56 protein-coding genes and 1 pseudogene (2 of these 57 cut by a window edge) are annotated in these 56,630 nt (G+C 63.3%); 33 read left to right on the plus strand and 24 right to left on the minus strand.

The genetic code is table 11. The features are described 5' to 3' along the window. On the minus strand, nt 1-873 hold the 5' portion of the coding sequence (locus ABD059_RS05155; protein ID WP_343878270.1) for a class I SAM-dependent methyltransferase. 414 nt of this gene lie to the left of the window's left edge; the window shows 873 of its 1,287 coding nt (coding positions 1-873); its start codon is at nt 871-873; its stop codon lies beyond the left edge, outside the window. A gap of 117 nt (nt 874-990) precedes the next feature. On the opposite strand from ABD059_RS05155, the gene ABD059_RS05160 reads away from it, so the two are divergent. Then, entirely contained in the window at nt 991-1,320 is a 330-nt protein-coding gene (locus ABD059_RS05160) for a PadR family transcriptional regulator (RefSeq protein WP_343878272.1), read from the plus strand. A 2-nt stretch (nt 1,321-1,322) separates the two neighbouring features. Then, nucleotides 1,323-2,444: a hypothetical protein gene (locus ABD059_RS05165; protein ID WP_343878274.1), complete on the plus strand. Its 1,122-nt coding sequence runs from the start codon at nt 1,323-1,325 to the stop codon at nt 2,442-2,444. Between the two features lie 26 nt (nt 2,445-2,470). Here the strand turns inward: ABD059_RS05165 and ABD059_RS05170 are convergent, their stop codons facing one another. Both ABD059_RS05170 and ABD059_RS05175 read right to left on the minus strand, forming a co-directional pair. Further along, the gene (locus tag ABD059_RS05170) at nt 2,471-3,196 is read right to left on the minus strand and encodes a GAP family protein (RefSeq protein WP_343878276.1); all 726 of its coding nucleotides are present in this window, start codon (nt 3,194-3,196) and stop codon (nt 2,471-2,473) included. A gap of 1,012 nt (nt 3,197-4,208) precedes the next feature. Next, a complete protein-coding gene (locus ABD059_RS05175) occupies nt 4,209-4,481 on the minus strand; it encodes a hypothetical protein (protein ID WP_343878278.1) in 273 nt (90 codons plus the stop codon). A gap of 928 nt (nt 4,482-5,409) precedes the next feature. On the opposite strand from ABD059_RS05175, the gene ABD059_RS05180 reads away from it, so the two are divergent. Together ABD059_RS05180 and ABD059_RS05185 are read left to right on the plus strand one after the other, a co-directional pair. After that, on the plus strand, nt 5,410-5,919 hold the full coding sequence (locus tag ABD059_RS05180; RefSeq protein ID WP_343878280.1) for a GNAT family N-acetyltransferase: 510 nt from the start codon (nt 5,410-5,412) through the stop codon (nt 5,917-5,919). Between the two features lie 33 nt (nt 5,920-5,952). Next, nucleotides 5,953-6,570: a hypothetical protein gene (locus tag ABD059_RS05185; protein ID WP_343878282.1), complete on the plus strand. Its 618-nt coding sequence runs from the start codon at nt 5,953-5,955 to the stop codon at nt 6,568-6,570. A gap of 178 nt (nt 6,571-6,748) precedes the next feature. On the opposite strand, the gene ABD059_RS05190 is transcribed toward ABD059_RS05185, so the two are convergent. Beyond that, nucleotides 6,749-7,045: a hypothetical protein gene (locus tag ABD059_RS05190; protein WP_343878284.1), complete on the minus strand. Its 297-nt coding sequence runs from the start codon at nt 7,043-7,045 to the stop codon at nt 6,749-6,751. A gap of 445 nt (nt 7,046-7,490) precedes the next feature. Between ABD059_RS05190 and ABD059_RS05195 the strand changes: the two genes are divergently transcribed. From ABD059_RS05195 to ABD059_RS05210, 4 genes are all read left to right on the plus strand, one after another. Continuing rightward, nucleotides 7,491-8,021, plus strand: a complete 531-nt coding sequence (locus ABD059_RS05195) for a class IV adenylate cyclase (protein WP_343878286.1) — start codon at nt 7,491-7,493, stop codon at nt 8,019-8,021. Between the two features lie 142 nt (nt 8,022-8,163). Continuing rightward, nucleotides 8,164-8,562 (plus strand): hypothetical protein, encoded by a 399-nt coding sequence (locus tag ABD059_RS05200; RefSeq protein WP_343878288.1) that lies wholly within the window; start codon nt 8,164-8,166, stop codon nt 8,560-8,562. A 186-nt stretch (nt 8,563-8,748) separates the two neighbouring features. Next, nucleotides 8,749-9,465 (plus strand): hypothetical protein, encoded by a 717-nt coding sequence (locus ABD059_RS05205; protein WP_343878290.1) that lies wholly within the window; start codon nt 8,749-8,751, stop codon nt 9,463-9,465. A gap of 76 nt (nt 9,466-9,541) precedes the next feature. Beyond that, nucleotides 9,542-10,126, plus strand: a complete 585-nt coding sequence (locus ABD059_RS05210; protein WP_343878359.1) for a recombinase family protein — start codon at nt 9,542-9,544, stop codon at nt 10,124-10,126. 37 nt (nt 10,127-10,163) lie between these two features. Here ABD059_RS05210 and ABD059_RS05215 read toward each other — a convergent pair whose 3' ends face one another. Next, the gene (locus ABD059_RS05215; protein WP_343878292.1) at nt 10,164-10,562 is read right to left on the minus strand and encodes a VOC family protein; all 399 of its coding nucleotides are present in this window, start codon (nt 10,560-10,562) and stop codon (nt 10,164-10,166) included. Between the two features lie 71 nt (nt 10,563-10,633). Beyond that, entirely contained in the window at nt 10,634-11,896 is a 1,263-nt protein-coding gene (locus ABD059_RS05220; protein ID WP_343878294.1) for an MFS transporter, read from the minus strand. A 139-nt stretch (nt 11,897-12,035) separates the two neighbouring features. Here ABD059_RS05220 and soxR point away from each other — a divergent pair, with 139 nt between their 5' ends. The 4 genes from soxR to ABD059_RS17730 all read left to right on the plus strand — a co-directional run bounded on the left by soxR (nt 12,036) and on the right by ABD059_RS17730 (nt 14,080). Next, the gene (soxR, locus tag ABD059_RS05225) at nt 12,036-12,494 is read left to right on the plus strand and encodes a redox-sensitive transcriptional activator SoxR (RefSeq protein WP_343878296.1); all 459 of its coding nucleotides are present in this window, start codon (nt 12,036-12,038) and stop codon (nt 12,492-12,494) included. 137 nt (nt 12,495-12,631) lie between these two features. Then, nucleotides 12,632-13,150 (plus strand): GNAT family N-acetyltransferase, encoded by a 519-nt coding sequence (locus tag ABD059_RS05230; protein ID WP_343878297.1) that lies wholly within the window; start codon nt 12,632-12,634, stop codon nt 13,148-13,150. Nucleotides 13,151-13,205: 55 nt separating this feature from the next. Next, nucleotides 13,206-13,829, plus strand: coding sequence for a hypothetical protein (locus ABD059_RS05235; protein ID WP_343878298.1), 624 nt, complete (start codon nt 13,206-13,208; stop codon nt 13,827-13,829). Then, nucleotides 13,742-14,080: a GNAT family N-acetyltransferase gene (locus ABD059_RS17730; RefSeq protein WP_377959583.1), complete on the plus strand. Its 339-nt coding sequence runs from the start codon at nt 13,742-13,744 to the stop codon at nt 14,078-14,080. The genes ABD059_RS05235 and ABD059_RS17730 overlap by 88 nt, the downstream gene beginning before the upstream one ends. A gap of 36 nt (nt 14,081-14,116) precedes the next feature. Here ABD059_RS17730 and ABD059_RS05240 read toward each other — a convergent pair whose 3' ends face one another. Further along, nucleotides 14,117-14,920 (minus strand): GNAT family N-acetyltransferase, encoded by an 804-nt coding sequence (locus ABD059_RS05240; RefSeq protein WP_343878300.1) that lies wholly within the window; start codon nt 14,918-14,920, stop codon nt 14,117-14,119. A 158-nt stretch (nt 14,921-15,078) separates the two neighbouring features. Here ABD059_RS05240 and ABD059_RS05245 point away from each other — a divergent pair, with 158 nt between their 5' ends. The 3 genes from ABD059_RS05245 to ABD059_RS05255 all read left to right on the plus strand — a co-directional run bounded on the left by ABD059_RS05245 (nt 15,079) and on the right by ABD059_RS05255 (nt 18,475). After that, the gene (locus ABD059_RS05245; RefSeq protein WP_343878302.1) at nt 15,079-16,323 is read left to right on the plus strand and encodes a sensor histidine kinase; all 1,245 of its coding nucleotides are present in this window, start codon (nt 15,079-15,081) and stop codon (nt 16,321-16,323) included. A 20-nt stretch (nt 16,324-16,343) separates the two neighbouring features. Beyond that, nucleotides 16,344-17,066, plus strand: a complete 723-nt coding sequence (locus tag ABD059_RS05250) for a response regulator (protein WP_343878303.1) — start codon at nt 16,344-16,346, stop codon at nt 17,064-17,066. A gap of 161 nt (nt 17,067-17,227) precedes the next feature. Further along, a complete protein-coding gene (locus tag ABD059_RS05255; protein ID WP_343878304.1) occupies nt 17,228-18,475 on the plus strand; it encodes a GmrSD restriction endonuclease domain-containing protein in 1,248 nt (415 codons plus the stop codon). Between the two features lie 99 nt (nt 18,476-18,574). Here the strand turns inward: ABD059_RS05255 and ABD059_RS05260 are convergent, their stop codons facing one another. Then, nucleotides 18,575-19,054, minus strand: a complete 480-nt coding sequence (locus tag ABD059_RS05260) for an excalibur calcium-binding domain-containing protein (RefSeq protein ID WP_343878305.1) — start codon at nt 19,052-19,054, stop codon at nt 18,575-18,577. Between the two features lie 112 nt (nt 19,055-19,166). On the opposite strand from ABD059_RS05260, the gene ABD059_RS05265 reads away from it, so the two are divergent. Together ABD059_RS05265 and ABD059_RS05270 are read left to right on the plus strand one after the other, a co-directional pair. Next, a complete protein-coding gene (locus ABD059_RS05265) occupies nt 19,167-20,186 on the plus strand; it encodes a threonine ammonia-lyase (RefSeq protein ID WP_343878307.1) in 1,020 nt (339 codons plus the stop codon). A gap of 190 nt (nt 20,187-20,376) precedes the next feature. Then, the gene (locus ABD059_RS05270; RefSeq protein ID WP_343878308.1) at nt 20,377-20,694 is read left to right on the plus strand and encodes a hypothetical protein; all 318 of its coding nucleotides are present in this window, start codon (nt 20,377-20,379) and stop codon (nt 20,692-20,694) included. 17 nt (nt 20,695-20,711) lie between these two features. Here ABD059_RS05270 and ABD059_RS05275 read toward each other — a convergent pair whose 3' ends face one another. Beyond that, complete coding sequence (locus ABD059_RS05275; RefSeq protein WP_343878310.1) at nt 20,712-20,951, minus strand: hypothetical protein; 240 nt, start codon at nt 20,949-20,951, stop codon at nt 20,712-20,714. Between the two features lie 79 nt (nt 20,952-21,030). After that, the gene (locus tag ABD059_RS05280) at nt 21,031-21,771 is read right to left on the minus strand and encodes a FadR/GntR family transcriptional regulator (RefSeq protein ID WP_343878312.1); all 741 of its coding nucleotides are present in this window, start codon (nt 21,769-21,771) and stop codon (nt 21,031-21,033) included. A gap of 155 nt (nt 21,772-21,926) precedes the next feature. On the opposite strand from ABD059_RS05280, the gene ABD059_RS05285 reads away from it, so the two are divergent. Continuing rightward, complete coding sequence (locus ABD059_RS05285; protein WP_343878314.1) at nt 21,927-22,442, plus strand: gluconokinase; 516 nt, start codon at nt 21,927-21,929, stop codon at nt 22,440-22,442. A 27-nt stretch (nt 22,443-22,469) separates the two neighbouring features. Here ABD059_RS05285 and ABD059_RS05290 read toward each other — a convergent pair whose 3' ends face one another. Together ABD059_RS05290 and ABD059_RS05295 are read right to left on the minus strand one after the other, a co-directional pair. Then, entirely contained in the window at nt 22,470-22,838 is a 369-nt protein-coding gene (locus ABD059_RS05290; RefSeq protein ID WP_343878316.1) for a hypothetical protein, read from the minus strand. A gap of 521 nt (nt 22,839-23,359) precedes the next feature. After that, entirely contained in the window at nt 23,360-24,046 is a 687-nt protein-coding gene (locus ABD059_RS05295) for an aspartate/glutamate racemase family protein (protein ID WP_343878317.1), read from the minus strand. Between the two features lie 200 nt (nt 24,047-24,246). On the opposite strand from ABD059_RS05295, the gene ABD059_RS05300 reads away from it, so the two are divergent. Then, the gene (locus tag ABD059_RS05300) at nt 24,247-25,185 is read left to right on the plus strand and encodes an NAD-dependent epimerase/dehydratase family protein (RefSeq protein ID WP_343878318.1); all 939 of its coding nucleotides are present in this window, start codon (nt 24,247-24,249) and stop codon (nt 25,183-25,185) included. Nucleotides 25,186-25,202: 17 nt separating this feature from the next. On the opposite strand, the gene sctO is transcribed toward ABD059_RS05300, so the two are convergent. Beyond that, nucleotides 25,203-26,072, minus strand: coding sequence for a type III secretion system stalk subunit SctO (sctO, locus tag ABD059_RS05305; RefSeq protein ID WP_343878319.1), 870 nt, complete (start codon nt 26,070-26,072; stop codon nt 25,203-25,205). Between the two features lie 189 nt (nt 26,073-26,261). On the opposite strand from sctO, the gene ABD059_RS05310 reads away from it, so the two are divergent. From ABD059_RS05310 to ABD059_RS05320, 3 genes are all read left to right on the plus strand, one after another. Next, nucleotides 26,262-28,307 carry a putative bifunctional diguanylate cyclase/phosphodiesterase gene (locus ABD059_RS05310; protein ID WP_343878320.1) on the plus strand — a complete coding sequence of 682 codons (2,046 nt, stop codon included), beginning with the start codon at nt 26,262-26,264 and terminating at the stop codon, nt 28,305-28,307. A gap of 93 nt (nt 28,308-28,400) precedes the next feature. Continuing rightward, complete coding sequence (locus tag ABD059_RS05315; protein ID WP_343878322.1) at nt 28,401-30,614, plus strand: catalase; 2,214 nt, start codon at nt 28,401-28,403, stop codon at nt 30,612-30,614. Between the two features lie 89 nt (nt 30,615-30,703). Next, a complete protein-coding gene (locus ABD059_RS05320) occupies nt 30,704-31,600 on the plus strand; it encodes an alpha/beta fold hydrolase (protein WP_343878323.1) in 897 nt (298 codons plus the stop codon). Nucleotides 31,601-31,649: 49 nt separating this feature from the next. On the opposite strand, the pseudogene ABD059_RS05325 reads toward ABD059_RS05320, so the two are convergent. Further along, nucleotides 31,650-33,147 (minus strand): annotated as a pseudogene (locus tag ABD059_RS05325) (SLC13 family permease). 120 nt (nt 33,148-33,267) lie between these two features. Here ABD059_RS05325 and ABD059_RS05330 point away from each other — a divergent pair. After that, nucleotides 33,268-34,266, plus strand: coding sequence for a D-2-hydroxyacid dehydrogenase (locus ABD059_RS05330; protein ID WP_343878324.1), 999 nt, complete (start codon nt 33,268-33,270; stop codon nt 34,264-34,266). Nucleotides 34,267-34,366: 100 nt separating this feature from the next. Next, nucleotides 34,367-35,896 carry an MDR family MFS transporter gene (locus tag ABD059_RS05335; protein ID WP_343878325.1) on the plus strand — a complete coding sequence of 510 codons (1,530 nt, stop codon included), beginning with the start codon at nt 34,367-34,369 and terminating at the stop codon, nt 35,894-35,896. 8 nt (nt 35,897-35,904) lie between these two features. On the opposite strand, the gene ABD059_RS05340 is transcribed toward ABD059_RS05335, so the two are convergent. Beyond that, complete coding sequence (locus ABD059_RS05340) at nt 35,905-36,789, minus strand: SDR family oxidoreductase (RefSeq protein WP_343878326.1); 885 nt, start codon at nt 36,787-36,789, stop codon at nt 35,905-35,907. A 104-nt stretch (nt 36,790-36,893) separates the two neighbouring features. After that, nucleotides 36,894-37,619, minus strand: coding sequence for a YoaK family protein (locus tag ABD059_RS05345; RefSeq protein WP_343878327.1), 726 nt, complete (start codon nt 37,617-37,619; stop codon nt 36,894-36,896). A 179-nt stretch (nt 37,620-37,798) separates the two neighbouring features. Here ABD059_RS05345 and ABD059_RS05350 point away from each other — a divergent pair, with 179 nt between their 5' ends. Both ABD059_RS05350 and ABD059_RS05355 read left to right on the plus strand, forming a co-directional pair. After that, nucleotides 37,799-39,607, plus strand: coding sequence for a gamma-glutamyltransferase family protein (locus ABD059_RS05350; RefSeq protein ID WP_343878328.1), 1,809 nt, complete (start codon nt 37,799-37,801; stop codon nt 39,605-39,607). 38 nt (nt 39,608-39,645) lie between these two features. Further along, nucleotides 39,646-40,347, plus strand: a complete 702-nt coding sequence (locus tag ABD059_RS05355; RefSeq protein WP_343878329.1) for a GntR family transcriptional regulator — start codon at nt 39,646-39,648, stop codon at nt 40,345-40,347. 23 nt (nt 40,348-40,370) lie between these two features. On the opposite strand, the gene ABD059_RS05360 is transcribed toward ABD059_RS05355, so the two are convergent. Beyond that, nucleotides 40,371-41,564 (minus strand): phospholipase D-like domain-containing protein, encoded by a 1,194-nt coding sequence (locus ABD059_RS05360; protein ID WP_377959609.1) that lies wholly within the window; start codon nt 41,562-41,564, stop codon nt 40,371-40,373. A 93-nt stretch (nt 41,565-41,657) separates the two neighbouring features. Next, nucleotides 41,658-42,380 carry an AAA family ATPase gene (locus ABD059_RS05365; protein WP_343878360.1) on the minus strand — a complete coding sequence of 241 codons (723 nt, stop codon included), beginning with the start codon at nt 42,378-42,380 and terminating at the stop codon, nt 41,658-41,660. A gap of 124 nt (nt 42,381-42,504) precedes the next feature. Here ABD059_RS05365 and ABD059_RS05370 point away from each other — a divergent pair, with 124 nt between their 5' ends. Then, nucleotides 42,505-43,794, plus strand: coding sequence for an ATP-binding protein (locus tag ABD059_RS05370; RefSeq protein WP_343878331.1), 1,290 nt, complete (start codon nt 42,505-42,507; stop codon nt 43,792-43,794). A 20-nt stretch (nt 43,795-43,814) separates the two neighbouring features. Here ABD059_RS05370 and ABD059_RS05375 read toward each other — a convergent pair whose 3' ends face one another. The 5 genes from ABD059_RS05375 to glsA form a co-directional block, all read right to left on the minus strand. Beyond that, nucleotides 43,815-44,531, minus strand: coding sequence for a polyamine aminopropyltransferase (locus tag ABD059_RS05375; protein ID WP_343878332.1), 717 nt, complete (start codon nt 44,529-44,531; stop codon nt 43,815-43,817). 20 nt (nt 44,532-44,551) lie between these two features. After that, nucleotides 44,552-46,651 carry an iron ABC transporter permease gene (locus tag ABD059_RS05380; RefSeq protein WP_343878333.1) on the minus strand — a complete coding sequence of 700 codons (2,100 nt, stop codon included), beginning with the start codon at nt 46,649-46,651 and terminating at the stop codon, nt 44,552-44,554. 7 nt (nt 46,652-46,658) lie between these two features. Next, on the minus strand, nt 46,659-47,639 hold the full coding sequence (locus ABD059_RS05385; protein ID WP_343878334.1) for an iron-siderophore ABC transporter substrate-binding protein: 981 nt from the start codon (nt 47,637-47,639) through the stop codon (nt 46,659-46,661). 26 nt (nt 47,640-47,665) lie between these two features. Continuing rightward, nucleotides 47,666-48,496, minus strand: a complete 831-nt coding sequence (locus ABD059_RS05390) for an ABC transporter ATP-binding protein (RefSeq protein WP_343878335.1) — start codon at nt 48,494-48,496, stop codon at nt 47,666-47,668. A gap of 70 nt (nt 48,497-48,566) precedes the next feature. Continuing rightward, complete coding sequence (gene glsA, locus ABD059_RS05395; RefSeq protein WP_343878336.1) at nt 48,567-50,381, minus strand: glutaminase A; 1,815 nt, start codon at nt 50,379-50,381, stop codon at nt 48,567-48,569. Between the two features lie 76 nt (nt 50,382-50,457). Between glsA and ABD059_RS05400 the strand changes: the two genes are divergently transcribed. Beyond that, nucleotides 50,458-51,045, plus strand: a complete 588-nt coding sequence (locus tag ABD059_RS05400; protein WP_343878337.1) for a helix-turn-helix domain-containing protein — start codon at nt 50,458-50,460, stop codon at nt 51,043-51,045. Between the two features lie 16 nt (nt 51,046-51,061). On the opposite strand, the gene ABD059_RS05405 is transcribed toward ABD059_RS05400, so the two are convergent. Next, a complete protein-coding gene (locus tag ABD059_RS05405) occupies nt 51,062-51,688 on the minus strand; it encodes a DUF1028 domain-containing protein (RefSeq protein WP_343878338.1) in 627 nt (208 codons plus the stop codon). A gap of 132 nt (nt 51,689-51,820) precedes the next feature. Between ABD059_RS05405 and ABD059_RS05410 the strand changes: the two genes are divergently transcribed. The 5 genes in view from ABD059_RS05410 to ABD059_RS05430 are tightly spaced (at most 41 nt apart) and all read left to right on the plus strand, a layout consistent with a single transcriptional unit that may run on beyond the window. Next, nucleotides 51,821-53,356 carry an ABC transporter substrate-binding protein gene (locus tag ABD059_RS05410; protein ID WP_343878339.1) on the plus strand — a complete coding sequence of 512 codons (1,536 nt, stop codon included), beginning with the start codon at nt 51,821-51,823 and terminating at the stop codon, nt 53,354-53,356. A 41-nt stretch (nt 53,357-53,397) separates the two neighbouring features. Then, complete coding sequence (locus tag ABD059_RS05415) at nt 53,398-54,354, plus strand: ABC transporter permease (RefSeq protein ID WP_343878340.1); 957 nt, start codon at nt 53,398-53,400, stop codon at nt 54,352-54,354. Further along, nucleotides 54,351-55,265 carry an ABC transporter permease gene (locus tag ABD059_RS05420; protein ID WP_343878341.1) on the plus strand — a complete coding sequence of 305 codons (915 nt, stop codon included), beginning with the start codon at nt 54,351-54,353 and terminating at the stop codon, nt 55,263-55,265. Before ABD059_RS05415 ends, ABD059_RS05420 begins: the two co-directional genes overlap by 4 nt. Further along, complete coding sequence (locus ABD059_RS05425) at nt 55,262-56,260, plus strand: ABC transporter ATP-binding protein (RefSeq protein WP_343878342.1); 999 nt, start codon at nt 55,262-55,264, stop codon at nt 56,258-56,260. Before ABD059_RS05420 ends, ABD059_RS05425 begins: the two co-directional genes overlap by 4 nt. Continuing rightward, a protein-coding gene (locus ABD059_RS05430; RefSeq protein WP_343878343.1) for an ABC transporter ATP-binding protein crosses the window boundary here: on the plus strand, nt 56,253-56,630 show its 5' end (the start). It continues 615 nt past the right edge of the window; the window shows 378 of its 993 coding nt (coding positions 1-378); the start codon lies at nt 56,253-56,255; its stop codon lies beyond the right edge, outside the window. The genes ABD059_RS05425 and ABD059_RS05430 overlap by 8 nt, the downstream gene beginning before the upstream one ends.

Genomic DNA, 56,630 nt, shown 5'->3' on the forward strand with positions numbered 1-56,630 from the left:
CAGGTGGCTTGAATACGCGGCAATCTGGTCGCGCCCCACATGCTCGGACATGCCGATGGAACTGATCGCGTCGAAAGGGCCGTCGTCGACGTCGCGGTAGTCCTGCACCCGGATGTCCACCTGCTCGGTCAGCCCAGCCTCGGCCACCCGTTTGCGGGCACGCTCCGCTTGTTCGGAGGACAAGGTGACGCCGACGACGTCGGCCCCGTAGCGTTCCGCCGCATGCAGTGCGAAGCTGCCCCAACCGCAGCCAACATCGAGTACCCGCATCCCCTGCTCCAGACCGAGTTTCCGGCAGACCAGATCGAGTTTTGCCTTTTGAGCCGCGTCAAGACCGGTCTCGGGGGAGTCCCAGACCGCGCAGGAGTAGACCATGGAGGGGCCGAGGACGAGCGCGTAGAAGTCGTTGCCGAAGTCGTAATGATGGGAGATGGCGACGGCGTCGCGTTTCTTGGAGTGTTTCCGGCCGACTCGGTCGATCGTGATTTCCTCGGGTGGGGGCGTCGGATTGCGGCCGATGGCACCGAGCCGGACCGCTGTGCGGAGCAACCTGGCGCGCTCGCGGAGGGTTAGGGGACTGAAAGGCTCCAGTTCGGCGAATTTCCCGACGGCGCTCAGGGCGGTGAAGCTTGCGTAAAGGTCGCCGGGGGCATCGATATCGCCGGCGACGTAGGCCCGGCTTAGGCCCAGCATGCCGGGAGACCAGAGCATTCGCCGCAGCGCTCGCCGGGACCGGAACTCAATCACCGGCGCCTCTGCCGGGCCGTCCTCTGAGCCGTCCCACGCCCGCAGACGAAGCGGAATCTGTTCGGTTCCCAGGACAATTCCCAGCGCGTCAGCCAATAGTGCTGCGGCCCCCTGTGCTTTGCTCATAGCCATTGTCTACTCCGGTTTGAGCTTGGCGGCTAGGGGCAATCGCGGGCCAGGGGTGGTCAATCCGGACCCACCTAATCCTTCACATGTACCTAGGTATGAATTATACTTAGGTACATGATTGACGCTGAGTGGCCCCTGCCGTGGGTGCGAGCGAGCCTTGAATTGGCTGTCCTCGGTTGCCTGCTGGATGCGCCCCTACATGGGTATGGGATTGCTCAGCAGCTGGAGGCCCGCGGCTTCGGTCGGCTCAAGGGAGGCTCCCTCTATCCAGCACTCGGCCATCTGGAGGGTGCAGGCTATGTCGAGGCGACCTGGGAGCAAGGGGAAGTAGGCCCCGGCCGCAAAAACTACTCCATCACCACTACGGGGAAGGACTTCCTGGCCGGTGGTCTGGCCAAGTGGAAGACATTGACCGAGGCACTCGACATCTCGAAGGAGAACTGACTGTGACCCCCAATAAAATCCTGACTCTGGATCAGCTGCCAGGCGCCTTCGAAGAGGTTCGCGGTGAAGTGGATGACAAGTCCTGGGCCCAACTCGTTATCGGTCGCTTCACCCTTGATAACGTCAACCATGCTCTGATCGCTAAGGAACTGACAGAGGTCCTGAAGCTGGTGCGCACCTCCGGTGAAAGCCCGAGAGAGCTGTTTGGCGAGGCGTTCGATTACGTTGCCACCCAGACCGAACAGTGGCGGGCCGACGGCGCCCCAATCGCGCCAGTAGAGCCCGCCACAGGTTGGCGCGACGTCCCGGCTCTCTCGGCGGTCACCGCGACCCTCACTGTGTTCTTATTCCTCATCCTTGAAATATTCGCTGGTAACTGGACCACCAGCTACACGCTCGGCAAGGTTCTGATGCCCATCCTGACGGGCATCAGCGCCATCGTCACGATTACGGCATTCGAGTCGCTCCTCATGCGAACCCGCCGGCTGTGGGCGGTAACGGGCGCCGTCGCGATGGTGGTGGTCTCAGCGGCAATAATTGTGTCCACCTTCATCCTTGGCAACATGAGACCGCTTTTTACCGGTTCGCTGTGGTGGTATGCCGTACTGGTCGCCGTGCACGCGTTGATCGCCTTTGTACTCGTTCGCTATGTACCGGATAGTGAAGCGGTGCGTGCTCGCAACCAGCGCGACTCCGAGCAGGTCCGGCAGGTCCGTCCCGACCTCTCCCGACCTGTCGAGCAGGCCACCGATCATGAGTGGGTCGCACAGCTGGCCGGGGTGTTGCGGCTACGGGTTGAGATGTCCGAGAAGGAAGTGCAGGCAACCATCACCGATGCCCGCGGGTACGCGGCAGCGAAGGGCACCAGCCTGAGCGAAGAGTTTGGAACCCCGGCTGTCTACGCTTCACGGCTTCCCCGGCCGACGAAGGGCAGGAACACCCGGGAGCGCTGGCGGCGCGTTGCCTGGATAGTCGCGGTCCCGGCCTTCGGGTACCTGGCATTCGAGGGCCTCGTGGACGGACTTGACTGGAGTAACGTGCGATGGCTGATGGTTATCGCCTTCGCTGCGGCGTGTCTCACAGTGGTCAGCTTCATCGGTAAACCTCTGCCGCCGAAACGCTAAGGGTCCAGCGGCTCCTGCGTTCAGAATCAGAGCACTTCTCCCGCCGTGTTGACCACCAACAGGACGCCGAGGATACCCACCACCCAGGACAGGGTATTGGTGGAGTTTCGGGTCAACCAGCCGTCAAGTTTCCTCAGTATCGGATCCACCCAGCGTGCCGCCACCAGCCGCAGCAGCAAAAACGCCAGTGCCGGCAGAATCATCACCAGGCAGTACGCCGCCAGCACCCCGCCGGACAGCGGCCAGCCCACATCCGACGTGGTCAGCAGTCCGATGGCCCCCAGATAGGGAAGCATCGTGGCCACCTCGACCGTCCCGGCGCCCACCGCCAGGCCCATCAGGGCGACACCGCCGGACCCGGTTGCGCCGGATGACTCTGACCCGACTGCCCGGTCACGCCATCGCAGGATCCGGGCCGACGGCGGCGCGCCCTCCTTCTTCTCCCGTTTGGCTTTCGCCTCCAACTGGAAACTCCAGATGATCAGACCGACACCGGCGGCAAACAGCGCCGTGAGGGCGAGGCGAGAACTGAAGAAGTCTCCCAGCTGAGCCACCGCTGCCTCGGCACCAAACATGATCGCCAATCCCACACCAAAGTAAAAGGCGGCGACGGTCACCAGGAACACCACGATGCGGCCAACGCGCATCCTCCCGGGGGCTAGCATCAGCCATAGCGGAATCATCAGGGTGCCAAAACTGGTGGAGTCAATCAGGGCGAGGACAGTTAGCGCGCCGGCAAGTGCAAGGGTCATGCGAGGGACACTACTGAGCAACGCAGCCCGACGACGTCTGCGAAAAGGATGATCCCGACGTCGTTCATACCTCTTTCGGCTGACCCGCCACTCACCGCGACATGATGTGTGACTGTTAACCAGGAATGGGGGTTAATCGCAGCTTCAGTTGGCGGTCCTGTCGTCCTATTCAGGGATCCTCATGCGGGACAGCAGAGTTTGGTGAGTTGGCAGCCAAACGGCTGTGGGCCGAGTATGCCCGTTTGATCAAATACCTTGTCAGGGGTCAGTAGTATCCGCTGACCGTGCTTTGTGCCGGTCCCAGTCGAACTTGATTAGGAAACCTATAGTGATGAGAACAATCAGCGGGCCAGTGACCGCGAGGATGGCTCTAGGGCTGCTGTCCACATAGGGGAGAGCGGTACTCGACAGCGCGGTGAAGAATACTAGGCTAATCCACAAGGGCCAGGGCGTACTCCAACGCTTGTTCGCGGAACCATGTGTCGAGTCGTCTGTAGACCCCATTATGTGTGTCCCCCTGACATGTAGATGTGTGCTTATAGCTTTTGGGTATGACGCTGTTCTAAAGGATCTCCCATCGTCGAATGCTATCTAGCATTCTCCGTTAGGGATCCCTGCCTTCAACGCCCTGTTCGGACGCCCGGCCAAACGAGAGACAATGCTGCCCTGGCCTCGTCCATAGCGCGGCCAAGTGCTAGCGGGGACGTGTGTTTGGATCCTCGTCCGGTTTATCTCGGATTATACGAATCCAGGGTTCGCCTGCCTTCCGCTCTGTTCTTCTGTTCCGGTTGCGCCAAAGCACGAACGCAATTATCAGAAGAACTAGGACAATCGGAATCAAGATGGCGAATAATTCAGCTGCATCAACATTCATGTCTGCACCTTCGCTGGACAACGCAAGCATTCATGCCTGAGATCGTACTCCCTCAGCTGAGGGTTCTTGCCCGCCCGTAAGACGGTCCGTCTACGGCAACGGGGGCAGTCCCATCCGGATCCGCTCACTTCGCTGTGTTTACTCTTCTTTGGAGATTACGGACATTTCGTGGATGGGCCCGCCCTGATAGTAGACCGATGTTCCGGTTGCGAAGCTGATGTACATATCCTCCAGCCCTACCCAATCGACCAGCACGTGCTGCGGGGTGGCATCCGTGATGACTCCTGGATGACCGGCGTATAAATCGTCAGGTAGGCCATCACGTTTGAACGCCGGATCGTCACGTATCAGTTCCGTTGGCAACAGGTTCTCCACGAACTGTCTAACCACAATCTGTTTTGAAGGAATCACGTTTGGCTTCTTGGAAGTTGTTGTATGCCCGCATGACCAACGAGCGGCCCGAAATGTCGACTTACTCAACGGGCTTGTCGGCGAGAGTTCTGGTCGCGTAGCCCGATGCTTTCCGATACAAAGGAGCTAACGGTCCGTACTTGGATGCGAATGGGACGAGCTCCCGTTCTTGCCCGAACCTACAACAATCAATGGGGTATAAATCGCAGCCAACACTCCTAGGCAAACCAAAAGAGCGGGAGTGAAGCCAAAGATATAGTAGGTGACGAGGGTGACTAGAACCGTAATGGGCACAGACCACAGGATGATTCGTTGGTGTTTTCTTGCTTTACGGTTGTGCGCTGAATCGTCTGACCTCACGGCAACCTCCTCAGTAGCGGTCCGGCATCAGCTGTAGGCCCCCATTCTCTGATTTAGGTTACGTGAAGCCCGGAACCAGCGACGACTGCAAGAGTGCGGGGATCGACTGGTCGCAGTCTAGCGGTCCTCGCTTGGATGAGGAGTCAATATTGACGATTGACCGACCCATACTCGGGTAGTGAAAGGCCTTGACTGTTGGGTAGTCATTCATCCTTTCCGGACACAATTGCTCATCTAATCCGACTTGATTGGGAGTGTATGTCCAGACCTCGCGGGTGTCGCAGTGAGGGATCCTGAATGGGCCACTAGTTGGGTGGCTATGGGGCGTCGTGGTCGGTACGGGCATTGTGACTGTTCGTTCGGAATGGCGGTTAAATCGCAGCTCAAAATGGCGGTTCCGCGGCACCAGTCGTGTTGCATGGCATGTGTTTCGAGGCGCTTAGGTTACGAGACATCTGACCACCCAGGGAGTGCTAGATAGGTGCCATCTAATCGAGACGCCGAATCGCAACGCCTTCACCAGTACCGATCGTTTAGGGCGTTCCGTGTCCAAACGTAGGGTGGGGTTATGAATAGAAAATTTGACCTTGTTACCCCGCGCCTAGTTCTTTCACCGTTATCTATTGAATACACAGATGAACTTGCTCGTGTATACGCAGATCCTGATGTTGCTCGCTACATCGGGGGCGAACGGCTGACTCCAGAAGTAGTCGAACAGCAGGTAGCGGCATTTGCTACTGAGTGGGACGAACGCGGCTTTGGGCAGAGTGCAGTTATAAATGCAAGCTCGGGCGAGTTTTTGGGGCGTATTGGTTTGCACTACTGGGAGAACTGGGATGAGGTCGAGCTGGGGTACATTCTTGGTAAGTCTGCCCAAGGTAAGGGATACGCCAGAGAAGGTGCGCAGGCCTGGATTGATTGGGCTGCTGCTGCCGAAGGGCTTGACTACATCATTGCCAATATCCATCCCGATAATGCAGCATCGATTCGTATGGCTGGAAAGTTAGGCTTTGACTTTGATCGACACGATATGACCCCCTCGGGTTTGCCGACCTTGATTTATCGCAGAAATTTCTAGCTACCTAAAACGTTCATTTGAGGAACCGAACCAATGCTGTTCTGGAAGAAGCTGCCAAGCCGTAAGCCCGAGTCTCAGAAGCGAGAAGCGCTGACCTACTATCACGGCGGCGTTGATAGCCTTTCCGTTGGCGAGATCATCATTCCGCGCAATAAGAACTTACAGTGGAGCGGAACGAAATTGACATGGCAGGGTGTCCCCGCCGAAGAACTAGGGGACCACGGGGATACCGTGTCGATCACCACAGACCGTGAAGTTGCCAAGGGGTATGCAGGCGAGTACATGTCGCCACGTGGTGCCCGTGTTCCGGGCCGAGTCTACGAGGTTAAGCCACTGGGCGAAGCAGTGGTTGACCCTGATTGGCTGTGGTCATTCCCCGCTATTGCGCGTTGTACTGAGGGGAGTGAAATCGTGGCAGTGCTTGACCAAATGCCAGTCGAAAATAATCCTAGTGTCCTTGTGAAAGCGCTTGTGAAGTACTACGCGTACGCGGCGACCGGAGCGCCAGTTTATGACGATCAGGGATACGTCATATTTACCCCGGAACTCGCGCAACTTGGCAAAACAGAACAATCGCTCAAGGCACTTGGCAAGTGGCCCCAAAAGCACCAATATCTTTACTACGAACCCCAGCGGACGCCCGGCCACTAACGGTCGTTTCTGGTGGGTGCCGGAGGTCATGAACGCCAATGTCATTTTCCGAAGGCGACTGCACTGAGTGTCCGAAGTCCTCTGCGCTGCGCTAATGCGTCCGTAAGGGGAACTGTAAGTGGGCATGGCGGGATCGGAGAGATGGTCGAATTCCTCGGGCCTGTCTTCGGACTCACGGTTAGAGAAACGAGCTTGGCGGCAGTGGTTTTTCCTCACCAGTGGGTTCTGTCCCGTGTAGCCGGCACATTCCGGTTCCGCCTTCATGGCTGTATTCGACCCAGATCACTGCCTGGCGGCCGTTGCTATTGGCTTCTGCCCACGCAAGGACGTCGTCAACGCACGCTGCATGCTCGAGCCGATGCTCGCTGCTGTCGCGGTTGTCATTCCAGAAATCCACGCGGTACACCGGAGCGAGATTTTCTTCGCTGACATAGCGCGGATCAACGAGGGATACCTTGATGCTTTCTACAGCCATGGTCACAATCTATCCCGCTGGGGTGTTGATTCATGAAGCAATTCTGGAAGTGTCCCGTATGACGGTCGCCGAGCGCGCAACCAGGCAAGCTTTCCCCTTTGGTGCCGTTGCTAGCCCCTCTACGCACGTTTACCCCGCACGATGATATGTACGGTGAAGGCGCCCTAACCGTTGCACTCCAGCTCATCTCAAAACCCTTGGGATATGAGGCGTCTTTTCGCGCAACCCTCTGTCCGGTCGGTGTTGCCCGCGACCTCGGCATGTCCCGTACAACCTTCTACCGCCGGTCACGGGAGCTGAACGCGAAGTAGAAGCCGCCACTTGTCGGTGCGACTCACAATTTTTGTCGTCGGGGGAGTGGATAAAATGTGTCGCGGTGGGGGACCGATGCTTACGGGGAGTCCAGGATGCTCGCCCGACGATCACGACGTGGTCTAGTGGAGTCATGCCGACGAATATCGAAATCAAAGCGCGCGTGGACAGTCTTCAAAAGCTGTTTCCGGTGGTCGCGTCTCTGGCAAACGCGGGACCCGAGCATGTTGTGCAAGACGACACGTTCTTTTCCTGCCCGGACGGCCGACTCAAGCTTCGGGTTCCCCGCGATGGCCATGGCGTGCTGATCCACTACCGCAGGGCGGACGAACTCGGCCCGAAGCCTTCGTACTGTGTACATTCGGAAACTTCGGACCCAGACGGGCTTCGATCAGTACTGGCTGATGCCTATGGCGAAGTTGGGCGAGTTCGAAAGCACCGCACCGTGTTTCGCATTGGTCAGACTAGGGTCCACCTCGACCTCGTCGACGGATTGGGTGAGTTCTTGGAACTGGAGGTCACCGTCGGAGACACGCTGGAGTCTGACGCTGCGGTGTCAGAAGCGCATCGCCTCCTCGCTGCGTTCGGGATCGAGGACGCCGCGCTCGTAAAGGGTGCCTATTTAGATCTCCTTGACGCCGCCGGTGCCACGCAAGTCCGGTAGAAGATCCTCAAACGGCACGTCAACCGCCAAACCGAGTTGTGAAAAAGCCGCCATTCTGAGCTAGCAGTCACAGTTCTGAGCTCACGTTGATCACCGTCGGTAGGGTGAGCCCATGAAGTTGTTTAGCAGGAGGCCCCCAGCAATGGACGTAGTCAGGATCGAGCTCGCTGACCTGATCGCATCCCTCTCTGCAGTGCTCCCGTCGCACGTGCCCATGACGCAGCGCCCTAATCCCTTGTGTCCTGAGGATGTTCTCCTTGAGTGGAGACCTGAAACCGCTGGCGCCAGCATTCTTGACATCGGCTGGGAAGCAAGCGGAGTCGACGTCCAGTTCGGCTTCTCTACTGGATACTTCGATCTGTTCGGGCCCGATACCGATCAAGCTTCCTCGGACGCTCGACTGAAAACACTGATCGAGCTGGCAGAAACAGTTGCGTTAGGGCGCATGGTCGCCTTCACCGAAACGGCAAATAATAGTCGCGTAGAAACGACTGTCTTTGGCTGCCGATCAGGTCCGCACCAGTACCGTTCTCACGAGTGAGCAAAGGAAGTCCCAGACATTTATAGGGCATTCACGCCCTGGTAGGTAGTAACCTGTGCCCGCTGAGGGATCCTTCTTCAAGACACCCAGTACCCTCCGGCGTAATCAATCGACGGAACATTCGGGGGTGAGCAATGAGGGGGCAATGTGAATTTCAGGTTCTTCAAACGTGGGCAACCGATCAAAGTGGCAAACGTACCAGCCCACGAACCCGGGATCCCAGATCATGGTCGTGCGGCCTTTAGCGAGATCATTGCCCGTGCTCAGCAACTATTCGGTGCCGCGGTTGAGACCGGATCGCTCACGGTAGGGGCCGGACACCTACCGTGGCTCACGGTGGGTGCCCTGTCCATCGCGGGTGAACAATGGATTGTGGTCGACGTCAAAAAGCATTCCGACTCACTGCATCCAATCAGATTGGAACTAGATTGGGAGGACGGCGTGAAGGAAGCGATTGCGGTCCTTGAGGTGTACCAGTACCGCAAGCTCCTCGCGCCAACTCCCGGCGATGTTCTAACTGCCAGGGTGATCGCACTGGTAGGTGATGCCGGCAACGTAACCATGTCTATGATCCAGGAAGAGTTCTCCCACGTCATCGCTGTGCGCCCTCACCGGGAAGGTGCCGTGCCATTCAACCTCAGCGTCACCACCGGCTTCGTCGTTGTCCTAGAGGGATCAAGACTTGGGTGGTGGACCTTTGGCGGGGACTACGACAATGACGGCGTGAGCGAAGCCTTCGAAGTGGTGGAACACCTGGTCCTTCATGGCGGCACCATTCATAGCACTCGGCACAGTTCCAAACTGCTCGACTCAGACGGCATCACCGTAAGTGGACCCCACAGAGACGGTGTGCGGACGCGCCATACCCAAACCGCCGAATACCTGCCCTATCGAGCTCAATAGATTCCTAACCAATTACCCCTGGCCCTCCCGTAAAGGATCACTGAATAGGACGACAGGACCGCCAACTAAAGCTGCGATTAACCACCATTCCTGGCTAACGGTCACAGCCAGGGTCAGCACCCTGGATCAGAACGCTGACCTGCAGCACGCGGCGTTGAAGGCCGCGTGCTGCAGCCGAATTTTCACCGACCATGGCGTGAGCGGCACGATGGCTAGCCGGCCCGAGTTGGACAAGCTGCTCAATCATCTGCGGGACGGTGATGAGGTCGTGGTGTGGAAGCTGGACCGGTTAGGCCGCAATACTCGCAACCTGCTGGCCCTGATCGATGACTTGGAACACCGGGGTGTACATTTCCACAGCCTCCCTGAGGGAATCAGCACCACCGGGTCGATGGGCAGGGCCATACTCACTGTTATGTCCGCGTTCGCGCAGCTCGAACGCGACCAGCTGGCCGAGAGAACCAAGGCAGGCATGGCCGCGGCCGCCGAACACGGACGGAAAGCAGGGCGGCAGGAAAACACTGCCGCTCATGCGAACGTCAAACGCGCCCACGACCTCAAAGCCCAGGGCCTCGCCCCGGCCGACATCGGGAAGATCATCGGTGCCAGCCGCGCCACCGTGTACCGCTACCGCAGCTTGGAAACCAACCACCCGTCCTGATAGAGAACGAGCAATAGTCCCGTCTAAGTAACGAGGTTCAGCCTGTTGTTGATCGCTGGCCTTCAGTGTTGCTGCGCAGGATGCAAAACTCATTACCCTCAGGATCAGCGAGCACTACCCACCCTGTTCCATCCGGGTGACGTCTATCATCGACTTCACGGGCTCCCAACCCCAGCAACCGTTCCAGTTCCTCATCACGGCTGCCTTCAACTGGTCTCAGATCTAAATGCAGGCGGTTCTTGACCTGCTTGGCATCCGGAACCTCGATGAATAGCAGTTGCTGAGTGCCGTCCTTCGAGAAAATTGGGCACTCCTCATCGCCCGGCCCATTCGGGTCGTCGGGGTCCTCGTGAAAATCGAGCACCCGAGACCAGAACACTGACTGGGTGAAAGCGTTGAGACTGTCAAAGGATGTGTGGGAGATGAAAGCCGTCATGGTGGCCAGCTTAGGTACGGAACCCACCGTTACCGGGCAACTAGGTGGCCGGTAGATGGGATTTTCTTGGTTCAGGTTTTAGGTAAAGGCGTCCGCTCTCTTGTTTCTTTTGGCAGGACGATTATGAGAGCAGGAATAATGATTGCGTACAGCAGCCCGATCGTGACGAAGCCGAACTGAATATCAAGATCACCGATAGCGATGACGAGAACGTAGGCTCCAGCCGCCCCCATTTTCCCCACGATTGACCATGCTGCGTACACACGAGCCAGCCACCGATCGGTGACTACTGAAGCGACTCTTGAGTCGCTAACGACGTCCTCCGGCCCGAAAGCAATCCCCCAGAGAAACCATGCGGCCGCGAATATCTCCCATCTGGGGATTGAAACACTCACCATCGTGATCAGGCCGAAGGCTACGGCGGAAAAGATAAGAATACTTTTAAGGCGGACGTTGACCCATGTACCGATGCCTGCCAGCCAAAGACCGAGAAGAGCCCCGACGCTGTAAGCGGCCAGAGCGTATCCATAAGCACCGGCTGGGGCGTCGGGTAGATTGGCTAGGTATGGCACAGCTAGAACAGTTGCGACGGCGACCAAGAAGGACGCGCCGGCTGACGACACGAACGCCATCGACACTTCCGGTGGTAGTTGGCCTTTGTAGCTTCCCAATCTCGAAGCGCCCCCAAGCCCACCATTCTGTGGAGCTACCTTCCGGGGACCTGACATCATATGGCCCTTGCCGGGCGCGAGCCGTTTGAAGCCTAGAAGGGCCAGGGCGACCACGAATGTCAGAACATTGATCCCTAACGCGAGGGTTAGACCGCCGAGACCGAACAGCAGACCACCGATCGCGGGCCCCACCATCTGCGAAACAGTTTTGCCTGTTTTTCGTGCTGCTGCCAACGACTGCAAGTCATGTCTGTAGGCGGTCCGGAGCGCGGATTCAGCCGCCGGGTTATCAAACGAACCCGCTGCACCCACGAGCACGCCGAGAACGGTGAAGGCGACTGTATTGGCCTCAGATAAAGGAATGAGTGCCGCTACTAAGACGGCGCGGACCATGTAGCTTCCTAGCAGAAGAACCCGTCGATCCACGAAATCCGCGATGGTTCCGCCTACCGCGGCGAACAATGAACCGAAAAGCATTCGCCCTAGGAACGTCGAGGCTAAGGCAACAACACTGTCGCTGACCGCATACACACCCAGCGGGACAACGACTGCTGTTATGCCATCACCCAGTTCCGACGTGAGAAATGCCGCCAGAAGCCGGCGACTTCGCTGATCCGTAAAGGGGCGGATCAGCTGCCTTGTTCCTTCCCATCTGCTTGTCATAGCTTCACGCACTGAGGTAAACGTGGGCCGACCCCGCAGGCCGCTCTTGTACTTATATTCATCCCCATAGCAATCATTGTCGAAACCTATGCGCTCAAGTGGACTTGAGCGCAACCGGTATCCGCCGTAGCTTTGCTACATGACTCCAGCAGCGCGCCAATACCTAGAAATTGGCAAAGTTGCCGCGCGATCGGGGTTCGCGGTGTCAGCCATCCGCCACTATGAAGATCTCGGTCTTGTTCGTAGCGCCGGCCGGAGCGGGCATCAACGAGTCTTCGACCGCAGCGTGTTGCGTCGTCTAGCCTTTATCGCCGCAGCCCGAAACGTCGGACTAAGTCTGGCTGAGATCCACAAAAGCCTTGAAGACATCCCCCTCGATACAGCCCCGACCCCTGCCGACTGGCACCGGATCAGCACCCCATGGAAGATGAAAGTTGACGCCAGGATCCGTGAATTGAACACCTTACGACAGTCTCTCGACGACTGCATTGGATGCGGATGCCTGTCGATGAAAACTTGCGCAATGCTAAACCCTCAAGACGAAGCTGCCGCCGAAGGTTCAGGCTCACGGTGGGTCAACGCCGCACTGAAGGAATAATGGGCCCGCCCTCCAAAGACCCCACCCTCGCATAAAGCGCCGTCAAGAACCGATCAATTCGCACGTCGTCTCATCTTTCGGCGTCGCGAAATCCATCGTTTACGGGCGTTGGTTGGTGATCCACGTATGGTTTCACCATGATGTTCGAAACGAGCAGGTTATATGCGCGTCATTTCAAGGACGACGACCTTGACGAATTTGCCGCGCTCTGTGCAGATTCCGAAGTCATGCGGTTCGTTGGCGACGGCCCGATACTGACACGGGATGAAGTTGCTCACTGGATTGAGGTGTGCCAGGAAAAGTACGCGAAGCGCGGCTATGGTACGTCGGCGATTCTCGAGCAAAAGACTGGCGACTTCATCGGGTACTGCGGTGTGGTTAGGGCCCCGGATCGGTCCTTCGATGAACTGATTTACGTCCTCCGCCGAGAATCTTGGGGGAAAGGGTACGCTACCGAAATCGGTCAAGCGATGCTCAGCTACGTTTTCAGCGTCTCCCGCCTCGACTCAATTTCCGCAACGATCGATCCAGGTAGTGAGCCGTCCAAGCAGGTGGCAACCAAACTTGCAATGGCAGAATCTTTCACTGCCGATAGTTCCGTGAGCTACTGGTCTGTTCGACGACCGGGAGATGTGGCGCCGACTCAGAATTCCTAGCGCACTTCACCATTTGACGATGATCAGAAGGGACGTAGGCCTAATGGACTTCACCGTGAAAACAGCGGATGTCAACGAACTTGAGCATATTGGTCGCGTTTTGGGGCAGTGGCAACACGACGGAGGGCCGCTACATCTGCATCCGGGCGATCTGGGCTGGTACTCGCTCCGCGGAGTTACCGCCACCGCTGCAGCGATACGGGTGTGGTCCGATAATGACGTGATCGCAGCAATCGCGCTGCTCGACGGCCCCGGGCTGCTGCGGTTCGCGATGGACCCGAAGCGGCATCAGGACGAAACTCTCGCTCGTCGCATCGCCTCAACTGTCAGTGACCCCTCCGGTGGCGTAATTGAAGCTGGAATTGTGACTATCGAGGCACGCGGGACGCGAGCCCTTGGAGCACAACTCACAAAGGAGGGATGGGCGCCCGACGAACCTTGGACGCCTCTCCACCGTGATCTGGCAGAGCCGGTCGAGGATCTAGGTCTGCACATTGAAACTGTCGAACCACGTATGACAGAGGAGTGGGTGTCCGTTACTGGTCAGCCTTTCGGGGGACGCCCATCCCGGATGAGCAGCTTCATCGTCTCGTGGCTGGATGGCAAGCAGCGACTGAAGGGCCGTTCGGTCAATCCGCCCGGATCCTGTCGCTCCGCGATGACGACAAAAGGGCGGTAGCCGTTGCCGCAGTCTGGTCCTCTGGAACAGGGCGTCCAGGCCTGATTGAGCCTATGGGAGTACATCGGGGATACCGAGGCCGCGGCTACGGCACACTCATGACACGCGCGGCCGCAGCCTCGCTTCGCGACATGGGTTCATCAAGTGCAACGGTCTGTGCCGAAAGTGCCAACGTTGGGGCAGTCTCAACGTATCTAGCAGCCGGGTTCGTTGCCGGCCCCGAGACTACCGATTGGCGTCGCAACATCTGATGTATCGAAAATGATCGTTACCGGACGATGCTCCAGCTATGTCCGTTGAGTGTGATCGAGGTGCCAGGCTGTGCGTTCCACGATGGTGAATCCGAGTCTGGCGAGGTTTCGGATACTTGGCGTTCCGGGAGCTGCGGTGGCCGTCACTAGTGGGATCTCAAGAGCTCTTACCAGTTGAAGTCTGTGGGTCAGGAGTGCAGTTTGAGCTCCGCTGCCTCGCGCGTTCGAAAGGGTGGATGCGCCGCCAAGGACCGCCCCCGTAGGGTGCAATGACATAGCAGCCGCGGCGAGGGGCTGGTTGTTGCGGGAGCCAATAAAACCACGGACCATTGGGTGGGCGTGTTCCGCCCGGATCAACGCTCCGACCTCGCTTGACGCGGCGTACCCGCCGTCAAGAAGCGCGAGGAAGAGTTTCGCATCCCCTTGGGTGGAGACCTCCATGATTTGCCACTCGTCAGTTTCGGAGCCGTCCGACCGTGTGCTCGTTCGCGGGCGCAGGTAGGCGATCGGCCTGATGGGCGCCGGACTGTATCCGTCCCTCAGCAGCCGGTCAACGAGGCTTTGCGATGGCGTGGTTGCGACAAGAGTTGGGTGGTGTTGGGTCGGGAACTGTCTGAGTACGCCAGGCAGCGCCTCAAACGACTTTTCGTTCAGGCCTTCGATTGTGTTGAGGAATCCATACCCTTCGGCGGTTGCCATGCTGGCCCGCAGCCCGTCGTGCAAAAAGGACTCGAACCGACCCGGCAGACCCGTGGCCCCTGCTGCAGCGAGAGATAGCGATTTTCGCTGAAATATAGCCAGCTCCGCAGCTTGAATAGGCCCCTCGACGGTATCCGGCATAAGCGAAGCATAACTTCAACTGATCAACTATCTGGCTGCAATTGTTAGGGCTCACCGTCCCACATGCCGATCACTGAACAGGACGACAGGACCGCCAACTGAAGCTGCGATTAACCGCCATTCCTGGCTAACCGTCACAGACATGATGCAATGAACTAATGGAGAACCCCAGCCAACGCCGTGATGCACTCATCGCAGCGATCACCCTTGTCTGCGGTCTGCTGCTGATCGGGCTGGGCCTCACCGAAGTCTGGGGCAACCAGACGGGGCTAATGGAGCTCACCGGAGACGACCGCTGGTGGTTCGCACTCCCACTCGCCATCGCCTGCGTTGCCCTCGTCTACAAACGGCGTGCCCCCGTGGCCGCACTTGCCGTCGGATTTCTGATGCTCGCCGTCGACCTTCTGCTCGGTGGCAGCATCGCCATTCTGCTGCCCTTCTTCGACCTCCTCTATACGGCGGCGCTGATCTGCTCCGCGCGGGTGCGCCGTGCGCTGTGGGTTATTGGCGGCGTGTTTGTCGCCGCGCCGATGATCTATGGACTCGCCGAGACCGCTGACCTCCGTCTCACCGTGCTCATCGGCCTGCAGCAGTCAGTCATGTTCATCTGCCCGTTGTGGTGGGCGATGGATGTGCGGCGGAAAACCGAACTGGCGACGGTCGCCGCCGCCCGGGCCGACGCCGTCGAGCGACTCTCCCTGGCCGGCCGACAGCACGCTATCCGGCAGGAAAGGGATTCCCTCGCCCGGGACCTGCACGACGTCGTCGCCTCCCACCTCTCGGCGATCGCCCTGCACTCGGGCGGCGCGCTGGCGACCCCGCCCGACGAGGCGAAGGATCGCGCTGCGCTGGTCCAGGTGCGACGATCAGCACTCGAATCCATGGAGGATATGCGCACCATGATCACGCTGCTTCGCGCCCCCGACTCAGAGGAGATCGAACCGGTGCCCGACGGCGGCACCACCCACTTGCCACGGCTTACCCACCTGCAGCCGCTGTTGGACCAGGCTCAGGCGAACGGACTGTCGGTCACCGCCACCGACCGGCTGTCGGCCCTTCCGACCGAACGGCCCGGCGCAGCGACCGAGCTGGTGGGCTACCGAATTGTGCAGGAAGCGCTCACCAACGCGGCAAAGCACGCCCCCGGGAGCGACGTGCTCTTGGAAGTGCTGCCCGGTGAAGGCGGCGGTGACGTGAATATCAGGATCAGCAACCCGTACCCGGAAAGTGCAACCCCAGGCCAAGACCACGGAACGCCGCGCGGTCTCGGCCTGGGATTGATCTCCATGAAGGAGCGAGCAGCCTCAATCGGAGGGGTGGTATCCAGCAGCAGCATCGACAACCACTGGACCGTGACGGCGACCCTCCCGCTGACCGCGACCGGAACACGGGTTCTGCCATGACCCCGACGATGACCCCGCCTATGACCAGGGGACAGGAACAAGCACCCATCCGGGTGCTGATCGTCGACGACCACTCGGCGATCAGGGCTGGCATGAGGTTCATCCTCGAATCGTCTCCGGGCATCGAAGTGGTGGGTGAAGCCTCCGACGGGCAGGCGGCGCTCACCAATGCAACCGCGTTGCAGCCCGACGTCGTGCTGATGGATGTCAGGATGCCAGGAATGGATGGGATTGCGGCGACGCAGGCCATCGTCGCCGCAGGACTGGCGCAGGTCCTCATCCTCACCACCTTCGACGTCGATGAGTACATTTTCGGTGCCCTCCGGTCCGGCGCGGCCGGGTTTCTGCTGAAGACGGCCGAACCGGCAGCGCTCCTCGATGCCGTCCGACGAGTGGCGGCGGGGGACGCGGTCATTGCCCCGGAAGCCACCCGTCGGCTGTTGGAAGCGTATGTTTCCCTCGATCGGGAAGCGGCACGGAACGCCGCGGACCGCCTCAAGTCAGCCGCAACCGGCGTCGTCCAGCACAGCGGAGAGGCTATCGTCCCGGGGGATCAGCTGACCGAGCGGGAGACCGAGGTCCTGGGTTTGATCGCCGAAGGGCTCTCCAACCGAGACATTGCGGCGCGGCTGAGCATTTCCTCCGGAACCACGAAAACCCACGTGTCGCGGGTGCTGACCAAGCTTGGCTGCAGGTCACGCACGCAGGCCGCGATCATTGCCCGTGAGGACCGTCTGGTCTGACGCCGACGCGGCGAGCGCAGTGCACTGCTCACTGTATGCTTCGGTCACCATCACAATCCTGGGGGAACCACTTGAACAATGCGTCGCTGCCGCCTGCCTCAAACACGCCGCCTCCTTCCGCGCCGCCGACGGGTAAACCGAAAATCAGGGTCTCGACGGCAATGGCAGCGGGTGCCTGCCTCTTCCTGATGGTGCTCGGATTCCTGAGTAGCGGACTCAGCGGCGCAGTGATCATGGCAGGTCTGGCGGCGTTCGTCACCGGTCTCTATGTGGTGGTGACGAATCGGCCGTCGTGGGCCGGCATTGCCGGCCGCAAAATGGGCTCCATCACCATGGGTGCAGCGCTGGTCGTTCTTCTCGCGGGAGGCCTACTGGCCCCGCCGAGCGACACCACCGCCCCCGCAGCCGTCGCCGAAGAGACCACCCCCGCCCCAGCCACGTCCACGACGCCTGCTCCGACGCCGTCGCCCACTCCGAGCAAGACGCCGACGGCCACGCCATCCCCGACGCCCAGCCCGGATGTTGCACCGCTCGACAGCGCCGACGTGGTTGTCGCGGACGGCGACCCGAGCGCACCCGAAGGCCAGCCCGAGTACGGCACTCGTGCCCTCGAACTACTGGATACCCTCGTCGTGAAGGGCAGGGCGCCAAAAACCGGGTACGACCGTGACCAGTTCGGTCAGGCATGGGCCGACGTCGACCGCAATGGCTGCGACACCCGCAACGACATGCTCAACAGGGACCTGACAGTGATCGTTCACGCCAATTCGGTGCCGTGCAAGGTCCAGTCGGGCGTCCTCGACGACCCCTACACCGGTACCACCATCAACTTCCTGCGGGGCCGGTCCACCAGCATCGAGGTCCAGATCGACCACGTGGTGGCCCTGTCCGATGCCTGGCAGAAGGGTGCCCAGCAGCTCAGCGCCGACCAGCGGCTTGCCTTCGCCAACGACCCGCTGAATCTCCAGGCCACCGACGGACCCACCAACTCTCAAAAGGGAGCGGGCGACGCCGCCACCTGGCTGCCGCCCAACCAGTCGTTCCGCTGCGAGTATGTGGCCCGGCAGATCTCGGTGAAAGCCACCTATGCCCTCTGGGTCACCCAGGCCGAGCGCGACGCCATGGCACGAATTCTCGGCAACTGCTCGGATATGCTGGCGCCAACCAACCAGACGTCGCCCGAACCGGTCCCTGAACCAGCTCCAGCTCCGGCACCCGCACCTGCACCTGCTCCGGCCCCTGCACCAGAACCCGCTCCCGCTCCTGAACCAGTTCCCGTCCCAGCCCCTGCGGCCTACTACGAAAACTGCACGGCCGCCCGGAATGCCGGAGCTGCGCCGGTATACGCCGGGCAGCCCGGCTATGGCACCCATCTGGATCGTGACGGCGACGGGGTGGGCTGCGAATAGCGGTTGGATTGTTAACTAACGCGGTCGGTGTAAGCGCCGAAGCACCTACACCGACCGCGGTGTTTTTAGAGGACTAACGTCGCCTGGAAATGGCGAACCCTATGCCTGTGTGGCAGCCCGGCGCACCACATAGACGCCACCGACAGCCAGAGCGAGCACAAGGCCGCCGCCCAGCGCGATAGCGCCCAGGTCAACGCCCGACGCCTGGGCAACGCCGGTGTCGGCGCCGCCTACGGGCATCTGTGCCACCTGTGCAGGCTCCACCACGGGAGGAGCCTCGACTACTGGTGGCTCGACGGGAGGCGCGACCTCTTCTGGCGGAGCGTTTTCGGCAACGATTCCTGCCACGATCGATTCGTCGTACACAATCGAACGGTCGTCGTCGCAACCGAAACCATCATTGTTGCGGTCGAGCCTCGGGTGGTAACCAGGTGTGTCGATTGGAATGTTGTGGACGCCTACTGCGGCCGCAGCATCGCAGTTTTCGAAGGGAAGTGCTACTGCCAGGGCAGGCGTTGCCGACAATGCAGTGAATCCTACTGCTGCCGCAAAGGCGAGACCCGTTGTGCGCTTATTCAATGTAACCCCCAGTTGATGTGACGCCGCCCACAATGCTGTCGGCAGCCCGCCAAGCATAGCCGTCGATTCGCAGCCGGCTTACCACGAGAGGGCCACCGCGTAAGATCCAGCTATGGACAACGCCTCCGCCGCCGCCGATCACGCCGCAACCAACTCCGCAGCACACGGCGCCGATCCTCAGCTGGTCACGCTTGCCGACATCCGGGTCGCCGCCGACCGGATCCAGGACCTGGTGCTGCGTACCCCGATTGTTGCGCTGCCGCACCCGGACCGACCATCCGATGTGCTGCACCTGAAAGCCGAATCCCTGCAGCCGACCGGTGCCTTCAAGCTCCGCGGCGCCTACAACACCATCTCCCAGGTACTCGATGAGTCCCGCGAACGTGGCATCATCGCGCAATCCTCGGGCAACCACGCCCGGGCCGTCGCCTGGCTGGCCAAACGTCTCGACCTGCGCGCCGTCATCGTGATGCCCGACGCCGCCCCACCGACCAAGGTGGCAGCCGTTCGCGCGCTCGGCGCCGAAGTGGTGCTCGTGCCGGCCTCCGAACGGGACAGCCGCACCCTGGAGCTCGCTGCCGAGCACGGTTATGTCGAGGTGCCGCCCTACGACGACGTCCGCATCATCGCCGGACAGGGCACGGTCGGGCTGGAGCTCATCGATCAACTGCCCGACGTCGACGTCGTCCTCGTCCCCATCTCGGGTGGCGGGCTGATTTCCGGAATCGCGACCGCCATCAAATCGCTGCGCCCCGAGGTGCAGGTGATCGGCGTCGAACCCGAACTCGCCGCCGACGCTGCCGAAAGCCTGCGCGAGCAGCGCCGCATCACCTGGGACACCACACTCACCTACCGCACGGTCGCGGACGGGCTCCGCACGCCAGCCGTCGGCGTCCACCCCTGGGAACACATCCGGCGCTACGTTGACGACCTCGTCACCGTCTCCGAGGAACAGATCCTCACCGCGGTGCGACACATCGCGGTGGAGGGGCGCCTCGTCGCGGAGCCATCGGGCGCCGTCGCCACCGCAGCCTGGATGCACGATCTGGCACCGCGCGGCGCAACGGTCGCCGCCATCGTCTCGGGTGGATCCGTCGATCCGGCCCTGATGGCGCGGGTGCTGGCCGGCTGATCCGCGCCGACCACCCTTCTACAGCCACCCACCGGCCCTGGCACGCTCGCCGCCGCCGCCGCAACAAGATTGCCAAAGAAACCGCGCGCTCGCTCAGCTCAGCTATTTACGGGATGAGGGAATTGGCTTAGGATCTATTCGATGGTTCAGCAGTGGGCCCGCCGGACAGCAGCATCTGTGGAGTACGCCCATGAACCACGCACTGCATACCCTCGTAAACGCCCAGCTCAACGGCGCCCAAAGGGATGGCTCACCGAATCATGTGCCGGATCTGGAGCTATGGTTCGAAGACGACCCCTACAGCGTCGATAATTCATTTGAGCCCTTACCCCTGGACCTGTCGGACCTGCCCAGGGCAGAGGTGTCCGCCCTGTGTGACCGGGCGTTCCAGGAAATGAATGAGGAGTTTCCACGTTTCGGCGCCACCGAGGACTACGAACGATTGCGCGGAGAGCTCGATCGCCGTTCCAAGGAACCGGCCAGAAAGGTGCTGTCGGATCTCGGATAGACGTCCAGTGGTGACAGCTATTCGCCCGAGATCTCACCGTTGACAATGGCGTCCGCGTACTTGCCGAGATCTGGCCCCGGTTTAAAATCGACGAACTGGGGCTGGAGCTTCTCGAAAAGAAACTTATAGACCTGGTCGCGGTCGCCGTCGCCCTGGGTGGAGGCCGCTTCTCTCACCGCTTCCTGGAGGGCTTTATCCGCATCCGACAGGATTTTCTCGCGGGCTTGATCGTTCCAGGAGACTTCACTGATGTTCACGGCACACTCCGATAGTAAGGCGACTTTGTACTATCGAAGGCTACAGGGTGGGACAGGTGTTGTCCCAAGAAGGGATGGGCTACTTGTGCGCTGCCTCGTCCCACAGCGTGCTCATTTCGGTCATGGCACGTTCCATAATGGCGAGCATTGAGTGGTGGGCATCGACCGGGTTGCGGCGCTGGATGGCGCTGGCGACGTCGACGTGAAGCTGCAGTGCCTCGTCGTGCGGGTGCTCGGGCATCAGGCTGTAGTGGGTTCGCCCGGTCAGAACCTCGGCGACGAGGGAGTTAAGCTTCCCGAACATTTCGTTCCCCGAGCTCGACAGCACCAGCCGGTGGAACTGGATGTCGAGGGCCAGGAACAGTTCAGTGTCGCCATCCTGCCCGGCGGCCCACAGCTTTCCGGCCAGCCCCATGAGTTCACTGGCATCGGCCACCGGTGCCCGGAGTGCCGCCAGCCGCGCGGCCTGCGGTTCCACTGCCGTGCGCAACTCGGTTAAGGAGCGGAGCTGGGCAACCCGCCCCGGGGAGGCGAGGCGCCACCTGATGACCTGGCGGTCGTAGAGGTTCCATTCGGTGGCGGGCAGCACCTGGACGCCCACCCGCCGTCGTGATTCGACCATTCCCATCGAAGCCAGGACGCGCAGCACCTCGCGGATGACCGAGCGGGAGACGCCGTAACGCTCCTCAAGCTCCTCGATCCTCATCACTGACCCGGCGGCCCATTCGCCGGCACCGATCGCCAGCCCCATCTGGTCAACCACTGACGCGTGCAGGCCCGAGGGCATGACACCGGGGGAATGGGGGTCGATTGGCTGCATGAAGTGAAGCGTACCAAGAGCATCCCATTCAACTAACAAGGTTGCATAAGTATTATCTTTGTCGTTACTGTCGTGCTAATTAGCAGATGTAAACCCTGCCCACCCAGAGGTACACCATTTCCGGCCTCACCACTGGCGCGACCAAAGGATAGACCATGGCAGTCTCTGAAAACCCGCCGATCGTGGTGATGGGGGTCCAGGGTTCTGGCAAAAGCACCATCGGGTCGCTACTCGCTGAGCGTCTCGGCATCGCCTTCATCGACGGCGATGACCTGCACCCGGTGGACAACAAGACACTGATGGCTGCAGGGACGCCCCTCACCGACGATAACCGGCTGCCCTGGCTACACACCGTCGGTGAAGTGCTCGCCCAAGGCCGGAAAACCGGCGTCGTCGTCGCCTGCTCGGCTCTCAAACTCGCGTACCGGGACCTGCTCCGCGGCCACGTCCCAGAACTGGTGGTGGTGCACCCGCACGGCACCATTGAACTGGTGGCCGCACGAATCTCCGCAAGGGAACACGAGTACATGCCACCGTCGCTGCTTGCGTCCCAGTACGAGAGCCTGCAGACCCTGGGCGACGACGAACGGGGCATGACCGTCGACCTGTCCCTTTCACCACAGGCAATGGTCGACCACATTGTCGCCTACCTCTCCGAAAGAAAGTACTGAGGGGTTCCGTCCCGGATCGCCACCGGTCTAGGCGGGGTGCGCTGCTCGCAGCTCGCGCATACTGAGCGCCCCGCACTGTTCGAGGGATGGCAGGAGTCCGATCACGCCATCCAGGTCCTGATGCTTCAGTCTTGTTTTCAGCACGCCCGCCAGTGCGGCGAGCTGGAGAAGCCCCAACATTGCGCTGGAGCTCTCGATACTGAGGATGACATCCATCAGGAGGCGCTCATCCCGCTCTTCGGCGGCTCGACTGAGTCGATAGAAACGCTGATCCCACATGCCGATGGAAATCTGGACAAAGGCGTTGCAGGCTTCAGGGTTCTCAAGCTCGCGTTCCAGGTCCTTGAGGGTCTGCGTGGAAAAGAGAGGCAGAGATTCGATGGCGTAGTCGATCATGGTGTCCTGTTCTTCCCGTGGGACTTCAGGCTAGAAGGACACAGCGGCGATGTAACGAGTGCCGACTACTCGATTGTGGGCTGGCAGTACGTGACCGACCAGCCGTTTCCTACCCGTCATCTGCGCAGACTGGATCGTCGAGACGTCGGGTATTTACCAGACTACCGTTGGCCCATAGGATCAGATCAGAGACCTAGCTGGGCGCCCAAAAACTTCTTTCTGCGTGCACACCAGATTATGGGGGGATGAATGAAGAAATCTCGGAAAGTCGACCGAGCGGTTGCGGACCAGACCGACCCACCGGCGGTCTCTGCCAGCGCACCCAAAAGAAAATCGGCGAGCTGGCCTAACCGTCGTCGACCAGGTACTCAGAATCGGACAACGGATGCGAACGGTGAGCTACGCCGCCTCGCGGCCCGGCGCTGGGATTCGCTGACCAAACTCGGGCGCCGTCAGCAACCCGAGCCACCCCAGCAACCCGAGCCGCCCCAGCAACCCGACGGACCGGGCCACACCAACGGCTAGCCTGCCAGTTCGGCGAACACCTCGCCCGGGTGGTGCCGTGCACCGGAATTGCCCCACTGCAGGGTTAGCGCCGACCCCGCGGCCAGGACGGCGTCGACCACGGGCAGGCCGTACCGTCTCCGTAGTTCCGCGGAGACACCCATGCTGGTCAGCCCTGTGCAGGCCTGCAGGATGACGTCGGCTCCCTCATCAACCAACCGCTCCGCAGCGAGATAGGTCTCGTGGACCCCTGACGGGGTGAGGAGATCCTGGGTGTGGGTGACGCCGTCGGGCGCCTGAACCGAATGCAACTGCCCGCCCAGCACCCGGGTCACGGCGTGCGGCGGCTCTGTGCTGAGCGCGAGCACACCAATCCGAGAGCCCAGAGCGAGCGCAGCTGCAGCCCCCGCGGAGCCGGCGCCCACCACCGGAATATCAACGAGGCTGCGTACCTCCTCCAGCCCAGGGTCGGATGAACAACTGATCATGATGCCGTCAACGTGGGGTGCCAGATCTGCTGCGACTGCCATGACCTTGGGGGACGCGAGGTCATGAGTCAGCTGGTTGTGGACGCCTTCCGGCTGGTCGTGGACCGCTCGCGAAACAACTTCCACCCCGAACGCGGCGCGGACCGCTTGGCCGTGGATGTTCAACAGTCGTGGATCTCTCGAAGTGAGAACCCTGATTAGGCCGATGCGTGTCATTGATTCCTCGATGGAAGGCCGGTTGGGTCAGTTCAATAGTGACAGCGGCGGATTAACGCGAGGTTTCGCCGGGGTTATCAACTAAAGACCCGTGGACAATGCCGCTTTCAAAGGCATGGACGGCGAACTGGGAATGCGACATAATCCCTTCAACTCCTGCCAATAGTTTCGCCCCTCAATGCCTTGTGGAAGGAACGAGCATGGAGCAGATGGTGGTTACCGGGGCTGGTCCGGTCGGATGGACGGTGGCCGAGCTGCTCGCTGGCGCCGGTCACCGGGTGCGGATCCTGACCAGGAATGGCACCGGCCCTGAATCGCAGCTGATTCAGCGGCAGCCGGTGGACGTGTCGGACCCGGCGGCGGTGACCAAAGCCGTCGAGGGGGCGTCCGCAGTCTTCCACTGCATTCACGCCGCCTACAACGCGGACGCCTGGCGGCGGGAGCTGCCCCAGTCCGAGCAAAACATCCTGGACGCTGCAGGACGCGAGGGTGCCGTCGTCGTCTTTCCCGAAAGCCTCTACTCCTACAGCACACCGGAACAGGTGATGACCGAAGCCGGCCCCCGCGAGGCCACGGGAGGTAAGCGCGGCGTCCGTACCGACCTGTTGAAGGCGCGGGAGGCATCAGCGACCCCCACAGTGAGCGTTGTTTCGGCGGATTTTTTTGGTCCCCGGGTGCTGCAGTCCCACATGGGTGAGCGGGTGGTGCCTCGGGTGATTGCGGGACGGCGAATCAGCGTGATCGGGAGCGCAGACACACCGCATTCCTTCACCTACGTCCCCGACCTCGCAGCCGCATTGATCGCCGCGGCCCGCGACGAGCGGGTGTGGGACACGGTGTTACACGCGCCGACACTCCGGGCGATCACCCAACGGCAACTCATCGCCGCCTTCGCCAAGGCCGCTGGCGTGCCGGCCCCCAACGTCGTCGCGGTTCCGGGCTGGTTTGTTCGGGTACTCGGACGGGTCCAGCCTCTGATGCGCGAGCTGACGGAACTGCTGTACCAGACGGAGCACCCCTTCATCATGGATTCCACAGCGTCGGAGCAGCGGTTGGAACTGACTCCCACCCCGTTGCCGGCAGCAGCGGAAGCAACGGTCAACTGGTGGCGGGACAGATCCGTGACCGGGCGACGTTAGCGGTGGTAGGCGCGTTTTCAGAGGAGTTTGTCCAACCGCCGACGGGCACTATCCACGGCGCGCTGCGCATCACGGACGGCGCGGCCCGCCGCTGACTGTTCCTGTTCGGCGTCGTCGATCTGTTGATCGAGCGACCCAAGGTCTGCCCTCAACTCGGTGAGACGGTGCTGCAGATCCTCGATCTCGACGGACAACACGGTGCGGCGTCCCTGGAACTTGTCGATCCTGCGTTCCGCGTCCCCGGCATCGTCGTCCGCCTCCGCCAGAGTGCGCTCGGCGTCCTCCAGCGCAATGCGCGCGCTGTCAACGCGCTCCTCGTCGGGATCGTTCTTTCCGGCCCTGGTCATCACGGGGGCGGCGGCCGGCTCGAACGGACCTCCCACAGCACCTTCGAGGTCGACGGCGTCCCAGCCGCTGGCGCTCAGGGCGCGCAGGAGCCGTCCGGTGGACACAGCGGCGGCCGCATCCGGGTCGGTCATGGCGGCACGGAACGTCTGTTCCACTTCGGCGGCAACGGTGGCGCTGGCACCGTGGCCGAGTTCTTCCGCGAGCGCCAGAATCTCTTTGCCCAGCCCGTTAAGCAGCCGCTGACGCTGCTGCCCGAGGTCCTTCATCCGTTTCTGGTCGAGCTTTTCCTGGGCATCCCGCAGCGCCACCCCCAACTCAAGCGCCTCATCAACGGCGTCCCGGCGGTACTTTACGAGCATGTTGACCAGCCATGCTGCCGTTGACGGTTTGGGGAGCCGCCTGATCTGAGCAGATAGCAGTTTGTCGTCTGCGCTCCTTGCCCGCGCGTTACGGTCGGCGGTGAATTCTTCGAGGGGGAGGGCATACAGCTGAGCCGCAGCCTCGGTCAGGGGGTGTTCGGATCGCTTCCGATCGCTCACGGTGTCCTTCCTCAGCGAGGGTGGGTCTGGGTTCAATCTAACTGTGGTGATCTAGCTCTCATAATTGCCGTTACCATTCCTGTAGAGGAATTGATCTGGGGACACGGATCGCCCACCGTAAGACTGGGCCACCAATCGTTCATTGGTGTGCGACGTCGGCGTAACGAAGCACACTAGGGGATGAGTTGAATGGCGCTGAAGTGGGGGCCCCGGTTTAAGGGGGATGGGTTGCCGGAGTCGCTCTTCGCGCAGGCACACGCGGCCATGTCGGAGATCTCACTGATCACGGACTCACGTCAGAACATCCTTCACGTCTCGGAGTCCTTCACGGCAATCACCGGGCATCGCCCCGACGAGGTGATGGGCAGAAACTGCCGATTGCTGCAGGGGCCGGGCTCCGATCCCGAGACGAAGCGTGCCATGCGGACGGCATTGGCCGCCGGAGAGGCTTTCCGCGGAGAAATCCTCAATTACCGCAAGGACGGGTCAGCGTTCTGGAACGACCTGAGCATTGCGCCACTGCACGACGCCGCGGGGCGACTCACGCACTATGTCAGCGTCCAACGGGACATCAATACGCGGATGGCCCTGCACGAGCAGTTGCGCTTCCAGGCGCTGCACGACCCGGTGACCGGGCTGCCAAACCGGGTGGCGCTCGCCGAACGACTCACCGAGATCTTCTCAGTTGGCGATCACGATGAGGTCACCGCGGCCGTGGGCATGATCGACCTTGACGACTTCCGAGCCGTCAACAACGCTTTCGGGCACGAAGCCGGTGATCTCCTCCTGAAGGAGTGGGCGGCCCGGATGCAAGCCAACCTGCGCGACGGCGATTTCCTGGGGCGGATGGGTGGCGACGAATTCATCCTCGTGATCAACAACATCAACCGGTCCACGGCCCCGACCGTGCTCGCTGGCATCCTGGACCTGCTTCATACAGCGGTGGAACGGCCCTTCCTGGCCTCCGGGAAAAGTGTCCGAGTGGGTATGAGCATGGGGCTGGCCCTGTATCCCCGCGACGGCTGTGACATGGCGTCCCTGCTGCGGAATGCTGATGATGCGCTGTATCAATCGAAGAAGACCAAGACCAACCGTGACCGTTGGTGGGCGCTGTCCACGATCGAGCCGACCGCCGAGGCGGGGACCGATCTGGCGTATCTTCGCGCGGGGGTTGCGGGCGCCGTCGCCCGGCCGGATAGCAGCGTCGTCGACAGCTACCGGGAGCGGCTGCGCTCTGGTGGGCTGGAGGCGTACATGCAGCCAGTGATTGATCTCCGCGACGGATCGGTTCACTTGTTCGAGGCGCTGGCCCGTCTGCGGATGACCGACGGGCGCCTCGTGTCGCCGGGAGATTTCCTCCCCTATCTGACGGAGGCCGAGCTGGACCTCCTGTTTGTCGGGATGCTTGATCAGGCGCTCGGCTGGGTCGCCACCTGGGATGCGGAAGGACTGCGGGCAAACATTTCGGTAAACCTCCCGCCGAGCACGCTCCTGAACCCGGACTGTCTCTCTCTGGTGCGTGACGCGCTGCAGCGCCACAACATCGCCCCGGACCGCTTGGGTCTCGAGTTGCTTGAATCCCAGACCCTCCAGTGGGAAATCCAGCGGGACGCACTGGATCAGCTGGTGGGGCTTGGCGTGGGGCTTGCCATGGATGACCTCGGTGCCGGTTACAGCAGCCTGAAACGGCTGTCGGTGCTCCCCTTCAACGCGATCAAGCTTGATCGTGAGCTACTCACCGAGATCCGCAGGAAGCCTGTGGAGACGCTGAGCATGATTGCGTCGCTTATCCAGATGGGCCGTGATTTTGAAATGAACGTCGCCATCGAGGGGTTGGAGGATCTCGGGATCACCGAGGCCGCCGTCGTCCTCGGCGCCCCGCTAGGGCAGGGGTACTACCTCACCCGGCCGCTGCCCGCTGCGGAGGCTGCCGGTTGGGCGGGCGGTTTCACCCTCGATGTGCAGCCGAATGCGCCGCGAACTTATCTGGGCGGGTTGGCCTACCACTGGCAGTTCGCCCGGCTGGGTGCGCCGCATCCGCGTCCGCTGACGACCTGCCCGCTTACGGGACTGCTCGATGACAGTCCGGCCAGCGAGGACGTGATGCGCTGGCACGCTCTGCAACACGATCCTGATGCAACCCACCCGTCGGCGGGCCGCATGCTGGTGGACTGGCTGGTGCAGCAGATCCGACATAAAGGAGCGGTCACCGGTGGGGCTTTCACCCCGGTGTAGCACCCACTTATATAGGAAGCGTGCTTAGTAGTTCGTGTAGGCTGACAGAGTAGCGACAGTAACTCTGCGCTATCCGAGTGTCTGGAGCGAGCGATGTCTGAAGAAAATTCCCCCCTCACCAACCCCCCAATTCCTGGTGCACCGTCAGTGGAGGCGCCGAGCCTGGCGGAGCCCGTGGAACCTCGCGAGCCGCTCCCGCCCAAACCCGATCAGGACGCACCCGAGACGGTGTCGCCCACCGGCACTCCCACCGGCGCCGCCAAGACCGTCAATTCGCAGAGCGGTCGGTTCCTCACCACTGCCCAGGGCACCCGGGTGGCCGATACCGATCACTCCCTCAAGGCGGGTCCCCGCGGGCCGGTCCTCCTCCAGGACCACCACCTGCGCGAAAAAATCACCCACTTCGACCACGAGCGCATCCCCGAGCGGGTCGTTCACGCCCGCGGCGCAGGAGCTCACGGAACTTTTGTGGCCAATGGTGCCGCAACAGGCGTCACGAAGGCCGGCTTCCTCGCCAAGGACGTCGAGACGCCGGTCTTCGTGCGATTTTCCACCGTGCTGGGCTCACGCGGTTCGGCTGACGCGGTGCGTGACACCCGCGGCTTCGCCACCAAGTTCTACACCGACGAGGGCACCTACGACCTTGTCGGCAATAACATTCCGGTGTTCTTCATTCAGGACTCGATCAAGTTTCCCGACGTCGTTCACGCCGCGAAGCCGCACCCGGACCGGGAGATCCCCCAGGCCCAAAGCGCCCACGACACGTTCTGGGATTTCGTCTCCCTGCATAGCGAAGCGCAGGCGCACACCATGTGGAACATGTCCGATCGTGGCATTCCGCGGTCGTACCGGACCATGGAAGGCTTCGGCGTCCACACCTTCCGGCTGCAGAACGCGGCAGGCGAAACCACGCTGGTGAAAATCCACTGGAAGCCCAAGCAGGGTGTTCATTCGCTGGTCTGGGAAGAAGCCCAGATTATCAACGGAATGGACCCCGACTTCCACCGCCGCGACCTCGCGGATTCGATTGAGGCCGGCGCCTTCCCGCAGTGGGACCTGGGCATCCAGACGTTCCCGGATACCGAAGACGAAATGTTCGAAGGCATCGACCTGCTGGACCCCACCAAGTTCGTCCCAGAAGAGTTGGCTCCCGTCCAGATCATCGGCACGATGACCCTGAACGCCAATCCGACCAACTACTTCGCTGAGACAGAGCAGATCGCCTTCCACCCGGGTCACCTGGTGCCGGGCATCGACGTCACAAACGATCCCCTGCTGCAGGGCCGGTTGTTCTCCTACATCGATACCCAGATCAGCCGTCTCGGTGGACCCAACTTCGCCCAGCTGCCGATCAACCGGCCGCACGCTCCCGTCAACGACATGCTGCGCGACGGCATGCACCAGACCGCAGTGCACGGGGGAGTGGCGCCGTACCGGCCGAACTCGCTCGACGGCGGCTGCCCGTTCCTCGCCGGTGAGGACATGAGCGCCTACATCGAGGTGCCGCAGGAACTTCCGGCGTCGAGCAAAGTTCGAGAAAGTCCGGCCACGTTCGAAGATCACTTCAGCCAGGTGCGGATGTTTTTCAAGTCCCTCACCCCGTTGGAACAGGATCACGTCATCTCCTCGTACACCTTCGAACTGGGGAAGGTCTACGAGGAAAACCTCAAGGTCCGTCAGCTGCAGAACCTCGCCAACATCGACGAGCGGCTGTGCGCCGAGGTGGCGTCCGGTCTGGGCCTCACCGCTCCGGCACCCACCGTGCAGGTCGAGGATCACGAGCCCAGCCCCACGGTTTCGCAGATCGGCGGCACCTGGCCTGTCGAGGGCAGGATCATCGGTGTGATTGCCGACGCCAATAGCGACGTCACCGCCGTTGCCCAGCTGACCAGCAGCATTCACGACGCCGGGATGGTTCCGTTGATCATCGCCCCCACTGGTGGGAAGCTCGACGGCGGCATGGTGGTCCAGCGGACCTACCTCACCGCCCGATCCACCGAGTTCGACGCACTGATCATTGCCGGCGCGGCGACACCGGGCGACGACGCCGCCAACAGCCGAGATGCAAAGGCGGGATCGCCGGGCGTGACCATCGACCCCCGTGTCGCGCTGCTGCTCTCCGAGGCGTTCAGGCACTCCAAGGCCATTGGCGGCGTCGGCGACGTGACCTCGGTGCTGCAGGCGAGTGCCATCAGCCCCGAGGCGCCGGGCGTCGTCGTCGGCGACGCGACGCCAGTGCTCACCACGCTGACCGAGCTGCTGTCCAGGCACCGCGTCTGGGATCGGTTCCCGGCACCCGCACAGTAGATAGGCAAAAGGCAACTGACCGCCGGGGAGAACCCGGCGGTCAGTTGCGTTTAACCCCGCCCCCTCCGCCGAGAAGTTAGAGTAGCTGCATGTTTGAGGCCTATACGGAGTTCGCGACGACGGTGGGCGGCGTCGAGATCGCGGGCAGGATCTCCCGCCCCACGGAAGACCCCAAGCCGGCCCTACTGCTGTTGCACGGGCACCCCGAATCCCACCTGATGTGGCACAGGGTGGCCGACCGGCTCGCCGAGCACTATACCGTGGTCATGCCTGACCTGCGCGGCTACGGCTCCTCGGGAATACCGGCCAGCGATCCGGAGCACCAGGCCTACAGTAAACGCACGATGGCCCTCGACCAGGTGCTCCTGATGCAACATTTCGGCGCCGAGCGCGGGTTCCGGCAGTTTGCGGTCTGCGCCCATGACCGCGGTGCGCGCGTGGCCCACCGGCTGCTCGCCGACCACCCGGACCTGGTGACCGCGGCAATACTCCTGGACATCGCCCCCACCCTCGACATGTATGAGTCAACCGATAGAGCCTTTGCCGAGGCCTATTTCCACTGGTTCTTCCTCATCCAGCCGAGGCCGCTCCCCGAGTCACTTATTGAGGCCAACCCCCGCGCCTACATCGAGAATCTGATGGGAAGCAGGTATGCGGGCCTGGCCCCCTTTCCGAGGGATGTTCTTGATCAGTATGTTGCGGCGCTTTCCCGGCCGGGCGCAGTTCACGCGATGTGCGAGGACTATCGGGCGTCGTCGACCATTGACCTCGAGCATGACCGCCACGACCGGGCCAGCAAACTGCAGATCGGCACCCCGCTGAGGGTGCTGTGGGGGCAGCACGGCGTGGTCGGCAAGCAGTTCGATCCGCTGGCATTGTGGCGGGAAGTGGCCCCCACCGTGACCGGCAGGGCGCTCGACGCCGGCCACTACCTGCCCGAGGAAGCACCGGCGGACGTAGTGGACGAGATCCTGAGCTTCCTCTGACGCACCGCGCCGCCCGACCCCGGAGGGCCAGACGGCGCCGCGAAAGGACCTAGTACACGAGCCCGAAGACCCAGGCCGCCAGCGTCATCGTGGTGATGGTGGTCAACACCAGCGCGATGAGGTTCAACCAGATGCCGGCCTTGAGCATGTGGGCAATCTCCACATGGCCGGAGGAGTACGCGATGGCGTTGGGCGGCGTCGCGACCGGCAGCATGAACGCACAGGTCGCGGCGATCGCCACGGGGATCACGAGCAGCATCGGATCGACGCCGAGCCCGACGGCGACCCCGCCGATCAGCGGCAGGAACGCAGCTGCGGTGGCCGTGTTACTGGTGAGCTCGGTCAGCAGCAACACGATGCCAGCCACGATGGCGATGATCAGGACCAGCGGCAGCACATCGAGTCCGGCGACCTGCGTTCCAACCCAGGCGCTCAGACCGGTGGCGGTGAACTGCGCCGAGAGCGCGAGGCCTCCGCCGAACAACAGCAGGATGTCCCAGGGCAGCGCCTTGGCGCTGGCCCAGTCGAGCAGGGGCACGCCCTTCTTGATATTCGCCGGGATCACAAACAGCAGGACAGCGACCACCATGGCGATGACGGCGTCAGCAATGTTCGATCCCGGCCACAGCAGGGGCACGCTGATCCAGGCAGCCGCTGCGAGCACGAAGATCCCACCGACCTGCTTTTCACCAGTGTTCATCGACCCGAGCTTCTTGTACTCATCCCGGATTAGTTGACGCCCGCCCGGAATCTCCTTGATTTCAGGCTTGTAGATGACCTGGGTGAGGAGGAACCAGGCAATGAACATGAACACCACCGACATTGGTACGCCGACCAGCATCCACTGGCCGAAACCCACCTGAATGTCGTGAGTCTCGGCCAGGTAGCCGACCATGAGGGCGTTGGGTGGGGTGCCGATAATGGTGCCGAGCGAACCGATCGACGCCGAGTAGGCAATGCCCAGCATCAACGCGATACCGAACCGCTTCGGTGGCTTGCCGTCACTGACGGTTGCCACCAGGGTGAGAACCGAGATGCCGATAGGCAGCATCATCACGGCCGTGGCGGTGTTGGAGACCCACATACTGAGGAATCCGGTGGCGATCATGAAACCGCCGATAAGCTGGCTCGGTTTGCGCAATCCGACGGTGCAGGTTCCACCGCTGGAGCGCGAGGGCCAAAAGGAACCCGCCCATGAACAGGAAGATGATGGGGTTGGCGTAGGGCGGCGCCACCTCGTCAATGGTGGACACGTTCAGAATCGGGAAGAGGACCAAGGGGAGCAGAGCCGTCGCTGCCAGCGGGATGGCTTCGGTCATCCACCACAGCGCCATCAGGGAGGCGATGGCGGCGGTCACCCTGGCGGGCTGCTCAAGATCGGCTGGCAGGATCAGATACATGATGATGGCGACGACGACGCCGCCCACCAGCCCGATCCGTTTTCGCAGCAGCACCCGTCTGTCCTCGGCGGGCTCCAGCATGCCGGGTGCAGCCGAGGTGTCGACCTCTTGGTCTACTAGCGGGTGTTCGGTTGACGGCGTTGTCACGGTGTATCCTCCCGATGGCGCGTTCGGGCACCCGAACGCTGACTACACATGCAACCGTATGGATTCCCGCAAGTAAAGCTGGACAGCGTTAAGAAGGCCGACCGTGGGAGGATTCTGAGCATGAACTTTTTCGACGAGTCCGGCCGCAAGCCCATTGTGACGGTGCTCGTGGGGGACCGCCCCGTGATCGGGCTGGAGCGCGTTGCCGCGCTGGCGGACATCCGTGAAACCGATGCCGCCGGCCTGCCAATGGCGCTCCGTGGAGCCGATGTGCTGTACCTCTGGGACTTCTTCTCCGGCGCGGTCGAGCCCGCCTGGAAACACGCCGACGCCTTGACCTGGCTGCACGTCGCGGCGGCCGGCGTCGACAAGCTCCTGTTCCCGGGACTGATCGACTCGGCTGTCACGGTCACGAATGCCCACGGTGTGTTTGACCTCCCCATGGCCGAGTACGTGCTGGGCGCCATGCTGTTTTCCGCCAAGGGCTTCGGCCAGACCCGCGACCTACAACACAACCGGGTCTGGGCCCGGCGAACCACCCGCAACATCGCCGGCGCGCGGGTCCTGATTGTGGGAACAGGAAGCATCGGCCGGTGCACTGCGCGACTTTTGACGGCGGCGGGCGCCGACGTCAACGGCGCCGGCAGGGTGGCACGGACTGATGACCCCGACTTCGGGACCGTCCACAGCAGTTCACGCCTCACAGCAGTGGTCGGCGCCTATGACTATCTCGTCCTCGTCGCCCCGTTGACCGCACAGACCGAGGGGATGGTCAGTGCCGAGGTGCTCGCCGCCATGGCACCCACCGCGGTCCTGATCAACGTGGGGAGGGGGAAGCTGGTGGATGAGGCGGCGTTGGTGCGGACGCTCGACGACGGCGGCATCGCCGGAGCGGTCCTTGACACCTTCGCCGTCGAACCACTCCCTCCGGCCAGCCCGCTGTGGGGGATGGAGCAGGTGCTGATCTCCCCTCATATGGCCAGCGACGCCGACTCGTGGCTGGATGATCTGGCGCTTCAGTTCGAACGCAACTTCCTCACCTGGCATGCCGGGAAGGCGTTGCCGCACCAGGTGGACAAGGTGCTCGGGTACGTGCCGACGTCGGGCGCTGACCGCTGAACACGGCACACCGACTTTCCCCCGGCGGAATAGATTCTCTTCCTTCGGGCGTTGCGGCTAATAGGATCAGCTCCTCCCACACCACTTCAAAGGAATTTCTGTGCCCCATAGTGCCCCGCCCTCCGCTGCGAACCAGCCGGTCGAGAACCAGTCGGCCGCGCGCCAGGAGGACCTCGCAGAGGCTAAACGCAACAAGTTAGTGATCTCGCTGCTGCTGGTGTCAGCCTTCGTGGTCATCCTGAACGAGACCATCATGAGCGTGGCACTGCAGACACTGACCGTCGACCTCGGCATCACCGTCAGTGCCGGGCAGTGGCTCACCACAGCCTTCATGCTCACCATGGCGGTGGTCATCCCGGTGACCGGGTTCCTGCTGCAGCGGTTCCACACCCGCCCCGTCTTCATGGCCGCCATGTCCCTCTTCAGCTTCGGCACCCTGGTGTCGGCGCTGGCGCCGGGCTTTGAGGTCCTGCTGGTCGGCCGGATCATCCAGGCGAGCGGCACCGCCATCATGATGCCGCTGCTGATGACCACGGTGATGACCCTGGTCCCGCCTGCGTCACGCGGCCGCACTATGGGCAATATCGCCATCGTGATCTCCGTGGCTCCGGCCATCGGCCCCACCGTGTCCGGCCTGATTCTCAGCGTGCTGGACTGGCGCTGGCTCTTCTGGCTGGTCCTGCCCATCGCCGTCGGCTCCCTGATTCTCGGCGCCACCCGCATTCAAAACGTCACCACCCCACGGCGCCTGCCCATCGACGTGCTGTCGGTGATCGTCTCGGCGCTCGCGTTCGGCGGGATCATCTACGGTCTCAGCCAGTTCGGCGAAGCAGCCGAGGGTGGCGGACCGGTTCCGCCGTGGCTGCCGCTCGTCGTCGGTGGCGTTGCCCTGGTGCTGTTCGTCCTGCGCCAGCGCACCCTGCAGCGCGCCGACCGGGCCCTGTTGGACCTACGGACCTTCACCTCACGCACCTTCACCATCTCCATCCTGGTCATCTCGGTGTCCATGATGGCACTCTTCGGAACCATCATCCTGCTGCCCCTCTACGTCCAGAATGTGCTGGGGCTCTCACCGGTGGTGGCGGGCCTGCTGCTGTTCCCTGGCGGTCTGACCATGGGTCTGCTGGGCCCGGTGGTGGGCCGCATCTTCGACAAGCGCGGACCCCGTATCCTGGTGGTGCCCGGCGCGATCCTCGTCAGCCTGGTGTTCTGGGGGTTGACGATGCTCAGCGAAACCACCCCCTTCCTGATGGTGATGGTGGCTCACGTCTTCCTGAGCATCGGCCTCGCCCTGATGTTCACGCCACTGCTGACCTCGGCGCTGGGATCCGTCCAGCCGCACCTGTACTCCCACGGGAGCGCGATCGTGGGCACCGTCCAGCAGCTCGCAGGTGCTGCAGGCACCGCCCTGTTCATCTCGGTGCTGACCATTCAGGCGTCCGCCCTGCTCGACGACGGTGCCTCCGAGGTGGCCGCTGAGGCAGGCGGCATCCAGGCCGCGTTCTTCTGCGGCGCGATCGTGTTCATGTTCGCCGTCGTGGCCGCCTTCTTCATCCGGAAGCCCGAAGACACGCCGGTCGACGCCGCCGAGGCCCCGGTCGATGGTCTTGGAGTACCAGCCGCCCACTAGGCGGATCGCTAGGGGTGCCTGACCCCGTCCCCATTGAGGACGGCCAGGTACCCCTCCCGGAACGTGGGATAGGTGAAAGTGAACCCCGTGGCGGTCAGCGCCGCGTTGCTGAGGCGCTTGCCGGTTCCCCGCTTCGTCCCGCCGGTCCTGGCCGACGACGACGGTCCCACCGGTGGTGTGGGCACCCCCAGCTGGGCGGCAAGAAACTCAAGGACCTCGCCCTGATCGACCGGCTCGTGGTCGACGCCGATATAGACCGGCTCTGGCCCCTTGACCTGGGTGGTCAGGTGCACGATAGCCGCCGCCGCATCATCCCGGTGAATCCTGTTGGTCCATTGGACCTCCGGGGGCAGGACCGCGGTACCGGATGCCAGTTGGTCGATCAGCCGGTTCCGGCCCGGACCGTAGATTCCCGACAGCCGCAGGATGACGGCGTCCGGCCGCCGGTTACGCAGCAGCTCCTCCGTGCTGGCCAGGATCTTCGCCGTGGCAGTGCCGGGCGCCACGGGCGTCGATTCGTCCACCCACTCGCCGTCGTCGCCCCCGTACACAGCGGTGGAGGACACCAACAGCACCTGGGCGTCGACGCCATCACGGGCCATCGCGTCCAGGACGTTGCCGGTGGCGGTGAGATAGGCCGCACGGTAAGCGTCCTCGGTACGGCCGTCCGCGGCGGTCGCCAGCACCACGATGCGGGTGTCGGCGGGGATCGGCGGTAGCTCGCCGGTGAGATCCACCGAAACGCCCTCAATTCCCGCCGGGAGCTTGTCAGCTGACCTCCGCCATCCGATCACCCGGTGCCCCGCCGCGGCGTATCTCAGCCCGGCCTCAGTCCCCAGATCGCCGCAGCCGGCAATCAGTACAGTCCCCGGTGGAGATATGCCTTCGCTCACGTCAGAACCCTTCTCGAACCGGCCGAATACCGTCAAAGTCGAGCCTACAGCGGTGCCGGACCGGCAGGAATCCCGCTTCCCGCTGATCAGGGCTGGTCGGTGGGCTATCTCGCCGCTGTAGGCTCCAGGTCCAGCTCATCCGCCGCGGCGCGCTTGTCCTTGCGGTGGCGGAGCTGCCCGATTAGGGTCACCACGGCCGACAGGACGGCCGAGAGTGCAATCCCCACCCAGAGGTCGATGTGCAGTGCCGCCGCTCCCACCAGGGCGCCGACCAGAATCAATGAGATGGCGAGTGCGCGGCGCAGCCAGAACGGACTCTTTCCACCAGCGAGGCGCGAATCCGAGGCCAGCCCGGTAATGGTGGACGTCACCACCACCGTGGTGATCTCGGCGACCTTGAGGCGTTTCGCCGTCGCAGCCTGAACACCCATCGCCAGGGCGAGGGTGCTGGTGGTGATGCTGCCCAGCAGGTGGTCGGCGGTGACATCGACCAGGGCAGTGAACAGGGCCAGGCCCCCGATCAGCACCGCCACTGTCAGGAAGGTGATCGACGTGCGCCCGCTCCAGCCCTCGGGGGCCGTGCGCAGCACCCGCCCGCCAATGACGGCGCCCACCATGAAGAAAAGCAGGGCCAGCGCCGGGCGAAGTACCGGGAGATCGCTGCCACCGGCGATGGCCATGCCCAGCAGGACCACGTTGCCGGTCATGTTGCCGGTGAAGACCTGATCGAGGCCGAGGAAACCGACGGCGTCCACCACACCGGTGGAGAAGGTGAGGGTCAGCATCAGCCACAGATGAAGTCGCGCGGTGGAGACGGGCTGACGCTTCATGGGATCCTCCGTGGTTAATGGACCGTTGCTTCACCGTCGGCCTGTATACAAAATGTACCTGTCCGAATAGTGTTGTATGCAATCGGCCACTTATGGGGTGGACTATGCAACGCACCCGGACCCCATCACGACCCCCAATCCAGTCCACGGACCCGCTCAACAAACCGAAAAGGACCTCGATGACCTACACCCAGCCCGCTTCCTTCACCACTCGGCCCACCCTCGAGGGCACCTTCGGGATGACCGCATCCACCCACTGGCTGGCCACCGCCTCGGCGCAGGCAGTCCTTGAGCGTGGCGGGAACGCGTTCGACGCCGCCGTCGCCAGCGCCTTTGTGCTCCACGTCGTCGAGCCGCACCTCAATGGCCCGGGTGGGGATATGACCGGCGTGTTTGCGACAGCAGCTAACCCGTCCGAGCCCATCGTCCTGATGGGTCAGGGACCGGCCCCCGTCGCCGCCACCCGCGAGCACTACCTCTCCGAGGGTCTGGAACTGGTGCCGGGCTCCGGTGCGCTCGCCGCGGCCGTGCCCGCCGCCGTCGACGCCTGGTTCCTCCTGCTCCGTGACCACGGCACCTGGGAGCTCGGCGACGTCCTGTACTTCGCCATCGGCTACGCCCGCAACGGGCACCCGATCGTCGGCCGGGTGGGCGCCACCATCTCCTCGGTCGCTGACCTCTTCAACGAGCACTGGCCGACGTCGGCGGCGCTCTGGATGCCTGAAGGCCGGGCTCCCGCAGCCGGGGAAATGATCAAGAACGAGGCCTACGCGGCAGTACTGGACCGGCTGGTCGCCGCCGGGCCGCCGGACGCCACCCGCGAGGAGCGCATCGACGCTGCCCGCCGTGAATGGAGCGAGGGTTTCGTGGCGCAGGCCGCCGTCGCCTTCACCGCGCAGCCGCACCGCCACTCCTCGGGCACCGACCATGCAGGGGTGATGAGCCTCGAGGACTTCGCCGGGTGCCAGGCCGGGTACGAACCCGCCACCACCTTCGAGTTCCGTGGCCACACCATCGCGAAGACCGGCGCCTGGGGGCAAGGACCTGCCCTGCTGCAGACCCTCGCCATCCTCGCCGGGTACGACGACGAGCACCTGGATCCCTCGACGGCGCTCGGCGCCCACACCATCCTCGAGGCGCAAAAACTCGCGATCGCCGACCGGGAAGCCTACTATGGCGACGCCGACGTTCCGCTGGACTACCTGCTCTCCGAGGAATACTCTGCCCAGCGCCGCCCGCTGATCACCGAGAAGGCCTCGACGGAGTTCCGGCCCGGCACCGTCCCGGGCCGCGAACCCTTCATCCCGCCGCTGCGCACCGAGTACACCGCGCCGGCCCTGGCCGGGGTGGGCGCGATGGCCGGCGTCGGCGAGCCGACCGTCTCCCGCAGTGGTGAGACCCGCGGCGATACCTGCCACATCGACGTCGTCGACCAGTGGGGCAACATGGTCTCGGCCACTCCCTCCGGCGGCTGGCTGCAGTCTTCACCGACCATCCCCGAGCTGGGCTTCTGCCTCGGCTCGCGGCTGCAGATGACCTGGCTGGAAGACGGGGCGCCGTCGACCCTGCGCCCCGGCAAACGCCCCCGCACCACCTTGACACCTACCCTGATCCTCAAGGACAGCGTCCCGGTGGTGGCGCTCGGATCACCTGGCGGGGACCAGCAGGATCAGTGGCAGCTGCTCTACATTCTGCGGACCATTGTTGGAGGCTACTCGCCGCAACAGGCGATTGATGCCCCCTCGCTGCACACCACGTCCATCCCCGGCTCCTTCTACCCCCGAACCTGGGAGCCTGGTGGGGCCGTGGTGGAGGATCGCCTCGGTGACGACGTCATCACCGATCTGGAAGGCCGCGGCCACGTGGTGACCAGGGCTGGCGACTGGGCGCTCGGCCGGATCTCCTCAGTGGTGAGCGACCCCGCGACCGGAGTTCTGAAGGCCGCCGCCAATCCCAGAGGAGCACAAGGCTATGCTGCAGGACGCTAAGCTGCGGGACGTACGGGAACTGCTGGGAGCGATTCCTGGTGCCGCTTTTGCCGCCTGATCCGCAACCGGTCGATCCTGCCCCGAAACAGCGGGTGCAGGACGAAATCCGGCACGACATCATCTTTGGCTCGCTGCGGCCTGGCACCCGGGTGACCGAGGCGGCGCTCGCCGCCAAATACGGGGTCTCCCGCATCCCCGTCCGTGAGGCACTGCGTGCGCTGGAGGCCGAGGGCTTCGTTGATTCCAAGCCGTACGCCGGGTCGACGGTGTCGGAGATTCCGGTGGACGACGCCGACGATCTCTTCGCCGTGCGTGAAGCGCTCGAGGGTGCCACCGCGCGGCGGGCCGCCCGGCGGGCGTCGGCCCAGTTCAGTGCGGGCGAGCCCAGCGCCGAATGGTGGAAAGCGCGCAGGTTGCTCGCCGACCTGCTCGACGACGGCGACCAGGCCGTTGCTGAAGGCAACCTTGAACTGCTGCCGGAACTGAACATCCGTTTCCATCTGGGGATCGCCGACCTCAGCGGCAGTGCGTCACTGACGGCTCTGCTGCGCCAGATTTCAGGCAAGATCGAGTGGCTCTACGCCACCGACGTCGACCATCGGGGGAAGCAGTCCTGGAGCGAGCACCGCCTGATCATGGCGGCGATTGACGCCGGCAACCCGGTCGACGCCGAACGGTTAATGGCTGGGCACGTCCACCAGTCCCGGGTGGGATATCTGGACCGCTTCGCCACCCCCTGAGCGTGGCAGGTTCTCCCGGCCGGCTAGAGGAGGGGACGCAGCGGGGCGAGGATCGCTTCGCTGATCCGGGCCACAATGTGGCGGCGCTCCCACTCCTTGCTCGTCAGGATCCGGCTGTTCCCGCTGTCCACGGCGAAGATTTTCTCCATGCTGTGGGCGAGGCCCTCGTCGAAGATCTCCAGGTTGATCTCGTAGTTGCCGGTCAGGCTCAACCGGTCAATGTTGGCGGTGCCGACCGTTGACCACTGCCCGTCCACGGTGGCGGTCTTCGCATGGATCATCGCGTTCTGATAGAGCAGGACCTGGATCCCGTTTTCCAACAGCGAGGTATAGAAGCCGCGGGACAACCAGTCAGAGAGCACATGGTTGGACTCCTCCGGCAGGATCACGCGGACGTCGACCCCCCGTTTGCTGGCCCGCAGCAGGGCGTTCAGGATCTGCTGGTCAGGAATGAAGTAGGCGGTGGTGATGTAGATGTGGTCCTTGGCGCGGTTGATCGCATCCAGGTAGACGCCACGGATGGGGAAGACCAGATTGGCGGGGATGTTGTTGACCGCCCGCAGGCGTGGTTCCCAGAAATCAGCACTGGTATCGTCCATCGGGCGCCGGGACCGTGCGGCCGTCAGGTTCCAGACGCTGACGAAGGCTTCCCTCAACTCCCAGACCGAAGGACCGACAATCCGCAGGTGGGTATCCCGCCACTTGGTGGCGTACAGGCTGCCGATGTTGTAGCCGCCCACAAACCCAATCGTCTCGTCAACGACCAGCAGTTTACGGTGGTCAAAGCCAGTGCCACGAATGTTGGTGAACAGGATCGAGGGCCGCAGGACCGGGAACCGGAAGACCTGCACCTCGGGGTGGAACGAGTAGAACGACGGCCGGACCACCAGGTTCGCGAACCCATCGTAAATCACGTACACCTTCACGCCACGCGCCGCCGCCTCATTCAACGCGTCACGGAAGGTGCGGCCGACGTCGTCGCCCTTCCAGATGTACGTCTCCATCAGGATCTGGTGCTTGGCCGATCGGATGGCCTCAAGCATCGCCTCATACAGGTCTTCGCCGTACGTGTAGACGGTGGTTGAGGACCCAGCGACGTGACCCTCAAAAATCCCCGGCTTGGGGAATCCCTCACGTTTGGTTCTGATCTTTTTTTCCACCGCGTCAATGACCACCAGTGTTGCGGCGACGACCGCCTGCGCCGCTCCGAGCGCCATAAGCGCTCGTCCGACGACGGTGCTGGCGAAGCCGACGAGGCGCTTGGGATGGTGTAGACGCATGTTCAAGAGCCTATCGGACCGCCGCAGGAATCAGAGATGGCGTAGATACCGGTCGGGCGCGTTCATGAAGCCACGCCAGTTGACTGTCAGATCCAGCTCGTCCCAGTGCATCTCTCGAAATCCCCACGGCCCGATCTCGAGGATTGCTGCGCCGGGAAGGGCGGCGAGCAGAGGAGAGTGGGTGGAGAGGAGCACCTGGGATTTCCCATCGGAGAGCAGTTCTTTCAGGATCCCGAGCAAAGCCAGACAGCCGCCGAAGGACAACGCCGATTCCGGCTCATCCAGCACCCACAGTCCCGGTCCCCGAAACCGGTCCACTGTGAGTTCGAGGAAAGACTCTCCGTGTGACATCGAATGGAACCGGGTATCGTTGCCCGACCTGCCGGGATTTTGCTCCAGATAGGTGAAGAACCCGTGCATGGTCTCGGCCCGCAGGAAGTAGCCTCGTTTGCTGGCGCCCGGGTTCCGGACCAGCTGGAGGTGATCCGACAGCTCCGACTCGGACGGTCGGGTGGAATGACGCGCGCCGGTCGACCCACCCTCAGGCGACAGCCCGAAGGCCAATGCAATCGCTTCGACCAGCGTCGATTTGCCCGAGCCATTCTCGCCGACCAGGACCGTGGCGGAGCCAAGCTCCATCCCGTCCTCCAACAGTTGCGCCACGGGCGGCAGATTCGCCGGCCAGGTTCCTTGCGCCAGTTCGGAGGTTGGGTGGGCAGTGACCCTCCGGAGGGGGAAACGGTCGAGGTGCATCACAGCATCATGGCAGCCGCCTCCGACAGTCACAATCTCCGGTGCCGCCCAGCGGTGTGCCATGATCAGCGCACTGCACGTTTTGTACCCGACACGATCAGCACACGACAAAGGAGTCACCCGTATGACCGGCTGGAGAATCAGGGATTTCCACTCTGCTGACATGGACGCGATCCTCCACCTGTGGGAGGAATCCCGCAGCGCCGGCGTCGAACCGGTGTACGCGCTCGCCGAGGTCCTCGCCTCCTGCCAGAAGGACCACGCCGTCGTCGCCGTCCACGGCGAGACGGTGGTCGGCGCGGCGGTGGCCCGCGCCGCTCACGACCAGGGCTGGATTGTCTTCTTCGCCATCGACGAAGGCTGGCGGAACCATGGGATCGGCAGCGCACTGCTCGCTGCCATCGAGGGCAGGATGGCGCCGCATGGCCTGACCAAGCTCTCCACCCTGGTGCCCGACGCCGAACACCGGGTGGATGCCCTCCTCAACTCGGGGTTCCAGGACCGGAAGCACCTGAGGTACTTCGAACGTGATATCCCCGTGCAACGCCAGGAAATGGGTCTGCTCAGCGAACTCGGCGGACGCTTGATGCCGCGGAATCTGTGGAGCAACGTGGGAGGCATGCAACGCGAGAAGGAACTGCTCGAACGCCGGTTGGTCCTGCCGCTTGCCAACCCCGACCTGGCCGAGCAGTACGGGGTGGTGCCGCCGCGTGCGGTGATGCTGTTTGGCCCACCGGGAACCGGCAAGACCACTTTCGCCAAGGCGATTGCGTCACGGCTGGAGTGGCCCTTCGTCGAGGTGTTCCCCTCACGGCTCGCCGCTGACTCGAAGGGCCTCGCGGGTGCGCTGCGTGAGACCTTCCTCGAGATCGCCGAACTGGAACACGCAGTGGTCTTCATTGACGAGGTCGAGGAGATCGCCGCCCAGCGCCAGGGGGAGCCGCCGTCCCCGTTGCAGGGTGTGACCAACGAACTGCTGAAGATCATTCCCGCGTTCAGGGAGCGGCCCGGCCGGCTGCTGGTGTGCGCGACGAACTTCATCAGGGCCCTTGACACGGCGTTCCTGAGGCACGGGCGCTTCGACTACGTCATCCCCATCGGGCTGCCCGACGACGACGCCCGCCACGCTATCTGGCAGCGCTACATCCCATCCGAGGTGGCAGCCGAGGTGGACATCGCCCGGCTGGTCGAGACGTCCGACGGCTTTTCGCCAGCAGACATCGAATTCGCGGCCCGCAAGGCGTCCCAACGCGCCCTGGAGCAGGCGGTGTTCGGAGCCGCCGACGGTGGCACGCCAGCCCCCGGCCCCTCCAGCCAGGACTACCTGACGGCGATCGCCGAAACGCGGACCACCGTGTCGGCGTCCGTGGCGCAGGAATTCCGCGAGGACATTGAACGGATCGCCAGGCTGTAGGGGGCCCGGGGTGCGCGGCGTTATCGGGGCTTGCGGCCCAGATACACGGTGTTGGTCGAGTCCCTGCCCTGCAGCGGGTTGTCGAAGCTGACGACGTCGGCGCGCACGTCGGTGAACACCTCGCCGAGGACGGCCAGGTACGCGTCGTCGGGCGGGTCATTGGACCAGAGCGCGAAGATCCCGCCCGGGTGCAGATGCCCGGCCAGCCGCCGTGTGCCAGCCGGGTCGTAGAACGGTGAGTGGCTCGGGTGGAGGACGTGCCGGGGGGAATGGTCGACGTCGAGAATCACCGCGTGGAACAGCCTCGCCGGTGTCTCCGGGTCGAATCCCTCGGCGGAGGCCGCCAGCGCGAAAAAGTCGCCGTGGACGTAGCGGCACCGCGGGTCCGCGGTTAGCGTCTTCCCGGCCGGAATCAGTCCGGTCTGGTGCCACTCGATCACCTCGCCCAGCGCCTCAACGATCAGCAGCGACCGGGCCTTCGGGCTGTCCAGGACTGCCTGCGCCGTGTAGCCGAGGCCCAACCCGCCCACGACGACGTCGAGTCCGTCGCCTGGGAGTTCGGCGAGAGCCAGTTCGGTGAGCTCAATCTCGGCGACGGTGAACAGGCTGGACATCAGGAAATCGTCGTCGAGCTTGACCTCGTAGACCTCCTTGTCGAAGGTCCGATCCCAGCGCCGTCGCAGACTGATCTCGCCGAGCCGTGTCTTTTTCCAGTCGAGTTCCTCAAACATCACCATCCGCCCAGTCTGTCAGGTGCTCAGGTGTTCCGGCGGCTGCGGTAGAGCAGATAGATGAAGTACGGTGCGCCGAGGATCGCGGTCAGCAGCCCGGCAGGAAGCTGCGACGGGGCGATCACCGTGCGTCCCAGCAGATCCGCGAGGCAGACCAGCAGGGCGCCGAGCAGCATCGCCGTCGGCAGCGCCAGTTTGTGCCGGTGGCCAATCAGCGCACGCGCCGCGTGGGGGGCGACCAGACCGACAAAACCGATCACACCGATGCCCGCCACCGCAGAGCCGGTCAGCACGACGACACAGACAATCAGGATGGCCCTGGCCTTCGGGACGGGGATACCGAGCAGGCGGGGCGTGTCGTCGTCGAGGGCGAGGAGGTCGTGGGTGCGGTGGGCGTTCGCGATGATCGGTGCGGTGAGGAGCAGGGCGACGACCATCGGGACCAGGTGCTGCAACGATCTGCCGTAGGTGGAGCCGGAGAGCCAGGTTAGGGCCTTCGCCTCGTTCCACGGATCGGTCAGCACGATCAGAAGGGTGATCCCTGCGGTGGCTGCGGCCGAGACGCCGAAGCCGATCAGGATCAGCCGGTCCGTCTGCAGCCCTCCGCGCAGCGCGAGGCCGAAGACGACGGCGGCGGTCACCGCGGCGCCCAGGCCGGCGCCGGCGCTGATCAGCCAGAAACCGCCCAGCGGAACGAACGTGATGACGGCGATGGCGCCGAGACCCGCGCCGCCGCTGACGCCGAGAATTGCAGGTTCAGCCAGCGGGTTCCGGGTCACCGCCTGCACGGTAGTTCCGGCCAGTGCCAGCGAGGCGCCCGCCAGCAGGGCGGCGCCGACGCGCGGTAGCCGGGTATCCATCACATTGGAGACGATGGGCCCGGCCTGGCCGGTAGCCCAGTTGACCAGGTCGCCGAGCAGAAGTTTGGTGTCGCCCAGTAGCACGCCGGCAAGCGTGGTCACTACGGTGAGGATGGCGATCACCAAGATGGTCAGCACCACCCGGCCACGGGAGAGGGGCCGGGCCATACTGATTCGACGTGGTTCCCGCACCGGCCCGGCGGTCCGCAGGCGTTGCGCCAGCAGGACCAGAAAGACCGCACCAAACAGGGTAGTGACTACTCCGGTGGGCACTTCAACGGCGGTTTGCGCACCGACCAGCGCACGAAGGACCACATCGGCGCCCAGCACCAGGACGACTCCGGTCAGGGCTGACACGGGGATCATCGCGGCGTGTTTGTGCAACCCGGGCACCGCGGCGGCCGCAAGCCGGACCAGGGCAGGGGCGGCGAGGCCAATGAACCCGATGGGCCCGGCCATGGTTACGGCCGTCGCGGCCAGTAACACGGTGAGGGCGATCGCGATGACCTGGGTGCGGCGCACATTGACGCCCAGCATGCTCGCCTGGTCGTCGCCGAGGGTGAGCAGGTCCAGGGACCGCGAGGTGAGCAGGAGGATGAGGATGACGACGCCGGCGAGCGGGCCCAGGAGCAGGAACTTGTCGATCCCGCTTTGACCGAGGGACCCGGCCTGCCAGGCGTAAAGTCCGCGGGTTTCCTGGGCGAAGAGCAGCAGGAGGGTGGTGGTGAGGGCGCTGAAGGCCAACGCGATGGCCGAACCCGCCAGGACCAGTCGCACCGTCCCGGCGGCACCCATGCCGGACAGCAGGAGCACCAGCGCGGCGGCCGCCAGCCCGCCGGCGAAGGCGACGCCAACGGCGCCAAAGAGTGGCAGGGGCAACCCGAAGGCTGCCACTGCCACTACGGCCAGGTGCGCCCCGGCGTTGACCGCGAGGGTGTCTGGCGAGGCCAGGATGTTGCGGGAAACCGACTGCATTACCGCGCCAGCCACGCCTAGGGCGACGCCCACCAGGATGCCCGCCGCGAGGCGGGGCACCCGTGAGGCAGTCACCACCGCGGTGGCTTGATCGGTGGCCCCGCCGGTGATCAACTGCCACAGATCCGACAGTGTCACCGCCGCGGTGCCCTGACCGAGATGAATCACCGACAGGACGAGCACAGCACCCATCAGCGCAGCCACGACAGCGAGCAGGGACACGCGTGGTCGGGTGCGCTCCGGTACCCGCGGGGTTGCGGGGGTCCGGTGGGTGAGGGTCGTCTGCGGCATGGACGGGCTAGTTCAGCGCGTCGACGGCAGCGTCGATGATCTGCGCCATTGAGCTGGGGCCCCCGAAGGTCCAGATGGAGTCAGGGAAACGCACTACCTTGTCCTCGGTCACGAAGGGGAGGTCCATCCAGATGGCGTTATCGGCGAGCTCCTCTGTGTAGGGATCGCCGAACGCGTCGTTGGCCATGTACCAGAAGTGGGTGTCGCCGAGTTCGGTCAGCCCTTCGACGTCGGTCTGTGCCAGCCCATAGGCCGGGTCGCCCTCCATGGACCAGGCGTTCTCCAGCCCGATCTCGGCGAAGACGTCGGATACCAGCGAACCCTCGGCGTAGGGGCGGATGGAAACGCTTCCTGCGTCGACGTACGAGTCGGAGAAGGCGACAGCGTCGCCGGCGGCTCCCGCTGCCTCAACCGCAGCGCGGCCCTCCTCCACCTTGGCCTCGAAGGTGGCCTTCAGCTCCTCGGCTGCGTCCTCGGTGCCCGTGGCCTGGGCGATCAGGTCGATGGTCTCGAACATCTGGCCGATGTTGTCAGCGGCGTCTCCACCGGGGACCACGATCACGGGGATGGTCTCTTCAATCTGTTCGATGGCTCCGTCGACCAGCGAGTCGGTGACGAGCAAGAGGTCCGGTTCCAGCGCGACGAGGGTGTCGATGCTCGGCTCTCCGCGGGTGCCGATGTCGGTGACTGTGTCGTCCAGCGGGGCTGAGCTCACCCAGGTTTCGTAGCCTTCGATGTCCGCGGCGCCCACCGGCATCACGCCGAGTGACACCATGTTTTCGATAACTCCCCATTCGGAACCTGCCACCCGGGTAGCCGGGCCGTCGAGGACCACTTCCTTGCCACGGGAGTCGACAATCGTGATGGACTCGCCGGATCCGGTGTCGGCCGACGCATCGCTGGAAGCGGTGTCCTCGGTGGTGCCGCAGCCGCTGATGGCCAGCAGGGCCCCTGCCGCCAGGGCAGCAAGAAGTGGTGTTTTACGCATGGTGGTTCTTTCTTTAGGAGTTCGAGCTAATGGGAGAGGGAGAGATAGGTGTGACGACCTACGGCTCGGGTGGTGAGCGACCCGGTCGCCGCGTCGACGGTCACGTCTACGCGGACGCCGAAGGCGCGGGTGAGATTCTCGGTCGTCAGCACCTGGGCTGCCGAACCGGCCGCGGTGATGGTTCCTGCCTCCAGCAGAACGAGGTGGTCGGCGATGGCTGCCGCCTGGTTCAGGTCGTGGAGGACGACGCCGACTGCCACCCCATGCTCGACGGCAAGGTCGCGGATGACATCGAGGATCTCGACCTGATACCGCAGGTCGAGATAGGTGGTGGGTTCGTCGAGGAGTAGCACCTGGGTATCCTGCGCCAGGCAGGACGCCAACCACACCCGCTGGAGCTGCCCGCCGGACAGGGCGGCCACCGGTGAGTTAGTCAGCTCGTGGGTGTTGGTGAGCCGCATGGCCCGATCTACCACTGAGGCGCCGGCGGGGTCCTTGGCAGTCCACCGGCTGCGGTGCGGGTGACGACCGTAGTCGACCACTTCCTTCACTGTGGTGCCGCCGGGGGTGGGGCGGCCCTGGGTAAGGAGGGTGACACGCTTGGCGAAGTCCCGCGAGGACAGGGCAAGGGCGTCGACGCCGTCGCCGAGGGTGACCGACCCACTGTCGGGACGATGCAGCCGTGCCACGGTGCGCAGCAGCGTCGACTTACCGCTGCCGTTGGGCCCGATGAAGGCAGTGACCTTGCCCGGCTCCACCGTGAATCCTGCGTGGTGCACCGCGGGACGCGAATCGTAGGAGATGGTCAGATCGACGGCCGAGAGCCCGGCGTCGAAACCATTAGGAGCAGAGGTCATTGCTCAAAGGTAAGGCATGCCTAACCTAAAGTGCAATAAATAGAGTACGAAGACGTTATCTAATTATTGCCTAGTCGCGGACGCGGACAGCTGTCTCCCGCAGGTACAGGTCCACGCGGGTGTACGCGTCCCGGGTCAGGGCCTTCCAGAGCTCGACGGCGAGTCGCGGATCCTCCGATTCGAGGCTGGCGATCGCGTCAGCGGTGAGCACCATCACCTTCACCCCGCCCACTGCCTTCACTGTGGTCTCCTGCCGGTCATCGCTGCCGAGCGCCAGTTCACCGAAGGTCATGCCAGCGCTCAGGGTGGTAAGGCGGACCCGGTCGCCGGTTGGTCCAGGGACCGAGGTGGAGATCTTCCCGGACAGGATGAAGAACACACCACCAAACCGCTGGCCGACCCGGCGGATCACGTGGCCGTCGTCGTACTCGCGTTCTTCCATCCGGTCGGCGAGGGCCGCCGCGTCCGCGCCCGTCAGGGGACTCAGCGCCGGGCAATCGGTGACTTTCACCACCGAGGGTAGGTACAGGTCGTCACCGTAGGCGGCAATCAGTTGGTCTTCACACCACTCAACGGCTGCGGTACGGGTGTCGAATGTCGGCACCTCGCGGTCCACGTCCTCGAAGGTGGCGGCGAGGGCGCCGTCGCTGTCGATCAGGACCAGTTCCCGGCCCTCGGCGACGAGGTTCTCCCGCGCTTCACCCAGTAAACGCAGGGAGACGTCGGCTACTTCGTCCACCCGGCGCAGGTCGAGGATGATGAATTCGATGGTCTGGTCGAGGGAGCTCAGCTCGCGGATCATCGACTCGGTGCCAGCGAAGAGCAGATCGCCGTTGAGCTCGATCACGCGGGCCCGGTGGCCGTTGTGGCGGAGGATGTCCATGGCCTCGTCGTTGCGGCGGATGCCCGACGGTGATGCCGAGATGTCGTAGGTGGACCGAATGGCCGACTTGCCGGTGCGGGCCGCCCGCACGAAGTGCAGCTCCATGTCCCGGGACAGCCGTTGGCTGGTGGCCATGCCGCGGACGCTGCTGCCGTGCTCGTCCAGGGGAGGGGAGTACACGGCCAGCCCCACCTGGCCAGGCAGGACCGCGATCGTGCCGCCGGCGACTCCGCTCTTGGCGGGCATCCCGACGGTGCTGATCCAGGCGCCGGCGTCGTCGTACATCCCGCACGTGGTCATCACCGACAGGACCCGCTCGATGGGCCCGATCTCCATCACCTGGCGGCCGGTGAGCGGGTTGCGTCCGCTGTTGGCCAGGGTGGCCGCCATTACTGAGAGGTCGAGGCAGTTCACCAGGACTGAACACTGCCTGAAGTAGTCCTCGATCACCGGGGTGGGGTCGTCCTCGATGATGTCGAACGAGCGCAGCAGATGCGCCAGGGCACGGTTGCGGTGGCCGTGCTTGAGTTCGGACTCGTAGATGTCGGTGTTGACGCTCAGCTGTCGCCCGGCGAAGGCGGAGTAGGTGTTGAGGATGCGCTTGAACCGCCCGTTGCCGCCCGACCCTTTGATCAGGGAGGTAGCGGTCAGGGCGCCGGCGTTGATCATCGCGTTGGAAGGGCGTCCGGTGCCTTCGGCGAGGGAAATCTCGTTGAACGAATCGCCGGAGGGTTCGACGTCGACCTTCTCGTCCACCGCGTCCATTCCCAGGTCAGCGAGGGCCAGACCGTAGGTGAAGGGCTTGGAGATGGACTGGATGCTGAACTCGTCCCGGGTGTCTCCCACCTCGTAGATGTAGCCGTCCACGGTGGTCAGGCAGATACCGAAGTTGTCCGGATCGACGTTCGCCATGGCGGGGATGGTGCTGTAGGGCTTGCCATCCTTGAGCTCGGCGATCTCCTGATGAATGCGCTTGAGGTAATTTTCAATAGGAGAGTCCATGAGAGCAACACTAGGCGATTGGCGCGGTCTTTCTGGGCGGGGTCGGCGGGCCCGGGCATTGTGTACGCTGAAAACCATGGCAGAGGTAACTGATGCGGCAGCCTACGGGCTGGCGGCCCTGGGTGGGAGCATCCGCGCGCTGCGCAAGCGGCAGGGCCTCAGCGTCGGTGCGCTGAGCCAGCGGGCCGACGTCAGTTTCGGTGCGCTCAGCCAGCTCGAGCGGGGCAAGGGGAACCCCTCCTTCATCACCCTGAACAAGCTCGCCGAAGCCCTCGGCATGCCGTTGACCCAGTTGATGCATGGGGCTCACCGGCGCGATGACATGGTGGTCAGGGCGGGGGAGCGCCAGCAACTGCCGCCGATGGGCGACGCCGGAGACCAGCCCCTGCGCGAGCTGCTCACCCCCGGGATGCACGCCTCGCTGCAGGTGATCCGCACCGTGTTGCCCAGGAACTTCTCGAATGAGGGCAAGGCTTTTCGACACCTTGGCATGGAGTGCGTCATCGTGGAAGCCGGGCTCCTGTCGGTGACGCACGGTGACCGTCAGGTCGAACTGGGTCCCGGGGATGCCATGACTTATGAGTGTTCGACTCCCCACTGGTGGGCCAATGCGTACGACGGCGAAACAGTAGTGCTGGGGGCCGTCACCCCCCTGGAGGTCTAACCCCACGGACGGGTGCTCAACCGGCTGCCCACACCGCCAGGAGCCGGGCCAGCTCGGTCAGCGGATCCGGTGAGTCATCCACCCGAAGATCGATCAGCAGGTCTGGCGGAGAGATGTCGCCGGCACCGTTCGCACACACCAGCAACGATGCGCTTTGTTTCCCCCGCGAATCTCCACCCGCTGCCTCCCCGGCCTGTAGCGCCACTACCAGGGTCTGCGCGAGGGCCAGCGTGCCGGCGGGTGGAATGGTTGCCAGCTGCCCGGCCATGGCGCCGAGGACTGCAGGCCCCGTCAAAAAGTTCCCTGCGACAACGAAGTCCTCTCCCACGATGGATCCTGCCCAGTCGGTGCAGGCGTCGCCCGTGTGGACCGCGCCGGATCCGTCGAGGGGGAGGAGCGCCACCTGGCGCTTGTCCCAGCCGTCGTCGCTCGCTGCCAGTCCGGCAATTGCCGTTTCAGCCCCTTCTCCCCGCCGGAGTCCAGCCAGTGCGTGGTGCCGGAGGGATCGGTTGGTCCAGGCCTGCGAAATTACTGCGCCGACCCCTGGGGCCAACGCCGGTACGGCGTTGCCGACGGCCAGCGAGTAGCTCGCAGTCGCCACCGCAAGGCAGTGTCCGCTGCGGGCCAGCACTGAATATGTCATGCACATTTCCCCTTGGTCACAATTTGGATCGAATATGGCTGGTTTCGCAGAACAGCTTGCAAGTGGGCTGCGTCACTCAACATAATGATACTTACATCATCAAAATGATCATAGAAGCAGATGGAGACCACCATGAAAAAGCAGCGCACCGTTCTGGCGCTAGCCTTCGTCGGGGCACTCACGCTGAGCTCCTGCTCCGCGCAGGAAGGCGTGGACCTGGGCGACGGCGGCGGCGGTGACAGTGAAAACGGCCGCAACCTCGTTGCCGCGATCGCTGGCGAACCCGACCAGCTCGATCCCCACAACACCAGCGCCTATTTCTCCTTCCAGGTGCTGGAGAATGTCTACGACACCCTGGTGGCTCCGGACGAGAACCTGGAGATGCAGCCAGCGCTCGCGGAATCCTGGGAAACCAGCGACGACCAGCTGACCTGGACCTTCACCCTGCGGGACGATGTCACCTTCCATGACGGGTCCGAGTTCACCTCGGAGGACGTCGCCTACTCGTTCAACCGCATCATCGACGAGGAACTCGGCAACGCCTACCGGTTCGGTGCAGTGGAATCCATCGAGACCCCTGACGAGCAGACCGTTGTCATCAAGGTGTCCTCACCGAGCCCTAACCTGCTGTCGTCGATCGGTGGCTTCAAGGGCATGGCGATCGTCTCCGCGGAGAATGTGGAATCCGGCGACATTCAGGACACGCCGATTGGCACCGGTCCCTTCGCCTTCGATTCGTACACCACCGGTGACTCGATCTCCCTGACCGCCAATGAGGACTACTGGGGCGGTGCGCCTGAAATCCCAGGGGTAACCTTCCGATTCATCTCAGAAGGCACGACGGCGCTCGCTGACCTTACCGCCGGCCAGGTGGATTGGACTGACTCCATTCCAGCGCAACAGGTGACCAGTCTGGAGAGCAACCCGGATGTCGAGGTGGGCATGGTGCCCAGCAACGACTACTGGTACCTGGCTCCCAACCAGGCCAGCGCACCCTACGACGACGTCAGGGTGCGCCAGGCGATTGCCTACGCCATAGATCGTGATGCGATCACCCAGGCAGCCAGCTTCGGAAACGCGACAACCAATCAGCTGGCGATCCCCGAGTCCAGTTCCTGGTACACCGAATACTCTGAATACTCGCTGGATCTGGAACGTGCCCAACAGCTGATGGATGATGCGGGGGCGTCGGACCTCGCCATGGAGCTGATGGTCACCACCCAGTATCCGGAGACGGTCACCGCGGCAGAGGTGATCGCTGACAACCTGTCGCAAATCGGAATCACTGTCGACATCCGCACCCTTGACTTCGCTACCTGGCTGGACGAACAGGCCAACGGAAACTTCGACATGCTGATGCTGGGGTGGCTGGGCAACATTGACCCGGACGACTTCTACTACAACCAGCATCACAGCGAGGGCAGCTCGAATGCCCAGGGATATTCGAACCCTGAGGTGGACCAGTTGCTCGACGAAGCGCGCACCGAAACAGATGTCGCGGCACGCCAGGGTCTCTACGACCAGGCAGCAACGCAGATCGCTGACGACGGTAGCTACATTTACTTGTACAACCCGGACGTCATCCAGGCCTGGTCGCCAGCGTTGGAGGGTTACGAGCCCCGCAGCGACCGCGCCATCAGGTTCGCCGATGTGTCCTTCGCCGAGTAACTGCTGACCCCGACCACGGTTAGGAAGACCAGGAAGCCACCATGAACAGGACGTTGCTGTATTTTCTTCTCCGCAGGCTGGGGCACACCGCCCTGGTGCTGGTCGGAGTGATGGTGGTGGTCTTCACCCTGGTCCATCTGGTACCGGGTGACCCGGTGCGCGTCGCGCTGGGCACCCGGTATACGGAGGAATCCTACAACGCGCTGCGGGCCGCATCAGGGCTCGACCAACCACTCCTGGTGCAATTCTTCTCCTATGTGGGTAACGCCATCACCGGCAATCTGGGGGTGAGCTTCCGCAATGGTGACCCGGTCACCCAGGTGCTCCTGGCACGGCTCCCCGCCACCCTGTCCCTCGCCATCGCCGGAATGGTGGTCGCTCTGCTGATCGCCGTCCCGCTGGGGTTGTACGCCGCACTCAACGAAGGCAAAACCAGCGACGGCATCATTCGGGCGGTCAGCCAGTTCGGGGTGTCAGTGCCGGACTTCTGGATGGGCCTGCTGCTGATCATCCTGTTCTCCTCGGTCCTCGGGTGGCTGCCGCCGTCGGGGTACGTCCCCCTGACCGAGGATCCGCTGGGCTGGTTGAGTCGGGTCACCCTCCCTGCGGTCACCGTGGGGCTGGTTGCCGGGTCCATCATGACCCGGTACATCAGGGCCGCCGTCCTGGACGTGATGGGAGCAAGCTACATCCGGACCGCCCGCTCCAAAGGCCTGAAACGGAACGTGGTGATCGGCCGGCATATTGTCCGGAACGCCCTGGTGCCCGTCCTGACCATCGGGGGTATCCAGATGGCCACCATGCTGGGCGGGCTGATCGTGGTGGAGGTGGTCTTCGCCTGGCCCGGCCTTGGCCGGCTGGTGTTTGACGCCGTCGCTGCCCGTGACTACGCGGTCATCCAGGGAGCTGTGCTGCTGATTGCGGCAATGTTCCTCCTCATCAACCTGATCGTGGACCTGCTCTACGCCGTCGCCGACCCAAGGATCCGCGTCTCATGACCACTACCCCAGCGGCAACGCCTCCGTCCGAGCCCCGCGCACCGGTGACAGACACCCGAATCAGCGCGCTCCGCCTCGTGTTCCGGAACAAGGTCACCGTGGCCGGCACCGTGGTCCTCGCCGTCGTCGTGTTCGCCGCAGCCTTCGGACCGCTGCTGGCGCCCTACGGCATCAACGACGTCGATGTGCCAAATGCCCTGCAGCCGCCGAGTGGGCAGCACTGGTTCGGCACCGACGAACTGGGCCGCGATGTGTTCTCCCGGGTGCTCGTCTCGGCCCGGGTATCGATCCTGGTGGGGTTGGTCTCGGTGGGATTTGCGCTGCTCGTCGGCGTCACCCTGGGGTTGCTCGCCGGATTCTACGGGAAGTGGCTGGACACCGTGGTCATGCGAGCCGCCGACGTCCTCTTCGCTTTTCCCGTGCTGCTCCTCGCACTGGCCATTGTTGCGGTGCTGGGGCCGGGACTGACGACGGCGATGATCGCCATCGGCGTCGTCTATACGCCAATCTTCGCCCGCGTCACTCGCGCCTCGACCCTTGCCGTCCGGGAAGAACCATTCGTCAAAGCCTCTATTTCGATCGGTGCGAGCAGCTCGCTGATCCTGCGGCGTCACATCCTGCCGAACATCACCGGGCCCATCATTGTGCAGACCTCGCTGTCCCTCGCCTTCGCGATCCTCTCCGAAGCAGCACTGTCCTTCCTTGGCCTCGGGGTGCAGCCACCAGATCCCTCCTGGGGCAGGATGCTCTACGTCGCCAAGGACTTTCTCAGCGACGCGTGGTGGATGAGTTTCTTCCCGGGCGCCGCGATTTTCCTGACCGTGCTGGCGTTCAACCTGGTCGGTGACGGACTGCGCGACGTGCTGGACCCGCGGCAACGGACCGCCATCGAAGCAAGGAGTGGACGATGACTGATGCAGTCCTTGACGTACGCAACCTCAATCTCAGCGTGGGCCGGGCCAACATTGTCAACGACGTGTCGTTCTCCGTCTCCCAGGGTTCAACCCTCGGGATCGTCGGCGAATCCGGTTCCGGTAAGTCAATGACAGTGCTCGGCGCAACCGGTCTGGTGGACTCGCCGCCCGCAGTAGTCACTGGCACGTCGACGATTGATGGGGCCAACCTGGTGGGCTTGAGCCGCGCCAAGCTGCAGAAGATCCACGGGCGCCGGATTGGATTTATTTTCCAGGACCCCTCAACCTCCCTCAATCCCGTCCTGACCATTGAACGGCAACTGACCGAGGGGCCCGAAACCCACCTTGGCATGACCCGGCGGGCGGCCAAACGCAAGGCGCTTGACCTGCTGGAGGCAGTCGGAATCCCTGATCCGGGATCCCGCCTGGGTGCCTACCCCCACCAGCTGTCCGGCGGGATGAAGCAACGGGTGATGATCGCCGTCGCTCTCGCCTGCGATCCCGCGCTGCTCATCGCAGACGAACCGACCACCGCCCTGGACGTCACTACCCAATCGCAGATCATGGCCCTGGTGCGATCCCTCCAGGAGCGGGTTGGTATGGCGGTCGTCTGGATCAGCCATGACCTGGGTGTGATCTCAGGGGTTGCCGAGGAAGTCGTGGTCCTGTACGGAGGGCAGGTGGTGGAGCAGGCAGGGATTCTCGAACTGTTCAGGAATCCGTTGCACCCCTATACACAGGGTCTGCTGCAGGCACGACCGACCCTCGGCAGCACTGCGGAGCTGGTGGTGATCCCGGGCAGTCCGCCCGATCCGAAACATCTGCCCGAGGGATGTGTGTTCTTCGACCGCTGCCCGCTCCGCCTTGATCCACGATGCGAAACCGAACGGCCGCCGCTCGCCGCGGTCGGAGCGGATCACCTGGTGAGGTCCTTCTGCGCCACCAGCGGATCCGACCGGATCTCCAACGCCTGGGAGGCCTCCCGTGTCTGATACCCCATTGCTCTCAGTCCAGGATCTGCAGGTCCATTTTTCCGTCTCAACCCCCACCGGACGCGGTACTGTGCACGCGGTGGAGAACATCTCCTTTGACCTGCGCCGGGGCGAAACCCTGGGGCTGGTGGGAGAATCAGGCTCCGGCAAGTCGACCATTGCCAACGCCTTGATGCGCTTGGAGACACCCACCGCGGGAAAGCTGCTGCTGGACGGCAAGGACGTCACCCGGGTCAAGGGCAGGGAACTCAAAGAGCTGCGCCGCAGGATTGCCATGGTCTTCCAGGACCCCTTCTCGGCGCTCAACCCCCGGCAGACCGTCGGCGCTTCGGTAGCGGAACCGCTCGTGGTGCACGGACTCGCGGGCGCC

This window comes from Arthrobacter flavus (assembly GCF_039526005.1).
Classification (GTDB): Bacteria; Actinomycetota; Actinomycetes; order Actinomycetales; family Micrococcaceae; genus Arthrobacter_D; species Arthrobacter_D flavus.

Bases quoted from the DNA above. Each gene is read 5' to 3' on its own strand.
- ABD059_RS05160 (WP_343878272.1), top strand. From the start codon at position 991: ATGATTGACGCTGAGTGGCCCCTGCCGTGGGTGCGAGCGAGCCTTGAA.
- ABD059_RS05170 (WP_343878276.1), bottom strand. From the start codon at position 3,196: ATGACCCTTGCACTTGCCGGCGCGCTAACTGTCCTCGCCCTGATTGAC.
- ABD059_RS05180 (WP_343878280.1), top strand. From the start codon at position 5,410: ATGAATAGAAAATTTGACCTTGTTACCCCGCGCCTAGTTCTTTCACCG.
- ABD059_RS05185 (WP_343878282.1), top strand. From the start codon at position 5,953: ATGCTGTTCTGGAAGAAGCTGCCAAGCCGTAAGCCCGAGTCTCAGAAG.
- ABD059_RS05190 (WP_343878284.1), bottom strand. From the start codon at position 7,045: ATGGCTGTAGAAAGCATCAAGGTATCCCTCGTTGATCCGCGCTATGTC.
- ABD059_RS05195 (WP_343878286.1), top strand. From the start codon at position 7,491: ATGCCGACGAATATCGAAATCAAAGCGCGCGTGGACAGTCTTCAAAAG.
- ABD059_RS05200 (WP_343878288.1), top strand. From the start codon at position 8,164: ATGGACGTAGTCAGGATCGAGCTCGCTGACCTGATCGCATCCCTCTCT.
- ABD059_RS05215 (WP_343878292.1), bottom strand. From the start codon at position 10,562: ATGACGGCTTTCATCTCCCACACATCCTTTGACAGTCTCAACGCTTTC.
- ABD059_RS05220 (WP_343878294.1), bottom strand. From the start codon at position 11,896: ATGACAAGCAGATGGGAAGGAACAAGGCAGCTGATCCGCCCCTTTACG.
- soxR (WP_343878296.1), top strand. From the start codon at position 12,036: ATGACTCCAGCAGCGCGCCAATACCTAGAAATTGGCAAAGTTGCCGCG.
- ABD059_RS05230 (WP_343878297.1), top strand. From the start codon at position 12,632: ATGATGTTCGAAACGAGCAGGTTATATGCGCGTCATTTCAAGGACGAC.
- ABD059_RS05240 (WP_343878300.1), bottom strand. From the start codon at position 14,920: ATGCCGGATACCGTCGAGGGGCCTATTCAAGCTGCGGAGCTGGCTATA.
- ABD059_RS05245 (WP_343878302.1), top strand. From the start codon at position 15,079: ATGGAGAACCCCAGCCAACGCCGTGATGCACTCATCGCAGCGATCACC.
- ABD059_RS05250 (WP_343878303.1), top strand. From the start codon at position 16,344: ATGACCAGGGGACAGGAACAAGCACCCATCCGGGTGCTGATCGTCGAC.
- ABD059_RS05255 (WP_343878304.1), top strand. From the start codon at position 17,228: ATGGCAGCGGGTGCCTGCCTCTTCCTGATGGTGCTCGGATTCCTGAGT.
- ABD059_RS05265 (WP_343878307.1), top strand. From the start codon at position 19,167: ATGGACAACGCCTCCGCCGCCGCCGATCACGCCGCAACCAACTCCGCA.
- ABD059_RS05270 (WP_343878308.1), top strand. From the start codon at position 20,377: ATGAACCACGCACTGCATACCCTCGTAAACGCCCAGCTCAACGGCGCC.
- ABD059_RS05280 (WP_343878312.1), bottom strand. From the start codon at position 21,771: ATGCAGCCAATCGACCCCCATTCCCCCGGTGTCATGCCCTCGGGCCTG.
- ABD059_RS05285 (WP_343878314.1), top strand. From the start codon at position 21,927: ATGGCAGTCTCTGAAAACCCGCCGATCGTGGTGATGGGGGTCCAGGGT.
- ABD059_RS05290 (WP_343878316.1), bottom strand. From the start codon at position 22,838: ATGATCGACTACGCCATCGAATCTCTGCCTCTCTTTTCCACGCAGACC.
- ABD059_RS05295 (WP_343878317.1), bottom strand. From the start codon at position 24,046: ATGACACGCATCGGCCTAATCAGGGTTCTCACTTCGAGAGATCCACGA.
- ABD059_RS05300 (WP_343878318.1), top strand. From the start codon at position 24,247: ATGGAGCAGATGGTGGTTACCGGGGCTGGTCCGGTCGGATGGACGGTG.
- ABD059_RS05310 (WP_343878320.1), top strand. From the start codon at position 26,262: ATGGCGCTGAAGTGGGGGCCCCGGTTTAAGGGGGATGGGTTGCCGGAG.
- ABD059_RS05315 (WP_343878322.1), top strand. From the start codon at position 28,401: ATGTCTGAAGAAAATTCCCCCCTCACCAACCCCCCAATTCCTGGTGCA.
- ABD059_RS05320 (WP_343878323.1), top strand. From the start codon at position 30,704: ATGTTTGAGGCCTATACGGAGTTCGCGACGACGGTGGGCGGCGTCGAG.
- ABD059_RS05330 (WP_343878324.1), top strand. From the start codon at position 33,268: ATGAACTTTTTCGACGAGTCCGGCCGCAAGCCCATTGTGACGGTGCTC.
- ABD059_RS05345 (WP_343878327.1), bottom strand. From the start codon at position 37,619: ATGAAGCGTCAGCCCGTCTCCACCGCGCGACTTCATCTGTGGCTGATG.
- ABD059_RS05350 (WP_343878328.1), top strand. From the start codon at position 37,799: ATGACCTACACCCAGCCCGCTTCCTTCACCACTCGGCCCACCCTCGAG.
- ABD059_RS05360 (WP_377959609.1), bottom strand. From the start codon at position 41,564: ATGGCGCTCGGAGCGGCGCAGGCGGTCGTCGCCGCAACACTGGTGGTC.
- ABD059_RS05365 (WP_343878360.1), bottom strand. From the start codon at position 42,380: ATGCACCTCGACCGTTTCCCCCTCCGGAGGGTCACTGCCCACCCAACC.
- ABD059_RS05370 (WP_343878331.1), top strand. From the start codon at position 42,505: ATGACCGGCTGGAGAATCAGGGATTTCCACTCTGCTGACATGGACGCG.
- ABD059_RS05375 (WP_343878332.1), bottom strand. From the start codon at position 44,531: ATGGTGATGTTTGAGGAACTCGACTGGAAAAAGACACGGCTCGGCGAG.
- ABD059_RS05380 (WP_343878333.1), bottom strand. From the start codon at position 46,651: ATGCCGCAGACGACCCTCACCCACCGGACCCCCGCAACCCCGCGGGTA.
- ABD059_RS05385 (WP_343878334.1), bottom strand. From the start codon at position 47,639: ATGCGTAAAACACCACTTCTTGCTGCCCTGGCGGCAGGGGCCCTGCTG.
- ABD059_RS05390 (WP_343878335.1), bottom strand. From the start codon at position 48,496: ATGACCTCTGCTCCTAATGGTTTCGACGCCGGGCTCTCGGCCGTCGAT.
- glsA (WP_343878336.1), bottom strand. From the start codon at position 50,381: ATGGACTCTCCTATTGAAAATTACCTCAAGCGCATTCATCAGGAGATC.
- ABD059_RS05400 (WP_343878337.1), top strand. From the start codon at position 50,458: ATGGCAGAGGTAACTGATGCGGCAGCCTACGGGCTGGCGGCCCTGGGT.
- ABD059_RS05405 (WP_343878338.1), bottom strand. From the start codon at position 51,688: ATGACATATTCAGTGCTGGCCCGCAGCGGACACTGCCTTGCGGTGGCG.
- ABD059_RS05410 (WP_343878339.1), top strand. From the start codon at position 51,821: ATGAAAAAGCAGCGCACCGTTCTGGCGCTAGCCTTCGTCGGGGCACTC.
- ABD059_RS05415 (WP_343878340.1), top strand. From the start codon at position 53,398: ATGAACAGGACGTTGCTGTATTTTCTTCTCCGCAGGCTGGGGCACACC.
- ABD059_RS05420 (WP_343878341.1), top strand. From the start codon at position 54,351: ATGACCACTACCCCAGCGGCAACGCCTCCGTCCGAGCCCCGCGCACCG.
- ABD059_RS05425 (WP_343878342.1), top strand. From the start codon at position 55,262: ATGACTGATGCAGTCCTTGACGTACGCAACCTCAATCTCAGCGTGGGC.